47 protein-coding genes, 2 tRNA genes and 1 pseudogene (1 of these 50 running past the window's edge) are annotated in these 57,671 nt (G+C 62.0%); 24 read left to right on the top strand and 26 right to left on the bottom strand.

The features are described 5' to 3' along the window. The 6 genes from BUB04_RS13290 to BUB04_RS13265 all read right to left on the bottom strand — a co-directional run. Nucleotides 1-881, bottom strand: partial view of an FAD-dependent oxidoreductase gene (locus BUB04_RS13290; RefSeq protein ID WP_084076487.1) — the start only. Its footprint begins 1,234 nt before the window's first position; the window shows 881 of its 2,115 coding nt (coding positions 1-881); it begins with the start codon at nt 879-881; its stop codon lies off the left edge, out of view. A 72-nt stretch (nt 882-953) separates the two neighbouring features. Next, nucleotides 954-1,535, bottom strand: a complete 582-nt coding sequence (locus tag BUB04_RS13285) for an electron transport complex protein RnfA (protein ID WP_073040305.1) — start codon at nt 1,533-1,535, stop codon at nt 954-956. 22 nt (nt 1,536-1,557) lie between these two features. Next, nucleotides 1,558-2,151 (bottom strand): electron transport complex subunit RsxE, encoded by a 594-nt coding sequence (gene rsxE, locus BUB04_RS13280; RefSeq protein WP_073040302.1) that lies wholly within the window; start codon nt 2,149-2,151, stop codon nt 1,558-1,560. A 3-nt stretch (nt 2,152-2,154) separates the two neighbouring features. Further along, a complete protein-coding gene (rnfG, locus tag BUB04_RS13275) occupies nt 2,155-2,739 on the bottom strand; it encodes an RnfABCDGE type electron transport complex subunit G (RefSeq protein WP_073040300.1) in 585 nt (194 codons plus the stop codon). Beyond that, nucleotides 2,732-3,709 (bottom strand): RnfABCDGE type electron transport complex subunit D, encoded by a 978-nt coding sequence (locus BUB04_RS13270; RefSeq protein WP_073040298.1) that lies wholly within the window; start codon nt 3,707-3,709, stop codon nt 2,732-2,734. Before BUB04_RS13270 ends, rnfG begins: the two co-directional genes overlap by 8 nt. Next, complete coding sequence (locus BUB04_RS13265) at nt 3,706-5,028, bottom strand: 4Fe-4S binding protein (RefSeq protein ID WP_073040296.1); 1,323 nt, start codon at nt 5,026-5,028, stop codon at nt 3,706-3,708. The genes BUB04_RS13270 and BUB04_RS13265 overlap by 4 nt, the downstream gene beginning before the upstream one ends. 432 nt (nt 5,029-5,460) lie before the next feature. Here BUB04_RS13265 and fdhF (BUB04_RS13260) point away from each other — a divergent pair, with 432 nt between their 5' ends. After that, nucleotides 5,461-7,497 (top strand): formate dehydrogenase subunit alpha, encoded by a 2,037-nt coding sequence (gene fdhF, locus BUB04_RS13260; RefSeq protein WP_084076485.1) that lies wholly within the window; start codon nt 5,461-5,463, stop codon nt 7,495-7,497. Between the two features lie 270 nt (nt 7,498-7,767). Here fdhF (BUB04_RS13260) and rnhA read toward each other — a convergent pair whose 3' ends face one another. Continuing rightward, on the bottom strand, nt 7,768-8,208 hold the full coding sequence (gene rnhA / locus BUB04_RS13255) for a ribonuclease HI (RefSeq protein ID WP_073040319.1): 441 nt from the start codon (nt 8,206-8,208) through the stop codon (nt 7,768-7,770). 207 nt (nt 8,209-8,415) lie between these two features. Between rnhA and BUB04_RS13250 the strand changes: the two genes are divergently transcribed. Together BUB04_RS13250 and BUB04_RS13245 are read left to right on the top strand one after the other, a co-directional pair. Beyond that, on the top strand, nt 8,416-9,858 hold the full coding sequence (locus tag BUB04_RS13250) for a HAMP domain-containing histidine kinase (protein ID WP_073040294.1): 1,443 nt from the start codon (nt 8,416-8,418) through the stop codon (nt 9,856-9,858). A 113-nt stretch (nt 9,859-9,971) separates the two neighbouring features. Continuing rightward, nucleotides 9,972-11,348 (top strand): sigma-54-dependent transcriptional regulator, encoded by a 1,377-nt coding sequence (locus tag BUB04_RS13245; protein WP_073040317.1) that lies wholly within the window; start codon nt 9,972-9,974, stop codon nt 11,346-11,348. A gap of 236 nt (nt 11,349-11,584) precedes the next feature. Here BUB04_RS13245 and lon read toward each other — a convergent pair whose 3' ends face one another. Continuing rightward, nucleotides 11,585-13,615: an endopeptidase La gene (gene lon, locus BUB04_RS13240; RefSeq protein ID WP_073040292.1), complete on the bottom strand. Its 2,031-nt coding sequence runs from the start codon at nt 13,613-13,615 to the stop codon at nt 11,585-11,587. A 484-nt stretch (nt 13,616-14,099) separates the two neighbouring features. Between lon and BUB04_RS19400 the strand changes: the two genes are divergently transcribed. The 4 genes from BUB04_RS19400 to BUB04_RS13225 all read left to right on the top strand — a co-directional run bounded on the left by BUB04_RS19400 (nt 14,100) and on the right by BUB04_RS13225 (nt 17,782). Next, a complete protein-coding gene (locus BUB04_RS19400; RefSeq protein WP_178371990.1) occupies nt 14,100-14,267 on the top strand; it encodes a hypothetical protein in 168 nt (55 codons plus the stop codon). A gap of 46 nt (nt 14,268-14,313) precedes the next feature. Next, nucleotides 14,314-14,892, top strand: a complete 579-nt coding sequence (locus BUB04_RS13235; RefSeq protein ID WP_073040290.1) for a universal stress protein — start codon at nt 14,314-14,316, stop codon at nt 14,890-14,892. Nucleotides 14,893-15,160: 268 nt separating this feature from the next. Then, on the top strand, nt 15,161-15,742 hold the full coding sequence (locus tag BUB04_RS13230) for a hypothetical protein (RefSeq protein WP_073040288.1): 582 nt from the start codon (nt 15,161-15,163) through the stop codon (nt 15,740-15,742). Nucleotides 15,743-15,964: 222 nt separating this feature from the next. Beyond that, complete coding sequence (locus tag BUB04_RS13225; RefSeq protein ID WP_073040286.1) at nt 15,965-17,782, top strand: SLC13 family permease; 1,818 nt, start codon at nt 15,965-15,967, stop codon at nt 17,780-17,782. Nucleotides 17,783-18,151: 369 nt separating this feature from the next. Here BUB04_RS13225 and BUB04_RS13220 read toward each other — a convergent pair whose 3' ends face one another. After that, complete coding sequence (locus BUB04_RS13220) at nt 18,152-19,207, bottom strand: DHH family phosphoesterase (protein WP_084076483.1); 1,056 nt, start codon at nt 19,205-19,207, stop codon at nt 18,152-18,154. Between the two features lie 22 nt (nt 19,208-19,229). Next, nucleotides 19,230-19,304 (bottom strand) — tRNA-Gly (locus BUB04_RS13215). Between the two features lie 106 nt (nt 19,305-19,410). Between BUB04_RS13215 and BUB04_RS13210 the strand changes: the two genes are divergently transcribed. From BUB04_RS13210 to BUB04_RS13200, 3 genes are all read left to right on the top strand, one after another. Further along, nucleotides 19,411-20,328: an arginase family protein gene (locus tag BUB04_RS13210; protein WP_073040284.1), complete on the top strand. Its 918-nt coding sequence runs from the start codon at nt 19,411-19,413 to the stop codon at nt 20,326-20,328. Between the two features lie 119 nt (nt 20,329-20,447). Next, a complete protein-coding gene (locus tag BUB04_RS13205) occupies nt 20,448-21,236 on the top strand; it encodes an RNA 2'-phosphotransferase family protein (protein ID WP_073040283.1) in 789 nt (262 codons plus the stop codon). A gap of 237 nt (nt 21,237-21,473) precedes the next feature. Continuing rightward, entirely contained in the window at nt 21,474-21,956 is a 483-nt protein-coding gene (locus BUB04_RS13200; RefSeq protein WP_073040281.1) for a hypothetical protein, read from the top strand. Between the two features lie 196 nt (nt 21,957-22,152). Here BUB04_RS13200 and BUB04_RS13195 read toward each other — a convergent pair whose 3' ends face one another. The 5 genes from BUB04_RS13195 to BUB04_RS13175 form a co-directional block, all read right to left on the bottom strand. Further along, on the bottom strand, nt 22,153-22,866 hold the full coding sequence (locus tag BUB04_RS13195; protein ID WP_073040279.1) for an ABC transporter ATP-binding protein: 714 nt from the start codon (nt 22,864-22,866) through the stop codon (nt 22,153-22,155). Nucleotide 22,867: 1 nt separating this feature from the next. Beyond that, nucleotides 22,868-23,638 (bottom strand): ABC transporter ATP-binding protein, encoded by a 771-nt coding sequence (locus BUB04_RS13190; protein WP_073040277.1) that lies wholly within the window; start codon nt 23,636-23,638, stop codon nt 22,868-22,870. After that, nucleotides 23,635-24,594 carry a branched-chain amino acid ABC transporter permease gene (locus BUB04_RS13185; RefSeq protein WP_073040313.1) on the bottom strand — a complete coding sequence of 320 codons (960 nt, stop codon included), beginning with the start codon at nt 24,592-24,594 and terminating at the stop codon, nt 23,635-23,637. Before BUB04_RS13185 ends, BUB04_RS13190 begins: the two co-directional genes overlap by 4 nt. Next, the gene (locus BUB04_RS13180; protein WP_073040275.1) at nt 24,594-25,499 is read right to left on the bottom strand and encodes a branched-chain amino acid ABC transporter permease; all 906 of its coding nucleotides are present in this window, start codon (nt 25,497-25,499) and stop codon (nt 24,594-24,596) included. The genes BUB04_RS13185 and BUB04_RS13180 overlap by 1 nt, the downstream gene beginning before the upstream one ends. A gap of 87 nt (nt 25,500-25,586) precedes the next feature. Continuing rightward, nucleotides 25,587-26,711: a branched-chain amino acid ABC transporter substrate-binding protein gene (locus BUB04_RS13175; RefSeq protein WP_073040274.1), complete on the bottom strand. Its 1,125-nt coding sequence runs from the start codon at nt 26,709-26,711 to the stop codon at nt 25,587-25,589. Nucleotides 26,712-26,948: 237 nt separating this feature from the next. Between BUB04_RS13175 and pruA the strand changes: the two genes are divergently transcribed. After that, nucleotides 26,949-29,936, top strand: coding sequence for an L-glutamate gamma-semialdehyde dehydrogenase (pruA, locus tag BUB04_RS13170; protein ID WP_073040272.1), 2,988 nt, complete (start codon nt 26,949-26,951; stop codon nt 29,934-29,936). 75 nt (nt 29,937-30,011) lie between these two features. On the opposite strand, the gene BUB04_RS13165 is transcribed toward pruA, so the two are convergent. Continuing rightward, nucleotides 30,012-30,449, bottom strand: coding sequence for a Smr/MutS family protein (locus BUB04_RS13165; RefSeq protein WP_073040270.1), 438 nt, complete (start codon nt 30,447-30,449; stop codon nt 30,012-30,014). 147 nt (nt 30,450-30,596) lie between these two features. On the opposite strand from BUB04_RS13165, the gene BUB04_RS13160 reads away from it, so the two are divergent. The 4 genes from BUB04_RS13160 (at nt 30,597) to BUB04_RS13145 (ending at nt 35,679) form a co-directional block, all read left to right on the top strand. Next, on the top strand, nt 30,597-31,736 hold the full coding sequence (locus tag BUB04_RS13160) for a glycosyltransferase (protein WP_073040268.1): 1,140 nt from the start codon (nt 30,597-30,599) through the stop codon (nt 31,734-31,736). Nucleotides 31,737-32,014: 278 nt separating this feature from the next. Beyond that, complete coding sequence (locus BUB04_RS13155) at nt 32,015-32,989, top strand: glycoside hydrolase family 130 protein (RefSeq protein WP_073040266.1); 975 nt, start codon at nt 32,015-32,017, stop codon at nt 32,987-32,989. 525 nt (nt 32,990-33,514) lie between these two features. Then, nucleotides 33,515-35,473 carry an ASKHA domain-containing protein gene (locus tag BUB04_RS13150; protein ID WP_073040264.1) on the top strand — a complete coding sequence of 653 codons (1,959 nt, stop codon included), beginning with the start codon at nt 33,515-33,517 and terminating at the stop codon, nt 35,471-35,473. Beyond that, nucleotides 35,470-35,679, top strand: coding sequence for a hypothetical protein (locus BUB04_RS13145; RefSeq protein WP_073040263.1), 210 nt, complete (start codon nt 35,470-35,472; stop codon nt 35,677-35,679). The genes BUB04_RS13150 and BUB04_RS13145 overlap by 4 nt, the downstream gene beginning before the upstream one ends. Nucleotides 35,680-35,690: 11 nt before the next feature. Here the strand turns inward: BUB04_RS13145 and BUB04_RS19395 are convergent, their stop codons facing one another. From BUB04_RS19395 to BUB04_RS13115, 6 genes are all read right to left on the bottom strand, one after another. Further along, entirely contained in the window at nt 35,691-35,957 is a 267-nt protein-coding gene (locus BUB04_RS19395) for an SPOR domain-containing protein (RefSeq protein WP_073040261.1), read from the bottom strand. 707 nt (nt 35,958-36,664) lie between these two features. Further along, nucleotides 36,665-37,852, bottom strand: a complete 1,188-nt coding sequence (locus BUB04_RS13135) for a pyridoxal phosphate-dependent aminotransferase (RefSeq protein ID WP_073040259.1) — start codon at nt 37,850-37,852, stop codon at nt 36,665-36,667. Between the two features lie 430 nt (nt 37,853-38,282). Then, nucleotides 38,283-39,224, bottom strand: a complete 942-nt coding sequence (locus BUB04_RS13130; RefSeq protein ID WP_073040256.1) for a radical SAM protein — start codon at nt 39,222-39,224, stop codon at nt 38,283-38,285. Continuing rightward, nucleotides 39,202-39,831, bottom strand: a complete 630-nt coding sequence (locus BUB04_RS19065) for a class I SAM-dependent methyltransferase (RefSeq protein WP_143156483.1) — start codon at nt 39,829-39,831, stop codon at nt 39,202-39,204. The genes BUB04_RS13130 and BUB04_RS19065 overlap by 23 nt, the downstream gene beginning before the upstream one ends. Before the next feature lie 23 nt (nt 39,832-39,854). Next, complete coding sequence (locus BUB04_RS13120) at nt 39,855-40,658, bottom strand: LbetaH domain-containing protein (RefSeq protein ID WP_073040252.1); 804 nt, start codon at nt 40,656-40,658, stop codon at nt 39,855-39,857. An 18-nt stretch (nt 40,659-40,676) separates the two neighbouring features. Next, nucleotides 40,677-41,123, bottom strand: coding sequence for a CoA-binding protein (locus BUB04_RS13115; RefSeq protein ID WP_073040250.1), 447 nt, complete (start codon nt 41,121-41,123; stop codon nt 40,677-40,679). 239 nt (nt 41,124-41,362) lie between these two features. Between BUB04_RS13115 and BUB04_RS13110 the strand changes: the two genes are divergently transcribed. Then, nucleotides 41,363-42,028: a cysteine hydrolase family protein gene (locus tag BUB04_RS13110; protein WP_073040248.1), complete on the top strand. Its 666-nt coding sequence runs from the start codon at nt 41,363-41,365 to the stop codon at nt 42,026-42,028. 49 nt (nt 42,029-42,077) lie between these two features. Here the strand turns inward: BUB04_RS13110 and BUB04_RS13105 are convergent. Together BUB04_RS13105 and BUB04_RS13100 are read right to left on the bottom strand one after the other, a co-directional pair. After that, nucleotides 42,078-42,153, bottom strand: a tRNA-Ala gene (locus BUB04_RS13105). Between the two features lie 142 nt (nt 42,154-42,295). After that, nucleotides 42,296-43,594: a nitronate monooxygenase gene (locus BUB04_RS13100; RefSeq protein ID WP_073040246.1), complete on the bottom strand. Its 1,299-nt coding sequence runs from the start codon at nt 43,592-43,594 to the stop codon at nt 42,296-42,298. A 124-nt stretch (nt 43,595-43,718) separates the two neighbouring features. Between BUB04_RS13100 and BUB04_RS19625 the strand changes: the two genes are divergently transcribed. From BUB04_RS19625 to fdhF (BUB04_RS13080), 4 genes are all read left to right on the top strand, one after another. Further along, on the top strand, nt 43,719-44,657 hold the full coding sequence (locus tag BUB04_RS19625) for a peptidoglycan-binding protein (RefSeq protein WP_073040311.1): 939 nt from the start codon (nt 43,719-43,721) through the stop codon (nt 44,655-44,657). 14 nt (nt 44,658-44,671) lie between these two features. Next, a complete protein-coding gene (locus tag BUB04_RS13090; RefSeq protein ID WP_073040244.1) occupies nt 44,672-45,613 on the top strand; it encodes a patatin-like phospholipase family protein in 942 nt (313 codons plus the stop codon). 395 nt (nt 45,614-46,008) lie between these two features. After that, nucleotides 46,009-47,967, top strand: a complete 1,959-nt coding sequence (locus BUB04_RS13085; RefSeq protein ID WP_073040242.1) for an FAD-dependent oxidoreductase — start codon at nt 46,009-46,011, stop codon at nt 47,965-47,967. A gap of 62 nt (nt 47,968-48,029) precedes the next feature. Beyond that, on the top strand, nt 48,030-50,831 hold the full coding sequence (fdhF, locus tag BUB04_RS13080) for a formate dehydrogenase subunit alpha (RefSeq protein WP_084076480.1): 2,802 nt from the start codon (nt 48,030-48,032) through the stop codon (nt 50,829-50,831). A 733-nt stretch (nt 50,832-51,564) separates the two neighbouring features. Here the strand turns inward: fdhF (BUB04_RS13080) and BUB04_RS13075 are convergent. Then, nucleotides 51,565-51,843 carry an FmdB family zinc ribbon protein gene (locus tag BUB04_RS13075; protein ID WP_073040240.1) on the bottom strand — a complete coding sequence of 93 codons (279 nt, stop codon included), beginning with the start codon at nt 51,841-51,843 and terminating at the stop codon, nt 51,565-51,567. 249 nt (nt 51,844-52,092) lie between these two features. Between BUB04_RS13075 and BUB04_RS13070 the strand changes: the two genes are divergently transcribed. From BUB04_RS13070 to BUB04_RS13055, 4 genes are all read left to right on the top strand, one after another. Then, complete coding sequence (locus BUB04_RS13070; RefSeq protein ID WP_073040238.1) at nt 52,093-53,286, top strand: BMP family lipoprotein; 1,194 nt, start codon at nt 52,093-52,095, stop codon at nt 53,284-53,286. Nucleotides 53,287-53,373: 87 nt separating this feature from the next. After that, on the top strand, nt 53,374-54,843 hold the full coding sequence (locus BUB04_RS13065) for an ABC transporter ATP-binding protein (RefSeq protein ID WP_073040236.1): 1,470 nt from the start codon (nt 53,374-53,376) through the stop codon (nt 54,841-54,843). Between the two features lie 302 nt (nt 54,844-55,145). Continuing rightward, on the top strand, nt 55,146-56,192 hold the full coding sequence (locus BUB04_RS13060) for an ABC transporter permease (RefSeq protein ID WP_073040234.1): 1,047 nt from the start codon (nt 55,146-55,148) through the stop codon (nt 56,190-56,192). Next, entirely contained in the window at nt 56,189-57,169 is a 981-nt protein-coding gene (locus tag BUB04_RS13055; protein ID WP_073040232.1) for an ABC transporter permease, read from the top strand. Before BUB04_RS13060 ends, BUB04_RS13055 begins: the two co-directional genes overlap by 4 nt. A gap of 286 nt (nt 57,170-57,455) precedes the next feature. Here BUB04_RS13055 and BUB04_RS19385 read toward each other — a convergent pair. Next, a pseudogene (locus BUB04_RS19385) lies at nt 57,456-57,671 on the bottom strand (IS1634 family transposase); the annotation flags it as partial.

Here is a 57,671-nt window from a genome sequence, read left to right as displayed (position 1 = left end):
CCGGTGGCCGGAGCCTTCTCGATGGGAATGCGGCTGCCGCTCTTCATCTCGTAGTCGGCCACGAAACGCTTGATGGGATTGATGGCCACGGGTTCATCCAAAAGGTTCCTGCGGCATTCGTTTTCGCACGGATGCACGCAGATGCGGCCGCAGACCAGCGGGAAGGGGTTCTTTTCCTTGATGATCCGAACCGCTTCCAGATAGTCGCCGCGACCGGCCGCGTCGATGTAGGCCGGAATGTCGATGCCGGCCGGACAGGTCCGCTGGCACGGGGCGGAGCATTGATCCAGGGTGTATTCCTGGGTGACCCGACGGGAATTGGAGGTGAGGGTAATGATGTGCTTGGGACACACGCGCTCGCAGGTGCCGCAGCCGGTGCAAAGGGAAGCGTTCACCACGGGAAGGCCGTCGTCTCCCATGGAAAGGGCACCGAAGGGGCACGCCTTCACGCAGGAGCCCAGTCCGAGGCAGCCTACGGGACACAGCTTGGCGCCTCCGTTCAGAAGCATGGCGGCGCGGCAGTCGTTCAACCCGTCGTAGACGTATTTCAGGTCGGCTTCCTGGGGCCCGTAGTAGCAGCCGGGACGTGCGATCTCAGGCTCCACTTCCTTCACTTCGATGCCCAAAATGGCCGCCACGGCGGCGTGCGTGTCGGGACCTCCGCCCACGCAGATGGTGGGATCCGCCTTTCCCATGGCGATGGCTTCCGCCGCGCCGGAACAACCCGGGAACCCGCATCCGCCGCAGTTGGCACCGGGAAGAGCTTCCTCCACCGCCACGATTTTAGGATCTACATATACGTAAAAGACCTTGGATGCCACGGCCAATCCGATTCCCGCAAACAGACCCAGGCCGCCGATGGCAAGAATGGCTGAGAGCATGATGGGTGTCCTCCTTATGGTTTCGATGGGCACCGAACGAAAACGGGTTCTCCGGCCCTCCCGGGCGGGCGGCTAGTGGACCATGCCGATGAAGCCCAGAAAGGCAAGGGCCAGCAGACCGGCCGTGGCCAGACCCACGGGCATTCCCTGCAGGTGCTTGGGAATGGGGGCCACGGCGCACCGCTCGCGGATCCCCGTAAGAAGAACCAGCGCCAGAGAGAAACCGACCCCGGACGCGAAGGCGAATACGAGGCCCTCCATGAAATTGAAGTCCTCATTCTCGACGGCCAAAACCGCGGTGCCCAGGACGGCGCAGTTGGTGGTGATCAAAGGCAGGAAGATGCCCAAGGCGCGGTAGAGAGCCGGAATGGACTTTTGAAGGAACATTTCCACCAGCTGCACAAGGGTGGCGATGACCAGGATGAAGGCGATGGTCTGCAAGTACTCCAAGCCCATGGGCTCCAAGAGACTTTTCCGTACAAACCAGGTGATGGCCGTGGCCAAGGTGGTCACGAAGATGACCGCCATGCCCATGCCGGTGGCGGTATCCATGCGGGTGGAAACCCCCAGAAAGGGACAGTTGCCCAGGTACCGCGCCAAAACGATATTGTTGACGAAGACGGCGCTAACAATCAGAAGCCAGTATTCGCTCATGATGTCCTCTCACCGATCCCGTTTAGGATTTTCGTGTGCTGATCAAGTTCATGGTGGCCAAAATGAGCCCCAGGCAGATGAAGGCCCCGGGGGGCTTAAGCATGATGGCGAAGGGCTCGAAGGACGGACCGAGGACGGCGTGCTTGAAAATGGTCCCGCTTCCCAAAAGTTCCCGCAAGGCTCCCAGGAAAGTCAGGGAGAGGGTGAAGCCGAGGCCCATGCCCAAGCCGTCGGCGATGGAAAGGACGGGACCGTTTTTGGATGCAAAAGCTTCGGCCCGGCCCAAGATGATGCAGTTGACCACAATGAGTGGGATAAAGATCCCAAGAACCTTGTAGAGGGGGTAGAAGTACGCCTGCATGGTGAGTTCCACGATGACCACGAAAGATGCGATCACCACGATGTAGGCGGCGATGCGGACCTTGGACGGGATGATGGAGCGGAGCAGGGAAACGATGAAGTTGGAGCAGACCAGCACGAAGGTGGTGGCCAGCCCCATTCCCAAGCCGTTTTCCGCCGCCGTAGTGACTGCCAGAGTGGGGCACAACCCCAGGACCAGGCGGAACGGCGGGACCTCTTTCCATAAACCTTTTGTGAATTCCTTGGCCACACCCATGATTTAGAGGACCTCCTCCTTGATCTTCGGAAACTGCTCCAGGGCCTGGCGGACGGCGTTCACCACCCCGTTGCTGGACAAAGTGGCGCCGCTGATGCCGTCGATGCGTCCTCCGCGGGTGGATAGATTCAGTTCCTCGGAGAGTGTCAAACCCGCAAACTGTTGAGTGAACTGCGGTTCCTCCACGCGGGCACCGAGACCGGGAGTCTCCGTATGGGTCATGATGCTCACCCCGGTCAGTTTGCCCTCCAAGTCCACGCCGATCATGACGGCGATGTTTCCGTGATAGCCCGGGGCGGCGCTGTCATAGGCCAGGGCCACGATCTTGCCCCCCTTTTTGGCCGGAAAGATGGTCTTCTCCACGGGATGCCCCTTCTCGTCCGTGCCCATCTTGAAAACGATCTTGTCCGTGATGGGATCGTTCTCGTAGCCTTCCGGAAGCACGGCCTTGATGGAGGGCCCCTTCACGTACTTGAGCAGTTGGTATTCGCGCGGCTCCTTGGTCGCCTCGTTCACATAGGAAAGCACGAGGCCCGAAGCGCTGCATATCACCGTAAGGACGACGACCATTTTGACGAGATCACGCAATTTGCTCCACCCTCCCTACGACTTTGGGTCGAATCCGATCCAGAAGGGGCGTCAGACTGTTCATGAGAAGGATCGCGAACGCCGCCCCTTCCATATACGTTCCCCAGATGCGGATGGTCATGATGAGGCATCCACATCCCAGCCCGTACAAGATCATACCGGGCAGGGTGACCGGGCAGGTGCCCACCTCCGTCGCCAGGAAGAAAGCGCTGAAACAGGTCCAACCGGCCAGCACGTAGAAGATGGGTGCGGCGTAGTTCTGCGGGCTGACCACCTTGCAGATGGCGGCGAAGACGAAGGTGCCGAGAAGGCAGAAGAGGGGGATCTGCCAGCGGATCGTCCCGCGGGCCACAAGGTAAAGGCCTCCCAGAAGGACGGCCAAGACCGACACGGTACCGGCCGTGCCCGGCACATTCCCCAGGAAAAGGTCCATCCAGGGTATATCCCGGACCGCCTCCACTCCGTCCATCTTGAGGACATCCATGGGCGGATATTCGATGAATCCGCCGGGCTCAAGCAGGAAGGCCGGTTGAGGCATGGGAAAGGACTCCAGCAGATGCTGGTACGAGATGAAGAGAAAGGTGTAGCCTACCAGCGCTGAGTTGAAAGGGTGATTGCCCAGCCCCCCGAAGAGTTGCTTTCCGATCAGGATCGCAACAACGGCGCCGAGGACGGGAATCCACCACGGAACCTCCGGGGAGAGAAGAAGCCCCAGGATCACCCCGGTCAGGGCGGCCGAACCGTCGGAAATGGTAAGGGGCCTTCCCAGGGCTTTTTGCCAGGCCGCTTCCGCCGCGACGGCCGTCAGCGCAGAAATGATCACCACCCGGAGCGCGGCAAACCCGAAGAAAAACCACCCCGCCAGAATGCACGGAATCAGAGCGATGAGCCAATCACGCATCATGGCGTCCACGCTCTTTCCGGAATGGATATGGGGCGAAACGGAGACGATCAGGTCGGGACGCGTCATGACTCCTTCCTCATTTCAACAAGCTCTTGTTTCCCATGGCGAAGCAGCTGGACCATGGGGCGGTTGGCCGGACATACATAGGCGCACAAACCACATTCGATGCAGTGGGCCAGGTAATGAGCTTCGGCTTCTTCGAACTTGCCGAACTCGCAATATTTGCCCAATTCGTTGGGAAGCAGCCTCATGGGACAGACGGGAACACAATATCCGCAGTTGATGCACGCCCGGTAATTGTAGGTGTGCACCTCGGAGGATTCCTGAAGGAGCACGTAGTCCGAAGCCTGCAAGGGGGCTTCCCGGTCGAATTGGGCACAACCCAAAAGGGGTCCTCCCACCGCGATCTTGCTCAACCGCTCCGGTGCGGCGTCCGCATTGAGAACATGGGCGAGCGGTGTTCCCACGGGGACTCGATAACACGCCTGAAAACCCGCCTTCCACGCGGACACCTGGACCACGACGTCCAGGGGCAAAGTGCCGTCTGCGAGAAAACGCCCCACCTGCCAGGCCGTGACCACGTCCAAAACGGCCGCGCCCACCAGGCGCGGATCCGATGCCGGTTGGGGCACCTGACGGCCGGTCACAAGCTCCACCAGGATGGGGGTGAGGGCCGAAGGGTAGATGTTGTCCAAGGCCCGGCATTCCGCCCCCTGGTCCTCCAGGGCCCGAAGGGTCTCCTGGCCGGGAGGCGCACTCCGGTCGTAGGCAAGGACCACCTTTTCGGCCTGGGAAAGAGCCTGGAGCGCCGGGACGGCTTGGGCGACGAACGTGCCCAGGTGGGCCAGCACGGTCCGGCGGATCATCTCACCGGGCTGCCGGTCCAGCCCATTGATGATGAGGGTTTTGACGGGTTTGTCGAAGGGGGCGTCGGTGAGCTGGAAGGCCTTGGCGGCGGTTTCCGGCGAGCAGATGCGGGCGGGAAACGGCCACGGGTGGCGGTCCGTTTCGCTAAAACCCGCCTGACTCAGGGCCTCGGCCAGTGCCTCGGGGTTGTCGGCCTTCGCCGGTGTTTGCATCCCGGGAGTCGCATCCCCTCGGGGGCGGACCACCACGGCCTGGGACTTGCGCCCGTCCACCGTGTTGACGGTACGGATTCCTTCCACGGAACCCGCCACGGACGCCCGAACAAAGGGCAGGCGGGAATCCCGGAATCGGCCCACCACCTGGCCTGTTTCCACCATTTGTCCGGGGGAGACCTGGGGTTCCGCCCGGCCCCACGGGCCTTCCAGCGGAAGCACGATCTTCTCGGGAACGGGAAGGACATCGGGCGGCGGGGGACTTCCCTCACTTGCGGTCAGTAGATGGATTTTGGCTAGCTTCATGCTTTTTCCGATCGTGTCCCATCCTCTTCGGGTTGACAGATACGCTCAGAAACCGCCTGAAAGGTTCGCGGGAGCTTGTGCGCGGGGAGGGCACGGCACCCGCCATTGTGAAATGCTTAACATTTTTACCGCAAAAAAAGGCCGCCGAAGCGGCGCCAACCGGCTGCACTCGGCGCACGAACCTTTGAAGCGCGCCATACAAGTTAGGCATCTTATAGAGAAGGGGCCTTGGAATTGTCAAGCCAATTGAGAGAGAAGGCACAATATCGGGCCCGGGGCGGTCCGGGCGGCTTGATTTGCACAGTGGGCTGTGGTAGAGGGGATCTCGCGGGTTGGTGGCGCCCGCGATGTGAAAGGTTGCACGAGCCGCGGGCCGTGCGCGTTCTCGGATCGCCCCGTTGAGTGGGACTTTCTTGCGAAAAGGAGAGGTCCATGGATTACCGTTCCGTTCTCACCACCTGCCCCTACTGCGGCTGCGGTTGCGGGCTCTATCTGGAAGTGGTGGACGGCCGAATCGTTCAAACGCTTCCATCCAAGACCAGCCCCGTGAACCAAGGAAAACTGTGCATCAAGGGCTGGAATGCGCATGAGTTCGTGCAGCATCCCCGGCGGCTCACCCGGCCGCTCATGCGCCGCGGCGGCGCCCAGGAAGAGGCGTCCTGGGACGAGGCCCTGGGCGCGGTGGCCTCCGAGCTCAAACGGGTCAAGGAAGCCCACGGGCCCGACAGCGTGGCCTTTCTCACGTCCGCCCGTTGCACCAACGAGGAAAACTATCTGCTGCAAAAGTTCGCCCGGGCGGCCATCGGAACCAACAACGTGGACCATTGCGCCCGTCTCTGACACAGCGCCACGGTGGCCGGTCTGGCCGCTGCGTTCGGAAGCGGTGCCATGACCAACTCCATCGAGGAGTTGGCCGACGCCGATTGCATCTTCATCACCGGATCCAACACCACGGTGGCGCACCCTCTGGTGGCCACCCGCCTGTACAAGGCCAAGGCCAAGGGGGCCAAGATCCTGGTGGCGGATCCGAGACAGATCCAGATGGCGCTCTTTGCCGATGTGTACGTGCGCCAGCGCCTGGGGAGCGATGTGGCGCTCCTGAACGGCATGATGCACGTGATCGTGAAGAACGGCTGGCACAACCGCCAGTTCATCGAGGAGCGCACGGAAGGGTTCGAAGAGTTTCTCAAGGTTATCGAACAGTTCCCGCCGGAGAGGGCGTCGGAACTGAGCGACGTGGCGGTGGACGACATCGTCCGGATGGCCGAATACTACGCCAAGGCCAAGAACGGCTCCATCGTCTACTGCATGGGGATCACCCAGCACACCACGGGTGTGGACAACGTGAAGACCCTGGCCAACCTGGCCATGCTCTGCGGCCACATCGGACGTCCGTCCACGGGGGTGAATCCCCTTCGCGGCCAGAACAACGTGCAGGGGGCCTGCGACATGGGAGGGCTTCCCAACGTGTATCCCGGCTACCAGGCCGTGACGGTTCCCGAAATCAAGGAAAAGTTCGAAAAGGCTTGGAACGCCAAACTTTCCCCCAACCTGGGGCTCACCATCATGGAGATGATGTACGGGATCGAGGAAGGCAAGGTGAAGGCCATGGTGATCCTGGGCGAAAATCCCCTGGTGAGCGATCCCGATGTGGAGCACGTGCGTCACGCGCTGCAACAGCTGGAATTCCTGTGCGTGATCGACATCTTTCCCACTCCCACCACGGAACTGGCCCACGTGGTCCTTCCCGCCGCCTCCTATGCGGAAAAGGAAGGCACCTTCAGCAACTCCGAACGGCGGGTTCAAAGGGTCCGGAAAGCCATCGACCCCGTAGGCGACGCACGGCCCGACTGGCAGATCATCCAGGATCTGTCCAACCGCGTCGGCTACCCCATGAATTATGGATCTCCGGAGGACATCTTCGAAGAGATCCGACAGGTGACCCCGTCCTATGCGGGCATCACCTATGAGCGGATCGAAGGGGAGGGCCTCTGCTGGCCGTGCCCCACCACCGACCATCCGGGAACGCCCTATCTCCACAAGGACCGGTTCGCCCGCGGAAAGGGCCTGTTCCACGCCATCGACTATCGCCCCCCGGCGGAAACCCCGGATCAGGACTACCCGTTCTGGCTCACCACCGGCCGGTCCTATGTGCATTATCACACGGGTACCATGACGCGCGTTTCGCCGCATCTGGAACGGGAGATGCCGGAGGTTCTCCTGGAGATGCATCCGGACGACGCCGCCGCTTACGGTGTTCAGGACGGCGACGTGGTACGCGTGACCAGCCGGCGTGGCACCGTCACCACCAAGGTGCAGGTGACGGACCGGATCGGAAAGGGCGTGCTCTTCATGCCCTTCCACTTCGCCGAAAGCGCGGCCAACGTACTCACCAACACAGCCCTGGATCCCGTCTGCAAGATCCCCGAATACAAGGTGTGCGCCGTGAAGGTGGAAAAGGCGGCCTAGACGGGCGGCCGCCTTGAAGGCGCCGTGGACAAAAGGGCCCGGGGAGTCATCCCCGGGCCCTTTTGTCTTTTGGAGACCTACTCGGTGACTCGCAATTTCATTGAAAGGTGAACGTGCGCCGTGCATGCATGGGGACTCTGCAGGGGCGCATGATCATTCTTCCCTGCAGGGACGTCTCGCAAAGGTGACTTTCATCAGGCGGCGTCTTTCATCCATGAGGGGGCGTGCCTCGCCGTGACCCTCATGAAGAAAGGAAGCTCAAGCCGGCCGTCACCCCTTGCGCACCGCACCGATGGCCGCCCGGGCCAGGGCGTCGCAGCGCTCGTTTTCGGGATGGCCGCTGTGCCCGCGCACCCAACGCCACTCCACCCGGTGTCGCTGCGTGAGCCGGTCCAGCTCCTGCCACAGTTCCTTATTCTTGACGGGTTCCTTGGTGGCGGTCTTCCAACCGTTCTTCTTCCACCGATGGATCCACTGGGTGATGCCCTTCTGGAGATATTGGGAGTCGGTGTGGACCACCACGTGGCAGGGTTCCTTGAGGGCCTTCAGGGCCTCGATGACCGCCGTGAGTTCCATCTTGTTGTTGGTGGTCCAGCGGCTGGATCCGCTCAGTTCCCTTTCGTGGCCCTTGTAGCGCAGAATGGCGCCCCAGCCCCCCGGCCCCGGATTGCCCGTGCAGGCCCCATCCGTAAACACCTCAACTCTTTTCATGTCCTGCGACATTCATGCCTCAGATTGGACGGTTCTTTCGCATGCCGTGGTTTTGCCTTCTTTCCGTGGGCAGGCACCATACCATGAAACGGCCGGCGTGGCATCCTTGGTTCCGCGGAGGGACCCCGTGTTTTCCCGGTTGCTTTTGTGCTAATAGTGGAAGGGCGATGGGCAGGGGAAACTTGGAGATCGGGTGGGGAGGCGCCTATGGTCGGTTCGTGGAAGAACTTTCACCTGAACATACGCCAGAAGGTCATCGTGGGCATGGCCCTGGGGCTGGTGGCGCTGGGCATCATCGGAGCCATCTCCTACCGGTCGCTGCTGGAGATCGAGACCAAGGTGAAATTCGTGGAGGTGGCGGACGACCTTTTGAACGCCATCCTGGAGCTTCGCCGCTTCGAAAAGAACTTCTTCATATACAAGACCTTGGAAGCCATCGAGGAAAACGAGCGCTACAGCGAAGAGGCTCTGTCCATCCTGACGCGCATTTCCCCCAAACTTCGATCCCTTGAAGGCGGCAAGAAACTCCAGCGGATCGAATCGTCCCTTGAGGACTATCGGAAACTGATGGCCGACCTGAAGAGGGCGGCTTCGGCGCAGAAGCCGGAAGAGATCCAACGTTTGGAGCAGCCGCTCCGGGAAAAGGGCAAGGAGCTGGTGGATCTGGCTCAGGACCTGGTCTATTTCGAACGCCTGCGGATCCTGGGAATCCTCAAGGCCCTGAAGGCCCAACTGGCCGGCTCCCTGGCCCTGGCACTGCTGGCGGGCGTCCTCTTCGTCGCCCTGGTGGCCCGGAAGATCGTGCGGCCCTTGAAGGTGATCGAAAAGAACATGCTTCGCATCGCCAAGGGCAACTTCGCCCCTCTTCCGGTCATGGACACCCGGGACGAGACGCAGCAGGTGGTGGAAGCCTTCAACCGCATGGTGACCGAGCTGGAACGGCGCCAGGACCAGCTGGTCCAGGCGAAAAAGCTCTCCTCCCTGGGCGTGCTCACTTCCGGGGTGGCCCATCAGTTGAACAACCCTCTCAACAACATCTCCACCTCCTGCCAGATCCTTCTGGAAGACCTGGAACGGTTGGAGGCGGACTTTGTGAGGCGGGTGCTCACCAATGTGGAGCAGGAGGTGGCGCGGGCCCGGGACATCGTCAAGGGCCTCCTGGAGTTTTCCCGGGCCAAGGAATTTTCCATTCTCCCCACCCGTCTCAAGGAAGTGGTGGACAAGACGGCCCGGCTGGTCTCCAGTCAGGTGCCGCCGGGGGTTCGGATTGAAACCCGGGTGCCCGAGGACATGGTGGTCGACATGGATCCCCAGCGCATACAGCAGGTCTTTTTGAACCTCTTTATGAACGCCATCCAGGCCATGCGGGACGGGCAGGGGGAGATTTCGGTGACCGCCGACTACGACGACGCGGGAGAGCAGGTGTACATCCGGGTTCGAGACACCGGGTGCGGCATGTCGGAGGAGGTGGTGAGCAAGATCTTCGATCCGTTCTTCACCACCAAGGAAGTGGGGGAGGGCACCGGCCTGGGGCTTTCCATCGCCTACGGGATCGTGGAAAAGCACCGGGGGCGCATCGAGGTGGAAAGCCGTCAGGGCGAAGGGACCACCTTCACCATCACCCTGCCCGTAAAGCACGCGGAAGAGTGATGCCGAGCGGTTCCAGAAAGCGTGTTCCCACAGGGCTCAAACACCGCGGCGACGAGGGATGGGTTGAGTGGGAAAAGATCGCTCCATTTCGAGAGAAGAAGGGGCATGACGGGATGACGGCGCGGATTCTCATCGTGGACGACGAAAAGATCGCCCGGGACAACCTGGAATACGTCCTCAGAAAGGAGGGCTACGATGTGGTGGCCGTGGACAGCGGCTTTCGGGCCTTCAAGGAACTGGAGCGCTCGGAATTCGATCTGGTCATGACGGATCTGCGCATGGAGCGGGTGGACGGCATGGACGTGCTGGAACGCACCAAGGAGCTCTACCCGGAAACGGAGGTGATCGTCGTGACGGGCTACGCCACCGTCTCCTCGGCGGTGGAGGCCATGAAAAAGGGGGCCTACCATTACCTTCCCAAGCCCTACAAGCTCGACGAAGTGCGCATCCTGGTGCGAAAGGCGCTGGAAAGAAGGGAGCTGGAAAAGGAGGTCCGGGAGCTCAGGCGGCAGGTGAAGCGGGAGGCCGGCGGTCCGGTGATCATCGGCAAGAGCGAAAAGATGCAGCAGCTGCTTCGAATGGTGGAGCAGATCGCCCCCACGGACACCAATGTCCTCATCCTGGGGGAGACCGGCACCGGAAAGGAACTGGTGGCCCGGGCGGTCCATGCCAAAAGCGAACGCTGCGATCGCCCGTTTCTGGCCATCAATTGCGGCGCCTTTACCGAGGAGCTCCTGGCCAATGAGCTCTTCGGCCATGAAAAGGAGGCCTTCACCGGGGCCCGGTCCACCAAGAAGGGGCTTCTGGAATCGGCCCAGGGCGGAACCGTTTTCCTGGACGAGATCGGAGAAATGCCGCCCACCATGCAGGTGAAACTGCTTCGGGTCCTGCAGGAAAGAAGGCTCATCCGGGTGGGCGGAACCGAAGAGATCCCTGTGGACATCCGGGTGGTGGCCGCCACGAACCGCAATCTCCTCAAAGAAGTGAAGAAGGGCCGTTTCCGCCAGGATCTCTACTACCGGCTCAACGTCATCACCCTGTATGTGCCCCCGCTGGTGGAGCGCCGGGACGACATTCCGCTCCTTTGCCGCCACTTCCTGGAAAAGTTCTCCCGGGAGCAGAAAAAGGAGATCCGCGAAATCTCAGAGGACGTGCTGGACGTGCTCACGCACTACGAATTTCCGGGCAACGTGCGGGAGCTGGAAAACATCATGGAGCGGGCCGTGGCCCTGGCTCAGGGGGACCGCATCGAAGTGAGCCACCTGCCGCCGGATCTTCAGCAGTTGACCCTTCGCGTTCCCCGCCCGGCACGCCGGGAATTCCTCACCCTGGAGGAATACGAAAAGGACTACATCCTGTGGGTTCTCAAGAAGGTGAAGGGGAACAAGACCAAGGCGGCGGAAATTCTCGGTATCGACCGGGTTTCCCTGTGGAGGCGTCTGAAGCGCTTCGGGCTGCAGGAGGAGCCGGGCGGTTCTCGTTCACGTTAACGATCAGGGCGCGATTCGCCGCCCCGCATCGGAGGAAAGAACCTGCACCGGGGGGCCCTCCGCCCTGTGGGAGCACCGCAAGGCGCGATGAGCCGGCGGCCGCACCGCCACGGAATGGCCGGTCACCCATGTCGCGGCTTTCGCCGCTCCCACAGATGATGGTGTTCCCACAGGTGCTGCTGCACCTGTTAGGTGTTGATTGAAGCTCCCGATGCTCCTGCAAGATACCGAACGAACTATTCTTTCATATTACCGGCGGGTTCCAGGACCCTTTCGATGATCTGCTCCACGTCGTCGGCCAGTACCACCTCCACGCCCGCCAGCACATCCTCTTCCAGCCTTCGGATGTCCGGCTCGTTTCGCTTGGGAAAAACCACGGTGGAAACCCCCGCTCTCTGAGCGGCCAAAACCTTTTCGCGAACGCCGGCCACCTGGAGAATGCGCCCGCTCAGGGTGAGTTCCCCGGTGAGGGCCACGTCCCGGCGTGCCGGTCGCTGCATGAGTAGCGACAAGAGGGAGACGGCGATGGTGATCCCCGCGGAGGGCCCGTCCTTGGGGATGGCGGCGGCTGGGATGTGGATGTGGATGTCCGTGTCCTCGAAAAAGTCGGGGTCGATCCCGAACTGTTCCGCATGGCTTCTCACGTAGCTCAAGGCCGTCTGGGCCGATTCCTTGAGGATGGTGCCCAGGGATCCGGTGAGGATGAGCTGCTGGGAGCCCCGCATCCGCGTGCTCTCCACAAAGATGATCTCCCCACCGAGCTCGCTCCACACCAGCCCCGTGGCCACCCCGATCCGGCTCCTGGCTTCCGCCACTTCGTGGGTGTATCGGGGAGGCCCCAGAAGTTCGTGGATCACCTCTTCGCCGATCTCACCCGGCCCCGCCGAGTGGTCCGCCGCCACATAGAGCCGAGCCACCTTGCGGCAGACCGCCGCCAGCTCCCTTTCCAGCTGGCGCAGCCCCGCCTCCCGGGTATAACCCCGAATGACGGTGCGGATGGCCTCCTCGGAAAAGGAGACGTCCCGGCCCCTCAGCCCGTGCTCCTGCAACTGCCTCGGGATCATGAAATGGCTCGCGATGGCCACCTTTTCCTTTTCCGTGTAACCGGGAAATTCGATCACCTCCAGCCGATCCAGAAGAGGCCCCGGAAGGCGCTCCACCACGTTGGCCGTGGCGATGAACATGACGCCCGAAAGATCGAACGGCACGTCCAGGTAGTGGTCCATGAAATGAGAATTTTGTTCCGGGTCCAGGATTTCCAGCAGCACCGAAGCGGGATCTCCTCGGAAATCCTGTCCGATCTTGTCGATTTCATCCAGCATGAAGACCGGGTTCTTGACCCCCAGCCGTCGAATCTCATGGATGATCCGGCCCGGCATGGCGCCCACGTAGGTTCTGCGATGGCCGCGCAGTTCCGCCTCGTCGCGAAGGCCAGCCAGAGACAGCCTGACGAAGCGTCGCTCCAGGGCCTGGGCGATGGAACGCCCGATGGAGGTCTTGCCCGTTCCGGGCGGGCCGGAAAAGCACAGGATCGGCCCCCGGGTCATCTGCATGTGGCGCTTCTTTTCCTTGATGGAAGCCACGAGCGATCGGAGCTCGGCGATGTTGATGGGCTTGGAAAGATAGGTGGCGGCTCCCTTCTGCAAGGCCGCCACGGCTGAGGAGACCGTGGCGTAGCCCGTCACCATGATGGTTTCCGTGTTGGGCGAGATCTTCTTGACGGCCTCCAGAAGCTGCAGCCCGTCCATCTTCTGCATCTTCAGGTCCGTGAGGATCAGGTCGTACTCCTTGCGGCGGAGCTTTTCGAAGGCGTCCTGGCCGTCCACGGCAGTGTCCACCTGGTAGCCTTCTTTTTGGAGCACGTATTCCAGGTTGGTGCGGGCGATTTCCTCGTCGTCCACCACCAGCACGCGGAAGGCCTGAAGGGAGCAGAGGGTTCGAACGGCCAGGTAGTCCAGAATCCGATCCTTCACGTGCTGGAGGCCGTAGTGGGCCTGACTCAGGATCTTTTCCGCCCGCCCGAGATCCAGGTTGTCCTCCGTGAAGCGATTCCACGGAAGGGAGAGGAGAAAATCGATGTAGGTGGTGCCGATGGCGTACTCGGCCACCGCCGGATCCGTCTTTTCCAGCTTGTCCAGTTCCTTGAGAACCACCTTGAGAACGTGTTCCGGGAGGTCGGCTCCTTCCGCACGTTGGCGCAGTTCTTCCAGGTCGCCAGGCTCGCCCTCGGGGCGCTGCTCCTCTTCCGGTCGCCTAAAGAAGATCATGGGCCGGCTCCTCTCTTGTTGCGATCCTTTGCCGTGCCACATTATTTCATCCGCGGAGCCGGCAGGCAAACGAAAAGGGGCTTGAGCGCAAGCTGGGTGGGCAGGGCTAAACCCCAGCATTCCGCCCCAAGCGCTCAACCGGTCTTGTGGGGTGCTTTGGGGGTGCCGAGACCGGCCCATGGCCCGAGGGTTCCCGCCGGTGATGTCCCGGCTCGTTGCGATCTGCAACGCCTCGTTTCTTTTGTTGCAATAGTCGCTAAAAAGCCGAGATAACAACAAAAGTCAAACATATCCTCCTGTACGTTGCAGTATGCAACGACGTCGCCCTTCTCGCGCTTTCCTCTTGAACGCCAAAAAACCTAAGAACGGCCATAGGTTACACGACTGATGCGCCTCCGGGCACGGGTCTTGATCTTAAAGGGGGCAAACGGAACGAACCAAGGAAACGGCTCCCCGGCGGGGACAAGACAAAAGGAGGACGGTCGTGAGGCGCATCAAGGAAAAACTGGAAGCCATGGCGGCGGCCATCGCCTTTGCGGAAGCCGGCGAAAGGGACGAAGCCCTGCGGCTGCTGAGCGAAGAAAAGCGTGCGGAAAAGCGCGTCGAAAAGCGGAAAGACCAGCGGCCTCGCGCCCGGGCGTACCGGACCTGAAAACTTCATGGGAACTGCTCCTCAGCGGGCGATAGGGAGGGAAGCCATGATCAAGAAGTTTAAGAAGCGCTTCGGCAAATCCGATCGGGAAGAAGCCGTGGATGTGAAGAAGCGAAGCGGGTTGCGTGAGGCGGTGGAGAGAGTCACGGATGCCATCACCTTCGCGGAGGCGGGCTTTCCGGAGCACGCTCGGGAGATCCTCGGGGAACCGGAAACCTTGGGGCGCAAAATCCTGGTGGTGGGGCACGAAGACACTTTTTCGCGGCCTGTTATCGACTACGCCCTGGGGTTCGCGGAAAGAATGGGCTACGAGATCGTGGCGCTCAACGTGCTCCATCTTCCCAAAGATTCCAAGAAGGTGGGACCGTATTGTTCTCTCATCGCCAAGGAGTTCCAGAATACCTGCGAGGAAAGCATCGCGGAGTTCTACCGTGAAGCCCAGGAGCGGGGAATCGGCTTCCATCATGTGGTCAAGGTGGGGGACCCCGACAAGTGCATCAAGGAAGTCACGGACGAGATCCGGCGCATCGAGTTCGTGATCAGCGAGCCGGAAGCGCTTCCCGAAGTGGTGGCCAAGGGCGAAGAGGTGGTGATCCCGGTTTATGCGGTGGCGGCTCCGGCTTGAGAGCCGGGTGGAGCGATACGTGGTGCACCGTGAGCGATAGGGAAGGGTGAGACAGGTTATGGATACGCACTTTATCTTCGGGTTGGCTTTGGTGGCGGTGGCCTTCGGACTTTGTTTCTGGTTTCGAAAAGAAAGCAAGCATTGAGAGTCCTTGCGGCGAAGATCATGGCCGCTTCGGACGACGGTCGAGAGGCGGGGCGTCCCGCCTTTTTATTGGCCGAACCTCAAGAGATGATCCAGGAAGATGCACAAGAGAGGAGGAGTGTGGATGATACGGAAAGCGCTCAAGGGACTTCTGAATGCCGTGGGAATCGGCGGCGGGGCTCAAAAAGGGACTCGAGGCGTGCGGGAGGCTCTCGAAGCGTGTTCGCAAGCCGTGGCCTTTGCGGAAGCCGGTCTTGAGTCCAAAACCCCTTCCGTCGACCCCCGGGAGAAGGCTTTTGAGGGCAAGCATGTCCTGGTGCTGGGAGGAGAGGAAGGCTTTTCTGAAGAGGTCATGGACTACGCCGTGGGGTTCGCCGCCCGGATGGGCTATCGTATTGCCGCGCTGAGCGTCTTCAACGTGCCATTGGCCTCCACGGTCGATGACCGGCTCTATGCCGATATGGTTCTGGAATTCGAAGGAACCGCCAGGGAGGCGGGCGATGAATTCGCCGCTCGCGCGCGGGACCGGGGAGTGGCCTTGGTTCATTATATTCGACTGGGGAATCCGGACGGGGCGGTGAAAGAAATCTGTGGCCAGGTGGGATGCGTGGATTTCGTGATCAGTGAACCCTCGCTGGACGAGGGGACGGTGGCGGTGGATGCCGGTCCCGTGATCCCCGTCTATGCCATGGCCGCAGCGGCGTAGGCAGGCTGTAGGGCTTTCTTTTGGGAGAGGCCGGCCGCGGTGTTTCATTTCGGTATTGCCAGGTGATGACAGCATGTGGTAATGGGGGCATAATAGTGAAAGTTTTCTTAAAATCAGACTGCTCCGCCCCGGAAAGGCCGCTAACGGGTCTTGCGGCAACACTGCATGCTGACCTTGTATGCAAAACCGTGGAATCTTGCTTCAGAATGGGAGGTAGCGGCGTTGAGTCACGACATGATTCTCACGTTGGTTGTGCTCGCTTTTGCAGTGGTTCTCTTCGTCTTCGAGTGGGTGCGGGTGGACGTGGTGGGCATCATCATGATGGTTCTCTTGCCCCTCATGGGCTTGGTCACCCCCCAGCAGGCTTTCTCGGGTCTCAGTTCCAATGCGGTGGTCTCCATCATCGCCGTGATCATCATCGGCGCCGGTCTCGACAAGACGGGGGTCATGAACAAGGTGGCCACCCCCATCATCAAGCTGGGAGGCGGGAGCGAACGGCGCATCATGGCCCTGGTTTCCGGCACGGTGGGCCTCATCTCCAGCATGATGCAGAACATCGGGGCAGCGGCCCTTTTTCTGCCGGCCACCCAGCGCATCTCCAAGCGGCTGGGCATTCCCATCTCCCGGCTGCTGATGCCCATGGGGTTCTGCGCCATCATCGGCGGAACCCTCACTCTGGTGGGCGCCAGCCCGACCATTCTCCTCAATGATCTGCTGGTGCTGGAAGGAAAGAAACTGGAGCCCTTCGGGCTCTTTACCCAAACCCCAATCGGTGTCTGCCTTCTGGCTTCGGCCATCCTCTATTTCATGGTGCTGGGAAAATATGTGCTGCCGGCGAGCGGAGGCGAGGCGGATAAGGGCATCACGGCCCAGCTGCTGGAACAGTATGCGGCCCTGGAACAGCCCTACGAGGTGGAGGTGCCGGAAGACTTCGACGGGCCCAAGACCCTGGAACAGCTGGGCCTTCGCCGGGATTACCTGGTCACGGTGGTGGCCGTGGGAAACCCGACCACGGGCAAGAAAAGGCTTACCGCCAGCAAGAATGATCCGGTTTCGCCGGGGGACTGCCTGGTGATTCTGGGCAACGTGGATCGCGTGAGGCGCATGGCCCAGGACAAGGGATGGCGGCTGAAGGACGGCCTCGATTACTTCGCCGATGATTTCGCCCGTACCAACGCCGGCGTGGTGGAAACGGTCGTGTCACCCCGCTCGGAGCTCATCGGGAAGACCCTGGCCGAGGTGGATTTTATCAGCCGCTTTCGCGTGAACCCCGTGGCCATCAACACCGGAGACCGTATCTACTATTCGGGCATCAACCACGTGCGGCTGAAGATGGGCGATGTGATCCTGCTGCAGGGCCCCTGGGATCGGCTGCACCGCATCCGCAACCTCCCCCAGCCGCGCATCTTGACCTTCGCCACGCCGCTGGAAGGCGAGATCCTCCGGCCGGAAAAGGCGAAAATGGCGGTCTTCTGGCTGGCCCTGGCCCTGGCTCAGATCATCTTCTTCAAGGTGCGCTTGTCCGTGGCCCTCATGTCCGGCGCTCTGGGGATGATCATCACCGGCGTGCTTTCCGTGGACGAAGCCTATCAGTCCGTGGACTGGATGACGGTCTTTCTGCTGGCCGGCCTGATCCCGCTCGGCATCGCCTTTGAACAGACGGGGACGGCGGCTTTCATCGCCAAGAAGGTGCTGGAAATCGTAGGGCAGGTGTCGCCCATCGGATTGCTGGCCGTGGTGGGGATCATGACCTCCTTTTTCACCCTGGTCATTTCCAACGTGGGCGCCACGGTGCTTCTGGTGCCGCTATGCATGAACATGGCGGTGATGGCCGGAGGGGATCCGCGCATGGCGGCTCTGGTGGTGGGACTTTCGGCATCCAACACCTTCGTGCTCCCCACGCACCAGGTGAACGCCCTGGTGATGCGCCCCGGAGGGTACCGCACGGTGGATTACGCCAAGGCCGGCGGTATCATGACCATCCTCTTTCTGGCCATCGAGCTGACCGTGATCTATTTCTTCTACGGCGTTTCCGGCTAGCCGAAAAGGAATGGCGCGGGGCCTGAGGCCCCGCGCCCTCCCCATGAATCCCCCCCAGCCCCCCTTTGGAAAAGGGGGGAGCCTCTCACTGCACCCATCGTGCGCATCACTCGTGACGCCTCACGGATTACGGTCAATCCCCCCCCTTGGGAAACGGATATGCGATCGGCAGGAGTGTCGCGCTTGGCGGGCGGGGATTAACCCCGCCTCGAGCCCAGAGGTCCCTGCGCTATTCGCCCCTACATGTTCCGCATGCCATGCAACGCACAACGCCACCTGAACCGGCAAGACAAACCCCTGCCGGCGGCTTCAAGGATGCATCATTGACAGCTTTGGAAAAGGGGGGAGGTTCATCACCCATCACTCCTTCTACGGAGACAATCGGCGGCGGACGAAGCGGGCGTAGGCCAGGGGTGTTTTTCGCAGAACCACGTCTTCCAGGTTCTCCAGGGGGATCTCGGCGCGGGCGGCGGCCTTGTGGCCCCCGGCGCTTCCGAAGGCGGCGAAGGCCTTCTGGATGCTTTTTCCCGCATCCTTCCGGTAGCCGTCGTTTCTCACGATCACCACCAGGGTGTTTCCCACGATCCCGCTGACGATGCTCCAGGAAATGTCGTGCACCTTCAGGAGGAAGTCGGCCAGGATGACCAGGATGTCCGCCGAGGGTGTCTTCTGGAGATGGGTGTAGATCCGGTCCTTGGCCACGGTCTTGTTTTCCAGTGCCTCGCGGAAGTACGCGAGATCCTTCAGGGCCAGGTCCGAGATTTCGATCTTTCGAAGGACGTTGTGGTTGATCTTGTCGAAGAGGTAGTGGAAGGCCCGCACGTCTTCTTCGCGGCTTTGCCGTTCGAAGTTCTGGGTGTCCGTCTTGATGCCGTAGATGAGGGCCGTGGCCAGGGTCTGGGAAGGCTTGATGCGCGCCGCCCGGAGGTACTCGGTGAAGATGGTGGAGGTGGCGCCGTAGTCGGGCCGAATGTCCACGAAGGGGACATCGCTGCAGGCCGTGAGCGGATGGTGGTCGATCACGGCCGTGTAGGGGATTTTTCGGAAGATGTCGTTATGGCAGGGCTGCCCGTCCACCAGGAGGAACTTGTCGTAGTCGGCCAGGGATTTTTCCTTGATGGGCACCAGGGGCAGCTTGAGCAGTCGCACCATGGTGAGGTTGTTGAGGCGCTTGATGGGGCGGATGATTCCCACGGTGGTGGACTGGACGCGACGCCACAGAAGGCGCCTGAGGGCGAAGGCGGAGGCGATGGCGTCCGGGTCCGGGTCGATGGTGATGAGCACTCGGTCTTTGAAATGGAGGAGCCCGTAGAGTTTTTTGAGGGCTTCCTGGCGGGAGCGGGGGCGTCGAGGGGCGCCGTCGGGCTTGGAGTTTGCGGCTCGGGTCGTCATGAGGGCGGCCTGCACAAAAAAAGGGGTGGCCACCCACCCCTTTTCGTGTTCATTTTGGAGCGGGAAACGGGATTCGAACCCGCGACTTCGACCTTGGCAAGGTCGCACTCTACCACTGAGTTATTCCCGCTCAGTTCGTGGGTGTATTTACCTGAGACCGTTTCGGGAGTCAAGGAAAAAAATGGCCTCACATGTCCGATAAGATATATTATGTAAACCAACGAGGAGGCGAGCCCATGACCACCGGAATCCTCTACCACCCCAGCTTCAGTCGCCGGAGCTACCTCACCCAGGGATCCCGACTGCAAGACTTTCCCCAAGCCCTGGAACCGCTCCTGAAACACCCCCAATTCCGCCTCTTCGAATCGCCCCCCATCGACGAAGACTGGGTCCTCAAGGTCCACACCCCGGATCTTCTGGAAGGCGTCTACGAGGATCCTCTCTGTTCCACCGCCTGGCATTCGGCGGGCGGCGTCGCCCGGGCCGCGGAACTCATCGCCCGGGGCGAGATCTCCAACGCCTTCGCCTTCATCGGCGCCGGCGGCCACCATTCGGGCCGAAACTTCTTCGGGGGCTACTGCTGCTTCAATGATGTGGTGATCGCCATGACCATCCTTCGCGAACTCCACGGCGTGAAGCGGTTCGCCATCCTGGACACCGACGCCCACCACGGAGACGGAACACGGGAGCTCGTGCGAAACGATCCGGATGTCCTCCATGTGTGCGTCTGTTACAGCTCCTACCAGTCTGAGGACGGCACCAAGGTGGACGTTGCGGCCCCCGGCGGGTTTTCCCTCTGGCGGGCCGCCGCGCTGGGCGGAACCGAGGAGGCGCCGGGGCGCGACGTGGATCGGGCCTACTATGAGACGGCGCGCGAGGCCTTCTATGAGCGCTGCCTCACCTTCGGCCCGGAGCTCATCTTCTGGTACTTCGGCTTCGACACCCACCGGGGCGACTACGGAGATCTGGGTCTCAGCCGGAAAGCCTACCTGCTGATCGCTCACATGATGCGCGATCTGGCCGACAGGGCGTGCGAGGGGCGCCTGGAGGTGGTCCTGGGGGGCGGATCCCGCAGCGACATCGCCCGCCGTTGCATCCCGCCCGTCATCGCGGTTTTGGGAAATTTGGAATGGGAGGATTCTCTCCTTCCATAATTTCTCAGAAATTTCTCAGACGATCTCCCGAATGCGCTACCCGCCCCGGGAACTTTCCTGCTATCCTGCCACTCTCGTCCCGATAATCACAAGGAAGAGCGCGGAGGCAGAGACGATCCATGAAGATGCCCCACAAGACCCTGGCCAAGACCCTGTCGACGATCCTCACTCGGGTGCCCGCTGAATACGGCCTCTTTTGGGATCCGGACGGCACCATGCCCTGGAGGGAATGTTACTGGGCCTTGCAGGAAGATCCGGCGCTGCGGTTCGTACGCGAATCGAATATCCGGGAGCTCCTTCTCCTGGGCCACGATCTTCCCGTGGTGCTGGAGGAAAACCGGCTGCGGCTTCGCGACGAGGAACAAAGTGCGGCTCGCTATGAACCGGGGGAACCGCCGGAGCGCCTCTTTGCGGCTTTTCGCCGAAGGCGGTACCAGGCCGTGGAAAAAGCGGGACTCCAGCCAGGCGCCCGAACCTTTGTTCCCCTTTTCGAAGATCCGGATATGGCCGAACGGATGGCGAGGCGTCGCGGTCCGGAGGTTCTGGTGGCGGAAGTTCGGGCCGGCGAGGCCGCGGCCGACGGCATCGTCTTTTTGAAGGCGGGAGCCGGCATGTATCTTGTGGAAATGCTTCCGCCTCAGTGGATCGACCTGCCGAGGCTTTCGACGACCGAACGGGAGGCCATGGAAGCCGAGGCTCAGAGGATCCGGGAGAAGAAGCGGAAAAAGGAGGTACCCGCCCCCGATCCGGAGATTCCCGGCGCCGTTCGCATCGGAAGGCGCCACCTGCGGGGCATGTTTCCGGAAGCCGCCTTCGACCACGAAGAAGCGGCGCGCAAAGGTCGAAGCAAGAAGGGAAAGGGCTGGAAAAAGGAAGCCCGCAAAGAACGCCGCAAAAGAGAATTGTAGCGCTACGGGGCGCGGCTTCCCGGAGCCTGTGATGTGGTCTCTTTATCGCCGTCCCGTAGTCCATGTTGAGATCGCGCGGCCGCTTTTCCGCAAGGCCCGTGGCCCCATGGTTTAACGGGCGATTCGCCCATGCCGCCTCACGGAGGATCCTCAGCAATTCGCCTACCCCATGGCCGATGGTGGGGCCTTTTCTTCGAATGCGGGCTCGTGCTAGGTTCACTGGAGGGAAGTGGGTGTATGGAAATCAAGGAAGCCATTCGAGCCGTGTTTCAGGAGCTCATCGTCCCCGAGTTGGACGAGATCCGGCGGGATCAAGCCGAGATGAAGGGGCGTCCGGCCGCGATCGACAAGCGGATGGACGATGTGCATGCGCGGATGGATGATGTGCACGCCCGCTTGGATGACCTACATGCTCGCTTGGATGACGTGCGCGCCCGCTTGGATGATGTGAGCGACCACCTGGTGGATCAGAGCCGCCGGATCGACGAGATCAATGGGCGGATCGATTCCGTTCGCGGGGACCAGGGTCGGCGGATTGATGAGATCAACGGACGAATCGATTCCGTTCGTGAGGAGCTGGGCCGGCGGATCGATGAGACCAACCGGCGGCTGGATCGTCTCTACGAAGTGATCGTGCGGCGCGAAGAACACGATTTGCTGGAACAGCGACTGGCAGCGCTGGAGCGGGATGTGGCGGATCTGAAACAAAGAGTGGCGTGATCGGACAATCTCCTAAACTGAGCGATTTTTTCTTCGGGTGTCTTTTACACCGCGTGATTAGCGGGCGGGGGTAAACCCCGCCCCTACCCAATGGATCCGTGCCCTTTTGTAGGGGCGGGCTTTACGCCCGCCCTTCAGAACCTGTCCATGAGAAAGAATCGTCCAATTCTGGAATCTCCCATTGGACGGCGGCCGATCAACCGCCGCCGCCGAGATAGGCCTTTTGCACGTCCGGGTTGGTCAGAAGCCCCTGGGCGGTATCTTCCAGCACGATGTTTCCCACCTCCAGCACGTAGCCCCGGTGGGCCAGCTTCAGGGCCGCCCGGGCGTTCTGTTCCACCAGCACGATGGTGACCCCGCCCGATTCGTTGATTTCCTTGATGGTCTGAAAGATGGTCTTGACCAGAAGCGGCGCCAGGCCCAGGCTGGGCTCGTCCAGCAGGAGAATCTTGGGGTGGCTCATGAGTCCGCGGGCGATGGCGAGCATCTGCTGTTCCCCGCCGCTCAGGGTGCCGGCCAACTGCCCCCGCCTTTCGGCCAGCACCGGAAAGAGCTCGTAGATCCATTCCTGGGTCTTTCGGATTCGAGTCGTGTCGGTGCAGGTGAAAGCGCCCAAGTTCAGGTTTTCCTGCACGGTGAGGGTTCCGAAGATGCGGCGCCCTTCGGGAACGTGGGCGATGCCCGCTTCCACCACCCGGTGGGGGGGGAGCCTGTGGAGCGAGGTCTTGTTGTAGTAGATGGCGCCCGAGGCGGGCTTCACCAAGCCGCTGATGGTGAGCAGCGTGGTGGATTTGCCCGCCCCGTTGGCTCCCAGGATGGTGACGATCTCCCCTTCCTTCACGTCCAGGTTGATGCCGTGAAGAACTTCGATATTGCCGTACTTGACTCGAAGGTCGACCACTTGGAGCATTTCAGTAATCTTCTTCCGTTCCCAGGTACGCTTCGATGACCCGCGGATCGGCCTGGATCTCCTCCGGGGTTCCTTCGGCGATCTTGGATCCGTATTCCAGCACCACGATGCGTTCGCACACGCGCATCACCAGGCTCATGTCGTGTTCGATCAGAAGGACCGTGATGCCCTGGGCCTGAATCTTTCGAATGAGATGGATGAGCTCGGCGGTTTCCTGTTCGTTCATGCCGCCTGCGGGCTCGTCCAGGATGATGAGCTTGGGTTCCGTGGCCAGGGCCCGGGCCACTTCCAGGAGGCGCTGGTTTCCGTAGGAGAGGTTTTTGGCCTGCTGGAGCGCGTCCTTTTCCAGGCCCACGAAGGCCAGGGCCCGGAGAGCGTTTTCGATAGCCTTCCGCTCTTCACGGCGCTGGCCGGGGGTGCGCAGCATGGCCGCCAGGGCTCCGGCGCGCATGCGGCAGTGGCAACCGGCCAGCACGTTTTCCAGCACGGTGAGGTTCTGGAAGAGTCGGATGGTTTGGAAGGTTCGGCCGATGCCGCGGGCCACGATCTTGTGGGTGCGTTTGCCCACCACCGACTGGTTCTGGAAGAGGATGTCCCCTTGATCGGGGCGGTAGATGCCGGTGATGAGGTTGAAGACGGTGGTCTTTCCTGCGCCGTTGGGGCCGATGAGCCCCATGACGGTCCCCTCTTCCACGTCGAAGGAGACGGAGTTGACAGCCGTGAGCCCCCCGAAGGTCTTGGTCACCCGAGAAAGACTGAGAAGGCCGCTCATGCCGCACCCCCCTGCCCTTCTTCCCGGCCGGGAAGGATGTAGCGGCGCGGCTTGGCCGGCAGGATCCCACCGGTTCGAAAGATCATCATGGCGATCATGGCGGCGCCGAAAACCATCATGCGGGCGTTGGTGAAGCCTCGGAAGACTTCGGGAAGACCGATCACCAGGAACGCTCCCAGAAGCACCCCGGGAATACTCCCCGATCCCCCCAGGATGATCAGGGTGAACATGAGCACGGACTCCCAAAAGCTGAAGGACTCAGGGGAGATGATGGTCATTTTGGCGGCGTAGAGGTTGCCCACCATACCGGCCCAGGCGGCCCCGATGACAAACGCCATGAGCTTGTAGTGGGCCGTATCGATGCCGCTTCCTTCCGCCGCCGTCTCGTCTTCGCGAAGATAATTGAGGGCGCGGCCGAAGCGGGAATTTTCCAAGCGGTGAAAGAAAAAGGCTGTGGCGGCCACGAAAAACCAGATGAGATAGAAAAATTCGTGGGGCTTTCGGATCACGAGCCCGAAAAGGTTCGGGCGGCTGATGCCGAAGATCCCGTTGGCGCCTCCGGTGATGCCGAAGATGTTGTTGATCAGGGCGATGCGAACGATTTCGCCCACGCCGATGGTGACGATGCACAGGTAGTCGCCCCTCAGGTGAATGATGGGCTTGGCCACCAGGAGCGCGAAGATCCCGGCCGTGAGAGCGCACAGGGGCAGGAGCGCCAGCACGGGAATGTGGAACATCGTGTTGAGGATCGCCGCCGTGTAGGCGCCCACCGCGTAGAAAGCCGCGTGTCCCAGGTTGAAAAGCCCGGCGTGTCCCACGATCAGGTTGAGGCTCAGGCCAAGGGCGGCGTACAGGCCGATGTTGTTCAGAACGTCCGTCCAATAGGGATTCAATACCAGGGGACAAAGGGCCAAAACGGCCCCGAGGACAAGATAAGTGAGGGTCCGTTTTTCCATCATACCTTTTCCGCCACTCGTTCACCCAGCAATCCCGTGGGCCGCACAATGAGAATGATGATGAGCACGCCGAAGGCGATGGCATCCTTCCAGGCGATGGAAAGATACGCGGCCCCCAGGGCTTCGATGACCCCGAGAAGGATCCCCCCCACCATGGCGCCCGGGATGTTGCCGATCCCGCCCAGGATCGCCGCGGTGAAGGCCTTGAGTCCGTAGACCCACCCCATGGTGAAGTTGATCTGGCCGTAGTGCAGGCCCACCATGAGCCCCGCCACGCCGCCCAGGGCCGGACCGATGAGAAAGACGAAGAGGATCACCCGGTCCACGTCGATGCCCATGAGGCGCGCGGCGTCCTGATCGATGGCCGCCGCCCGGATGGCCGTGCCGATCCGCGTCTTTTGGATGAAAAAGTAGAGGGCCAGCATCATGACCACGGAGGCGGCGAGGATGAGGATGCGAACGAGCGGAACGTAAAGCCCGAAGATGTTGACGGCGACTTTCGGCAAAATGCCCTGGGGATAGACCTGGAAGCGGGCTCCGTAGATGAGCATGAGGGCGTTGGAAAAGAAGATGGACGCTCCCAGGGCGGAGACCACCGCCGAAAGCCGGGGGGATTGGCGAAGAGGACGGTAGGCCACCCGTTCCAGGAGGGCCCCCACCACGGCCACCAGGCCCATGACCATCACGGCCAGCACCAGCACCCCCGCCGCCGGGGCCAGCCGGTCTGTTAGAGAAAGGGATGTGAGCAGCGTGAGGCCCAGGTACGAGCCGATGGTGAAGAGGTCGCCGTGGGCGAAGTTGATGAGCTTCAGGACGCCGTAGACCATGGTGTAGCCCAGGGCGATGAGCGCGTAGATGCCGCCCACGGCCAACCCGTTGGTCAGTTGTTGAAAAAACTCTTCCATGGGAAGTGGATTCTCTTTTCTTGCGGGAAAGGCATGGGCTCCGGACGGGCCGTCCCCCGTCCGGAGCCGGATGGTTGCGGGTGAGGCTTACGGCTGCAGGATGAAGTTGCCGTCGGCATCCACCTTGTAAACCCGGTAGACTTCGCCCACGCGATCACCCTTTTCGTTGAACGAAAGGGTTCCGGTGAGGCCCGGGAAGTCCTTCATCTTGTTGTGGAGATAATCGGCCAGGGCGTCCGGGTCGGTGGACTTGACGGCTTCGATGGCTGCCGAGATCACGCGGAACCCGTCGCCGGCCAGCACCGCGTAGATGGAGGCGGGCTCATTACCGTACTTCTTCTTGAACTCGGCCAGGAACGCCTTGGCCTCAGGGGTGGGAAGGTCCTTGGGCAACGGAGCGCTCAGAAAATAAAAGCCTTCCGCCGCGTCCTTTCCGGCGATCTTGACCAGGTCCGGATTGTTGGTGGCATCGCCGCCGATGAAAGGCACGGGCCAGTTCATCTCCTTTTTCTGGCGAAGCAGCAGGCCCGCTTCCGGATAGTAGCCGGTGAAGAAGACCACATCCGGGCTGGCTCCCTTCATCTTGGTGAGGATGGCCGTGTAGTCCCGTTCCCCGGGCGTCAGGGCATCGTAGAAGACGATCTCCACACCTTCCTTTTCAAGCAACCCCTTGGCCTCGTCGGCCAGGCCCTTGGCATAGGTGGTGTTGTCATGGAGGATCGCCACCTTCTTGAACCCCAGCTTCTGGATGGTCTGGACCGCCACCCGGCCCTGCTCGTCGTCGCGCGGACAGGTGCGGAAGAAATATTTCAGGCCCTTTTCCGTCAGGCGAATGGCCGTGGAGCCGTTGGCGATCTGGATGATTTTGGACTCGTCGTAGATGTTCTGGGTGGCTTCCGTCACCGACGACCCGTAGGTGCCGATCACGGCCACGATCCCCTGGGTGGCCAAACGCTGGGCCGCCAGAGCCGCCGTCCGCGGATCGCCCCCGTCGTCTTCACTCACCACCTCCACGGTCTTGCCCAAAAGACCGCGCTTGGCATTCAGATCCTCGGCAAGAAGGTCCAGGACCTGCTTCATCTCCTGCCCTTCGCTGGCCCAGGGCCCGGTCATGGGTCCCATGAGGCCGATCTTGACGGAATCGGCGGCCGCCAAGGTCGGCACGCCCGCCAGGAGACACAGTGCCATCAGTGCAATGAACACCCTCTTCATGGAATCCTCCTTGTCCGTTGAGTCCCTGCCTTCGATCCCTGTGTCCTTGTGAAAAAATTATGATACCCTTAAACGAATGGAAAATAGCAGACCGGTCTTCGCACTGTCAACTTGACAGCCCACGGAGGTTCTTCTAGCGTAGCGTGCCATACATTTCATGTGATCAAATAAGATTTGACAAGTCCCGGAAAAGGATGTCGTCCCCGTTCCCGCCGAGGTGACGAAAAGGAGTGGGTCATGAGCAGAGACTTGGAAAAGCGAATCCGCCAGACGGGCCTGTGGCTCTACCAGCTCATCGAAGGAGAAACTCCGTCCATTTTCCGAAAGGATTTCTGGACCGGGAAGGTCATGGAATGGTGCATGCAAAACGAGGCGTTCAAGGTGGAGATGTTTCGCTTCGTGGACGTCTTCCCCTACCTCACCCGGCCCGAATCGGTGGCCAAGCACCTTCAGGAATACTTCTGCCGACCGGATCAGTGTTTTCCCATGGCGCTGCAGTGGGGGCTCCGCCAGCTTTCCCCCACCTCCATGGCCGCCAAGATGGTGGCCAGGAGCATGGCCAAGAACATCGCCAACATGGGCCTCCAGTTCATTGCAGGTGCCGACGCCCGAGAGGCTTTGCCGGTCCTGGAAAAGATGCGCGCTCAAGGTTTGGCCTTTACGGCGGATCTTTTGGGCGAGGCGGTGGTGTCCCGGGAAGAGGAGGAGGCCTACCTGGAGCGCTACCTGGATCTTTTCGACGTGCTGGGGACAGCGGCCCGGAGCTGGAAGGCTCTGGGGGACGGGGCCGGGGATCTGGACTGGGGCTGGGCCCCCAAGCTCAACGTCTCCATCAAGCCTTCCGCCATGTATTCCCAGATGAACGCGTGCGCCTTCGACTATTCGGTGGATCGCGCCAAGGACAGGCTTCGGCCCCTCTTTCGAAAGGCCATGGAGCTGGGCGCCTTCGTGTGTCTGGACATGGAACACACGGCGCTCAAGAACATCACGCTGGCCCTCTACAAGAGCCTCATGGAAGAGCCCGAATTCCGCGGCTATCCCCACACGGGTGTGGTGATTCAAGCCTATCTGCGGGACAGTGAGGCGGATCTTCGCGATCTCATCGACTGGGCCAGGAAGAACAGGCAGCCGTGCACGGTGCGTCTGGTCAAGGGCGCCTATTGGGATGCGGAGGTCATCTGGGCGCGGCAGAATCACTGGCCGGTTCCGGTCTATACCAACAAGTACGATACGGACGCCAACTTCGAAAAACTGGCCCGCCTCCTCATGGAAAACAGCGCCCACGTGGGTTTTGCCTGCGCCTCCCACAACATCCGCAGCCTGGCCTACGTCATTGAGCTTTCCAAGGACCTGAAGGTGCCGGAAGACCGCATCGAATACCAGATCCTTTACGGCATGGCGGAACCGGTGCGCACGGCGCTGAAAAAGGCGGGACTTCCCCTTCGCCTCTACACGCCCATCGGGGAGATGATTCCGGGCATGGCCTACCTGGTGCGGCGTCTTCTGGAAAACACCAGCAACGAATCCTTTTTGAGGCTCAGCTTCTCCGAGGGGGTGTCGCGGGAAGAGCTCCTGCGAAACCCGGTGGAACTGGCCGCGGAGCATCCGGAACCCCAAAGGCCGCCGCGGTCCGCCCCGGAATACGGAGACAAGGGCCCCTTCGTGAACGAACCGCCCTGGGACTGGACCATCGCCGAGGTGCGCCGGACCTTCGAGAGGACTCTGGCCAAACTGCCCAAGGATTTTCCCGTACAGGTTCCTCTGGTCATCAACGGCAAAAAGGTCCGGACCCGCGAGACCTTTTCCTCCACCAATCCCAACCGCACGGATCAGGTGGTGGGCGTGGTGGCGTCAGCCGGTGAGGAGGAAGCCCTTCAGGCGGTGGCGGCCGCCAAGGACGCCTTCGACGCCTGGCGCGACACGCCGCCCCGGGAACGGGCCGAGTATCTTTTCCGGGCCGCTCAGGCGGCCAGGAATCGCCGGTACGAATTGGCCGCTCTCCAAGTCTACGAAGTGGGCAAGAGCTGGAAGGAGGCCGATGCGGATGTATGCGAGGCCATCGACTTTCTGGAGTATTACGGCCGGGAGATGATCCGGCTCGGCACGCCGCGGCGCATGGGCCACGTGCCTGGCGAGGTGAGTCACCTTTTCTATGAACCCCGGGGCGTGACGGCGGTGGTGGCGCCCTGGAACTTTCCCTTCGCCATCTCGGTGGGGATGACCTCGGCCGCCTTGGTCACCGGAAACACGGTGGTTTACAAGCCCGCGTCCCAGTCGCCGGTGATCGGATACTGGGTGTACCGGATCTTCGAAGAAGCGAAGCTTCCCAAGGGGGTGCTCAACTTCCTGCCCGGCCCGGGCGGGAAGATCGGAGACCTCCTGGTGACCCATCCCGACGTGGCCATGATCGCCTTCACGGGAAGCAAGGAAATCGGCCTCCGGATCATCGAGCGGGCCGCCAGGACGCCTTCGGACGCCCAGTTCGTCAAGAACGTGGTGGCCGAAATGGGCGGCAAGAACGCCATCATCATCGATGCGGACGCGGATCTCGATGAGGCGGTGGTGCAGGTGCTCCATTCCGCGTTCGGCTACCAGGGTCAGAAATGTTCCGCCTGTTCGCGCCTCATCGTGCTGGAGGAAAACTACGACAAGCTCCTGGAGCGGCTTCGGGCGGCGGCGGAAAGCCTGGAGCTGGGACCGGTGGAAAATCCGAAGAACGTGATGGGGGCGGTGATCGACGCCCGAGCTCGGGAAAAGATCCTGGAATACATCGAAATCGGAAAGCGGGAGGGCAAGGTGCTGGTGGAGCGGCCCGTGGAGGGAAAAAACGGACACTTCGTTCCGCTGGCCATCTTCACGGAAATTCGCCCCGAGCACCGGCTGGCCCAGGAGGAAATCTTCGGGCCGGTGCTGAGCGTCCTGAAGGTGCGCGATTTCGATGAAGCCCTGGAGGTGGCCAACAGCACCCAGTACGCCCTCACCGGCGCGGTCTTCAGTCGCAGCCCGGAAAACATCGAGAAGGCCCGGCGCCGCTTCCGCGTGGGGAACCTCTACATCAACCGGGGATCCACCGGGGCCATCGTGGAGCGCCATCCCTTCGGAGGATTCAAGATGTCCGGGGTGGGATCCAAGGCGGGAGGCCCCGACTACCTGCTCCAGTTCATGGTGCCGCGAAACGTGGCGGAAAACACCATGCGCCGCGGCTTTGCGCCGAGTGACGAGTGATGAGTGACGAGTGATGGGTGACCCAGAATGCGCTCTGGAGAGCTTCGTTTCGCGTCACTCGTTACACATCACCCATCACTTCAACAAGAGCCAGGCGAGGGCGGCTCCGGCGGCCAGGCCCGCCAGGAATTTGATCCAGAAAGACAATCCGGGGGCGGATTGTGTGGCGCCGGCGCCCTCTTCCCGTTCCCGCCCCGCGTCGGAAGGCGGGGCATCGGCCCCGTGAAGGCGCACCACGGTGGCGCCCCAGGCCCCTCCGTCGCGATCCGCGTCCCGAAAATCGACCACGAGGGGATGCTTCGCCAGGAGGGATCGCACCCGATGCCGAAGCACTCCCCTGCCCTTCCCGTGAATGATGGTGACCTGGCGAAGTCCTTTGGCCGCCGCCTCTTCCAGGTAGTCCCGAACCAGGTCCGCCGCCTCTTCAGGCCGGAAGGTGTGCAGGTCCAGCGTCCCGTCGATGGGAAGATGAACGATGGGGTCGTGCGATTTGGGGGCTCCGCCCTCTTCCATCAAGCTGCCTCCGTACCTAAATTTTAACGAAATCAGACGACAGAAAGGCGCGGTTCATTCTTCCTGGTCACTGCCCCTCTTAATGGAGGTTGTTGCTAATCTCCGGTCGTCTCGGTGGCGGCCCGGGGGGAAGAAGGAGGTTGTGCCATGCGCATTGGGTTCGTCTCCACCTATCCGCCCATTGAATGTGGTATTGCCACCTACACCCAGTATCTTACCGAGGCCCTAAGACGCAAGCACCAGGACTGTTACGTGGTGAGCCATCTGGGGGGCTCAGGCCCCCAGGTGATCCCCGCCTTCGACTACGAAGACGGCGATCTGGGGGATCGGGCCTTTTCCGTGCTCACCCGGTTTACGCCCGATCTGGTCCATATCCAGCATGAATTCGGACTGTTTGGAAAGAATTTCGGCGTGGCCGTGGTTCCGCTGATCCTGCACCTTCGGCTGAGCGGCTTACCCGTGGTCACCACCCTGCACACCGTTTACGACGTGATCCCAGAAAAGCCGAGGATCATCCTGGATTCCATCCTGCTCCATTCCAATCGTGTTGTCGTGCACGAACCCTACCAATTGGAATCGTTGGCTCGGATCTACCCGCCGGAATGGATGGAAAAGGTGTGCGTCATACCCCATGGGGCGCGAATCGTGGAACCGATCCACGAAGCCAAACGGAAGTTGAATCTTCCCCCGGACAAGAAAGTCCTCCTCATGGTGGGCTATTTTCGGCCGTCCAAGAACTTCGAGCTGATCATCGACATCTTTCCCGAAATCCGGCGTCGCTACCGGGACGTGATCCTGGTCATTGCCGGCAAGACCCGAGGCCGGGAATACCTGGATTACCGGAACAGCCTGTTGGAACGGATCCGAAATTCTCCGGAACGCGACGCCATCTACTTCATCCGGGGACAGCTGCCCCAGGAGACCTTCGATACGGTGGTGTCGGCGGCGGACGTGGTGGCGCTGCCTTACAAGATCTCCTCCCAGAGCGGCATTCTGGCTCATGCCCTGGCCTTCGGGCGGCCGGTGGTGGTCAGCGATACGCCGGCCATGGAACAAGCCATGAACCGGTCTGGAGCCGGCTTCGTGTGTCCCACGCCGGAGGACTTTGTCCATGCCATTGGACGCCTGCTTTCCGAACCGAAACTCTGGGACGCCTTCTCCCGGAACGCACGAAGATACGTGCGTGACCAGGTCTCCTGGGACCGTGTGGCGGATCAGCACATGGCGGTCTATGAGAGCCTTCTGGACATTCCCCCGATCGAAACCCACGTGATCCGCGTGGACTGATGCCGGGACCGTGACGAGTAATGAGTGACGAGTAATGAGTGACGAGTAATGAGTGACGAGTAATGAGTGATGGGTAATGGGTGATGGGTAATGGGTGATGGGTAATGGGTGATGGGTGATGGGTCGGGGAATGAGTGGGGTCGCCCCTGGGACGCTCGCCTCTTTTTCGAAGGAGGGTTGGGGGGGGACTCCCCTCCTGGTTGCAGGGTTCCGGTCCGCGAACCGAGCTTCATGATAAGTTTCAGGAACGGAAAACGTCAGAAGGGAGGACTTGCGCGATGGCATCTGCAAAGTTGCATCCTTTTGTGCGTTACCCAAACAACCCGATTCTGACCCGCGACGACATTCCCTATCCGTGCAACACGGTCTTCAATGCAGCGGCCTGTCAATTCGAAGGGCAGTATCTGCTGTTGTTGCGGGTAGAGGACTTCAGCGGAAGGAGCCACCTCACGCTGGCCTGGTCCGAGGATGGAATCCGGTTCCGGGTGGATCCGAAACCGTGGATCACCCCTTCCGAGGATCCGGAGTACGAACCCTACGAGCGTTACGGGGTCGAGGATCCTCGAATCACTCGGATCGGCGATACGTACTACATCGTCTACACGGCGTTCGGACCGTATGGGCCTCGGGTGGCCATCGGGGCCACCACGGACTTCCAGAGGTTTCAGCGGATTGGTCTGGCCACCGAAGTGGACAACAAGGACGGCGCCCTTCTGCCTGAAAAGGTGAACGGGCATTACGTGCTTTTCGACCGGCCGTCCGGTTACGGCGGGCAGTCGGGGAGCATCTGGGTCACCTATTCGCCCGATCTCATCCATTGGGGGCGGGCTCGGGTGGTGCTCAGCCCCGAACCGGGATGGAGCACTTCCAAGCTGGGGATCTGTACGCCTCCCATCCCAACCCCTCATGGCTGGCTGGCGCTGTATCACGGTGTTCGTTTGACGGGTTCCGGTCGTCTGTACCGGGTGGGCGCCATGCTCCTGGACAAGGCAGAACCGCACAAGGTAGTCGGCTATACGCCCCACTTCATTTTCGGGCCCGAGGAGCCCTACGAGCGCACGGGGGACGTGCCCAATGTGGTCTTCCCCTGTGGCGCCGTGGTGGAGCCCGACGGCCGGTTGCGGATCTATTACGGAGCGGCGGATACGTGCATCGCCATGGCCGAGGCCCGTTTGGACGACCTGGTTCAACTCTGCCTGCAGGAGTCCAAACCGGGCGGCACGTCCGGGCAGCCGCATGCCCGACAAGGTTGAACGGTGGTCTGGGCCTGCCTCGGGCCCGGCAGACTTCCCGCAAGCGCCTTACGGCCTCATCGCGGCATTCAACGGCCATTCGTCTTGTGGATTGGTGGCGGTCCGTAGGGGCGAATCATGACTTGCCCCTACACAACACATCCAGGCAGGGTATATGCCATCGGAACCGACTGGACCAAGCTCCCTATCCACGGCCTGAAGTGTGGGGCATAGTCGGCTTGGGTGTCGGGGGAATCCCCCCCAGCCCCCCTTTGGGAAAGGGGGGAGTCGTCCCTCGGGTCCTCGAAGTCATTCCCTCACCCCGCGTGTCTTGATTGCACAAAATATATGCCGTCCCCGGTGAAGACACGCTCACTCATCACTCATCACTCATCACTCATCACTCATCACTCATCACGGCCCCCGGCCTTGTCTCTGCGGACAACGGGTATTATAAGGGATGCGACAATGATTCTGACAGGTATGTGGATCCGGGGGCGAGCTCGGAAGGCCCGATCCTTTCCCTGCACGATTGAGGAGACGCAGATGGCGAATCGCATCAAGGTGACGTTCCAGCCGGAGAATCGGGTGGTGGAAGCCGGCCCGGGGGAGACCCTTCTGGATGTGGCCGCGCTGGCCGGTATCTACATCAACAGCCTTTGTGGAGGCCAGGGGGTGTGCGGCAAGTGCCGGCTCAAGGTCCTTTCCGGGGAGGTGGAGTTTTCCAGTCGGGGTATCGGCTTTCTGGATCGCAAGGAAGTGGACGAAGGGTACGTGCTGGCGTGCCAGAGCACTCTCAAGGACCGGGACGTGGAGGTCTGGATTCCCCCCGAGTCGCGCCGGGAGGAAGAGCAGATCCTCATGGTGGACAACATCGTGCAATACGGGGCGCCCTCTTCCCAGGAAGCCGGGGCGGCGCCGGTGCCCGTGCCCTATTACGAACCCTTGTGCCACAAGGTCTTCCTGAAGCTTCCGGAGCCCACCCTGAAGGACAACCTGTCCGATCTCGAGCGCATCTATCGCGCATTGGCTCAAAAGTTTCCTGATGTGAAGTGGGAGGCGGACTTTGCCTGCCTTAGGAATCTGGCCCGCCTTCTTCGCGACAACCATTGGGAAGTGACCGCTCTGGTGCATGCGTTGGATTCCCACTGCCACCATGTGCGCTCTCTGGAGCCCGGCGACACGACCCGGAACGCCTACGGTGTGGCCGTCGATGTGGGGACCACCACGATCGTGGCGCAACTGGTGGATCTCAAGAGCAGCCAGGTGGTGGGAGTGGAAGCGAGCCACAACCAGCAGGCCCGCTACGGGGAGGACGTCATTTCCCGAATGATCTACGCGTGCGGCCACGGCGGTCTGGACCCGCTCAAAAACGCCGTGGTGACCACCATCAACACCTTGGTCAATTCCCTGGTGGCGGGCGCCGGCATCCAGCACACGGACATCATCTCGTTCGTGGCCGCGGGCAACACCACCATGACCCACCTGTTGCTGGGCCTGGAGCCCTGCACCATCCGTCTGGAACCCTACATTCCCACGGCCACGCGCATTCCCTGGGCTCGGGCCGCCGAGGTGGGGCTCACGGGCCACCCGGACGCCCTGCTCCACTGCATGCCGTGCGTCAGCAGCTACGTGGGCGGGGACATCACGGCGGGTGTTCTGGCCTGCGGCATGAACGACAGCCCCCAGCTGAGCGCCCTCATCGACATCGGCACCAACGGTGAGATCGTGGTGGGCAACAATGAATGGCTTGTGTGCTGCTCCGCCTCGGCGGGTCCCGCTTTCGAAGGCGGCGGAACCAAGTGCGGTATGCGGGCCACCAAGGGGGCCGTGCAAAAGGTGCGCATCCGCGGGGATCGACTGGAGATCCAGACCATCGGCGGAGGCAAGGCGCGCGGGATCTGCGGATCGGGCCTCATCGACTGCATGGCCGAGCTGGTGGCCGAAGGCATCATCGATCAAAGCGGCAAGTTCGTCCGGCTGGATCACCCCCGGGTGCGGGAAGTGGACGGGGTGCCGGAATTCGTCCTGGCGAAAGAGACGGAGAGCGAAACGGGAGAGCCGGTGGTCATCACGGAAGATGACATCGGCAACCTCATGAAAAGCAAGGCGGCGGTCCTGGCCGCCATGAAGGTGCTTCTGGAAAGCCTGGGACTTCGGTTTTCCGATTTGGATCGCCTCTACGTGGCGGGCGGCTTCGGCGCCCATCTGGACATCGAAAAATCCATCCGCATCGGTTTGCTTCCGGACGTTCCCCGGGAGAAGGTTTTGTTCATCGGAAACAGTTCGTTGGGGGGCGCCCGGCAGGCCCTTCTTTCCACCCATGCCTACAGGAAGGCCAATGCCATCGCCCGTCAGATGACCTATTTTGAGTTGAGCGTTCATCCGGGTTTCATGGATGAATTTGTGGCGGCGCTCTTTCTGCCCCATACGGACCAGAGTCTCTTCCCGTCCGTGCAGGAGGCGCTGAAGAATCGCCAAAGAGAGGAGGCCCTGTTGAAATGACGGATCGGTGCCGGTTTCATCCGGAGCGGGAGGCGGTGGTGCGATGCGAGAAATATCTTTACGGGTATTGCCGGGAGTGCGTGGACGCGTGTGATGCGTGTACCGATCCCGAGCTCTATTGCCGTCATCGGCAGGCGTGCATGATCTGGGAACTGTGTCGGCGGGAGATCAAGAAACGCCGTCGGGCCGCCTGTGGCGGCGCCTGAAAGGCGGCCTTCTACGGGGCCTTGTCGAGCTTGATCACCATGGGTTGAGTCTTTTCCAGGGCGGCGATCTTGTCCGCCGCCTTGCGGGCTTCCTCTTCAGACGGCATGGGGTTCAGCCTCACCAGGTAGAGACGGCCCAGCGACTTGTGCCGGAACGGCCTCACTTGGATCTGAAACCCCCTCTCCTTGAGCCGCCGCGAGATTCTTTCGGCGTTTTCCATTCGGCTGAAGGCCCCCACTTGGACCACATAGACCGGCTTTTGCGAGGTCGGCGTCACGGCGGGCGCCTGGGGACTTGATGGCTCCCGGGCGGCCTGTTCGGCGGAGGATGCCCCCTTCTCTCCTGGGACGGACGTTGCCGATTCCGTCGGTTGCCCGGATGCCTCCGGGGGCGCCTCGTTTCCTGCAGAGACCGGCTTTCCCGGCTGTTTCCCGGCAACGGATGCCGGTTTGGGTTCCTGTTCTTGTTGCACCTCAGGAGGTGAGCTTGCGGTTCCCGAAGGCACGACGGTCGGGGACCGATCACTTGGTGACGGCTGCTCCGCTTCCGTTTCCGAGCCTTGATCTCCCGGTTGGGATCCCAAGGGCAGCACGCGGGGCTCCGGTAGCGCCGTTTTGGGCACCTCCTTCAAGAGCCTTTGCTTGCTGGACGGCTCTCCCGTCTCTTGAGGAGGCTGCGCGTTGTGCTTCCAGAGAAGCGATAAGAGGAGGGCGAAAACGATACCCAGGGACAGGGCGAGAAAGACTCTGCCCAGAAGGGCGCGCGGGACACTGGACCGGCTGGATTTCCCGCCCTGCGGTTGAGGCCTTAGGGGTTTCCTCTGCATGGCGCCTCTCCTTGTATTTTCGCCATCGCCGGGGTGAAAGGCACGAACCTCACCTCACCCCGGCGGCACTCGCCTCTTGGTATCGCTTCCCCGTCGAGGTGTCAAACGGCAACAAAGCCCCGAGGGCATGGGGCGGCTTTCCCGCCCCTGAAGCTCTCCTAAGCCTTCCGGGCCTTTTCCAGGGCTCGGGCAAAGCCCGGCAGGGCCCCTTCGATGGTGCGGTCGTCCACACAGTAGGCCAGGCGGAAGTGTCCCGGACCGCCGAAACCGCTTCCCGGCACCGCCAGGATGTTCTCTTCCTGAAGGATCCTCACGAAAGCCACATCGTCGGCCACCGGGCTTCGTGGAAAGAGGTAGAAGGCGCCTGGGGGTTCGATCAGATCGTAGCCCGCTTCCTTGAGGGCCCCGTAGAGGCGGTCTCGCTTGGCTCGATAGATGCCCACGTCCACCGATTCCTCCAGCAGGTCCGGGAGGATCCACTGCATGAGAGCCGGGGCGTTCACAAAGCCCAGGATCCGGTTGGCCAGCACCATGGCCCCCATGACGGCCTGCCCGTCCCGGGCTTCCGGGTGCAGGACGGCGTAGCCGATGCGCTCGCCGGGAAGGGACAGGTCCTTGGAAAAGGACGTGACCACAAGAGAATTTTCGTAGGCCTGGAAGACGGAAGGAACCGGATCGTCCGTGTAGACGATCTTGCGATAGGGTTCGTCGGAAACGAGAAAGATCGCCCGGCCCGCCAGGCGACTCTTTCGCCGCAGGATCTCTCCCAGGGCCTTCAGGGAATCGGCGTCGTAGATCTGGCCCGTGGGGTTGTTGGGCGAATTGATGAGCACCACCTTGGTCTTGAGGCCGATGGCCGCCTCCAGGGCGTCCAGATCCAGCTTGAAATCACTTTGCGTGGGAACGGTCCGAAGCACGCCCCCATGATTTTCGGCGTAGAAGCCGTACTCCACGAAAAAGGGCGCCGGGACCACCACCTCGTCCCCGGGGTCCAGCAGGGCTTTCAGCACGATGTTGAGGGCTCCGGCGGCTCCGCAGGTCATCACCACATGATCGGCCGTGAGCGGGACGCCGTGTTCCCGGCTGAGATATTCCGCCAGCCGTTCGCGGGTTGCGGGAAGGCCGGCGTTGGGCATGTAGCTGTGGATGGACCCGTCCGGTTTGTCGATGATCGCCTGGAGCTTTTCCTTGACCGAAGGCGGCGGGGGAACGTTGGGATTTCCCAGGCTGAAATCGAACACGTTTTCGGCTCCGTGGAGGCTTTTGAGACGCGCCCCCTCCTCGAACATCTTGCGGATCCAGGAGGCCCTTTCCATGTAGTTTCGCATGCGGTGAGCGATGGTCATCTTGCCGGCTCCTTCGAAGGATGTCGGTTGTGATGGTTCCGGTTGGGAGGGCCCCTTGCCTTCCGGATCGGAGGGCCCTCGGGACGTCTTTGCTGTGCTACCAGAATCGCGGCCGTTCAGCAAGCCGGTCCTGCGGGGTTCCCCTGGGGCAGGAGCTAGTCGTCTGAATTGGACGGTTCTTTCTCATGGACAGGTCCTGAAGGGCGGGCGTAAAGCCCGCCCCTACAAAAAGCCCCGGACCCATTGGGTAGGGGCGGGGTTTATCCCCGCCCGCTAATCACGAGGTGTAAGAGACACCCGAAGAAAAAATCGCTCAGTTTAGGAGTCGGAAAATGAGCATTCGGCCTGCGGCCATGACCGTTGGAATGGATGAAAGATGGCGCCGAATCCTCCGTCGATGCGGGACGGAGGGGCGAAGGATCATACGCCCCTACGGGTTCCCGGCCTGCAAAGGCGGCTCTTCTTCCTTTGGCGCTTCCTGCCGAGCCCACACCAGGGGATAGAGCCTCTCGTGGGTCGTGTCCAGGCGGGTCAGCCCGGCTTCCCGGGCCGCCTGTTGGGCCGCGCGGTATTCGTCTTCCGTGAGGGGCCGGTTGAGAGGCGGGTGCTTTCGGGCCTGGTGGCAGGGGCGAAAATGGCCCATGAGGTTCACGTGGGTGTGCGCAGGTAGATGGGAGGCGATCCATCGGAGGACGGCCCGCGTTTCTTCTTCAAATCCCGGAAGCACCAGGTGTCTTATGAGGAGTCCCCTCCGGGCGAGACCGCTTTCGTCCACCACCAGATCCCCCACCTGGCTATGCATCTCCAGCAAGGCTCGGCATGCCGCCTCGGGGTAGTCCCGAACGCCGGACAGGCGCTGCGCCACGGAGGGGGACACGTATTTCAGGTCCGCAAGGTAGATGTCGACCCATCCTTCCAAGTCCCTAAGGACGGGCACTCTTTCGTATCCCGACGTGTTGTAGACGATGGGAACCGCGAGTCCTCGGGCCCGCGCCGTCCGGATCCCCTGCACCACGTGGGGAAGAAACTGCGTGGGCGTGATCAGGTTGATGTTGTGGCAGCCGTCCCGCTGGAGCTCGAGCATGAGGTCGGCCAGGCGCTCGACGGTGGTGTCCGTCCCCTCCCCTTTCCAGCTCATCTCCGCCGTCTGGCAGTAGACGCAGCGCAGGGTGCAATGGGAAAAGAAGATGGCTCCCGAGCCCCCCTCCCCCACCAGCACCTCTTCCTCGCCGTAGTGGGGCATGGCGTCGTGGATGCGCAGAACGGCGCCCGCGCCGCAAAAGCCCTTCTCGCCCCGCGTTCGGTCCACCCGGCAGCGGTGCGGGCACAATTCGCAGGCCGTGTAGGTCTCAAGGCTTACCGCTTCGACCATGGTCGTTTCGGGCCTCCTCGTGGGAAAGGCGGCGGTAGAGGTGAAGTGTCTCTCGCTCCCATCGAAGCGCCTGCTCGCACCGGAACCCGCGGGGGGGAAAATGGGGACCGTAGATGAGGAGCCTTCCGTGCCAGCCGGGCGGCACCAGTCGGTGAAGCTCCGCGGGAGGCTTGTCGGGGTAGAGGTACAGGCAGTCGGCGTGGTGGGGCCGAAGCCGGGTGTAGTCGGCACAGACGAAAAGTGCGGGGTGAGGCAGGGAGAGCGACCGGGCGTTGGCGGTCGCCTCCCGGCACAGGTCCGGGTCGGCTTCGATGCCCACCGCCGTGGTGAAGAGGGCCGCGCAGCAGACCGCCAGGCCGTCCCCGCTTCCCAGGTCGCAGAAAAGCCGGCAGGTCTCCAGGTTCAGCCGGCGGAAGAAAAAGAGGAGGGCGTCCGGATCGGAGGCCGCCCAGGCCCCCTTGGGTGTCATCTTGTAGGGCCCCTCGTCCCCGAATCGTTCCCGGTGACGGGACCTGAAGTGGGTCGAAATCTTCCGCCCCGGCTCCTCGTTTTGCACGGCCGCCGAGTCCGCTCCCTGAGTCGCCGTCTGGGTTTTCCTTTGGTTCAATCGCCTGTCCGTCACCTTTTCCATCAACGGATGACGGTTCGGGCCGGATGGTAGCCCGCACGGACGGACAGGACCGGACAGACCAGGCACCGCCGGCCCAGGATGGTGCCGGGATTGGTCACGGCGTTGCAGCCGATTTCCGTGCCGTCGCCGATGACGGCCCCCAGCTTGCGTCGCCCCGTGTCCAGCACGCCCTCCCCGGTCCGGATCCGGATGGAATCGCCCTTGATCTTCAGGTTGGCCAGCTTGGTACCGGCTCCCAGGTTCACGTCGTTTCCCAGGATGCTGTCTCCGATGTAGGCGAAATGGCCCGCCTTGGCTCCGTCCAGAAAGATACTGGATTTAACTTCCGTGGTGTGGCCCACCACGCAACGGTCCCCGATCAGGCAGGTGCCCCGGATGTAGGCTCCCTGGCGCACTTCCGTGTGGCTGCCGATGAGGGTCGGGCCCTTGATGAGCGCGCCCGGTTCCACCACGGATCCGCGGCCGATCTGGATATGGGGGTCCATGAGGACGCAGCCGGCGTACAGAATGGTGGCCTCGGTGGTTTCCGTGCCCCGGATCCGCACCCTCAAGGTACCCTTGCAGGCGTCGCCTCCCAGGATTTCGAAGCCGTCGAACCAGACCTTCTCGTCCCAGAGGACCACGGTCTTGGGAAGGGGCGCTCCGAAGGAGCCCACGGCCGTCACGTTGGAATTTAGGTGGTCGGCCAGATAGTCCTTGAGGCGGGACAGGGCCTCCCATACGTTTTCGTCCTCTCGAAAGAGGGCCCGGTGGGCGAATCGGGTCAGATCGAAAAGTTCCGATGCCGGTATGATCTGGGCCATGGAATGCGGTCTCCTCTCCTACTCTTTTCGGCCATCGCCCAACAGGCGATGGTGTTCCACCTTGGTGCACTTGTTCATCACCACCTTGAGGCCCGCGGCCCGCGCCTTTTCCGCCGATTCATTGTGGGCCAGCCCCAGCTGCATCCACACGCAGCCGGCTCCCACCCGGATCGCTTCGTCCACGATGCCGGGGATGGCCTCGATGTTTCGGAAGATGTCCACGATGTCGATCTTCATCGGCACGGAGGCCAAATCCGGATAGCAGGGCTCCCCCAGGACCTCCTTGTACTTGGGATTTACGGGGATGAGGGTGTAGCCTTGCTCCTTGAGGTACTTGGCCACCTTGTGGCTGTCCCGGTGTTCCTTGTGAGAGATGCCCACCACGGCGATGGTCTTGGCGCTTCTCAGGATCTCCGCGATTTCGGGATCGTTGGGGTTTTCCCTGGGCAGTTCGCAATCGATCATGGCGTCCCTCCCTTTTCGGAGTCAAGAGACGGTACGAGCCGCGGCCTTTTCTCCTTTGTACTGAAAGACCTTATGCCAATCCGCGACCGAAGGTCAACCGGGACCGCCGGTTCGCCATGCCGTCGCGGCCACCGAAGGGCCGGTGGCCGACGGGGCCCGTAACGGATAGGATAAGAGCCGGGGATCTCGGTGGGCACCGAGGAACGGGGTATTTTCTCGCTTCGGGAAAGGAGGAAGAGATGGGTAAGGAATGGGTTCGAACGGCGATCGTCTTGGCGGTGCTTCTTTCGGGGATGGGCGCTGCTCCGGTGGGAGCGGACGGCCCGGCGTCAGAAAAAGGCCTCATCGTGGATCTCTGGAACCGGGTGGTTGCCCCGGAGCCGGTGGCCTTGGAACGGGTCTCGCTCCCCGCCTCGGAAACGGCCCTTCTGATGCTCGACTTTCAGTACCAGAATTGCAACGATGAGCGGCGTCCCCGCTGCGTGGCGAGCCTGCCTGCCGTGAAGGGCCTGCTGGAGAGGGCCCGCAAGGCCGGCGTCCTGGTGGTCTATACCCTGACTCCCAGGGGAACGCCGGCAGACGTCCGAAAGGAAGTGGCTCGGGAGCCGTCCGAACCCTTGGTGGCGTCCGGGCCGGATAAGTTCATCCGAACGGATCTGGAAAAAATCCTTTCCGAGCGCGGTATCAAGACGGTGGTGCCGGTGGGGACCGCGGCGCACGGAGCGGTGCTCCATACCGCCGCCGGGGCGGTCTTTCGCGGCTTTCGAGCCGTGGTGCCGGTGGACGGCATGAGCGCCGAATCGCTCTACGCGGAACAGTACACCGCCTGGCATCTCACCCATGCCCCCGTGGTGCGGAACAACACCACGCTCACCCGCCTCGACTGGATCACCTTCAGTCCCTAAACAAAAAGCCCATCGGGCGGTAGCCCGATGGGTCCTTTCCGTCGCGCCGTGGTGGAGATGACGGGATTCGAACCCGTGGCCTCAGCCTTGCGAAGGCTGCGCTCTCCCAACTGAGCTACATCCCCACGCGGGAAGTGCAAGACCCTATAGCGCTTTTGAGTCTCCCTGTCAAGAACGGCGTGGAGGAAGCTGGCAGCAATCAGCTGGCAGCAATCAGCTGTCAGCTATCAGCTGATAGCTGTCAGTTCTCAGTTGTCAGTTCTCAGTTCACGGATCACGGATTACGGCTGACGGATTACGGATCACGGAACACGGAACACACTCCTCCGGCAGAGCGATCTGATGATCTGTGCTGAACTGGTAGTCCTTGAAGACGTGCTCGGCGCTGAGGATCTGGTAGGTGCCGTCCGGATTCCGCCGTGTGGTCTCCTTCAGCCGGTAGGTGTAATGGCCGCAGGTCCAGCACTGGTAGCGCCGCATGTGGGTGCACAGGCACACCTTCTGGATCTCGTGGAGCTTGTCGGCCCCGCCGTTTTGGGCCGCCTGGTAGTAGGCTTCCAGGTACGAGCAGTGCCCCGTTCCGTCCAGGAGATAGCCGTAGGCGTCGCAGGCGGGACGAACCCGGCGCGAGACGGCCGGGCAGTTTTTGAGCATGCGCATGGGGTATCCCGTGGGCGAGAGCATGTTCACTTCGATGTCTTCCTCTTCCGCCTCGAAGTAACGCTGTTTCACATCCTCGGGAAGGCCCGACTCCCGCGTCACGGTAAAGCGCGTGGCCACCTGGACGGCTCCGGCTCCCGCTTCCATGTATTCCACGGCGTCCGTTCCCGTGAAGATGCCTCCCGCCGGAATGACCGGAATGGGCAGCCCCTCTTTCTTGAGGTATTGCACAACCTCCTGGAAGATGGCCTTCAGGTCGAACTTCTTCCAGTCGAGACCGAAGCCCAGATGACCGCCCGCAAGGGGTCCTTCCACCACCACGTAGTCGGGAGGTCGGTTGACGCGCGCCGCCCGTTTGAGAAAGAGCTTCAGAGCCCGGACCGACGAGACGATGATCCCCAACAGGGCGTCCCGAAACCGGGGATGGTCGGCCATGAGGGCAAAGCTCGCCAGGTGGAGCCCGGCGCTCAGGGTGATGCCGTCGATTCCCGCATCCAGGGCCGCCTTGAGGCGCGCCTGCAGGGTCTCCTTGGGGTTTCCCATGGTGAGCTTTTCCATGCAATTGAGAAAGACCAGCCCTGGGCCCTGCTTCCTCTCCATGGTCTTGCTCACGTACAGCCGGGTGGCTTCCGCCACCTGAGCCACCTGGAAAAAGACGCCCGATTTGTCGGGTTGCTTCACGTTTCCGCAGTTCCTGCTGAGCTTTTCCGAAACGAAATGCGTTCCGAGAACATCGTCCGTCACGGCGGGCATCATGGCGTCGGATATGTGTCCCACCCCGCCCAGTCTCGCCGCCTCCAAAGCCAGCTCGGTGGTGGAGATGTTCACGCCCATTCCGCCGATCACCAAAGGAACCAACTCTTTTCCCGCTAGTTTCAGTCGAAAATCATCCAGCTTTTTGCTCATGACGCTTGCCTTTCAAAGGAACTCGCCTTGTCTTCCCGAGGGGCCCACGGATAGGATGAATGAAGTTCAGTCCCGCCTGAATATCATGAATGCCGTTCATTTTGGAAGAGCCAAGGAGGGGGTCATGTTGAGTGATCTGCAAAAACGGGCCGCCCAGGCCATCGTGAACGTCTTTGAAACGGGCCGGCCTCTGGGCGATTACGGCAAAGTAACCTACCATCCCCGGGACACCGGGCAGCTCACCTACGGGAGGTCCCAGACCACGCTCGCCAGCGGCAATCTGTATCTGCTCCTTAGAGACTATTGCGATCGGCCGGAAAGCGCCCTGGGCCCGGACATCCGCCCCTACCTGGCGCATGTGGCCCGTCGCGATCCGGCACTCAATTTCGATGGGCGCTTCAAGGCCCTTCTCCGGGAGGCGGGAGACGACCCGGTCATGCAGGAGACCCAGGACGCCTTCTTCGACCGGGTCTATTGGAGTCCCAGCCTGAACTCGGCGGCGGCTGTCGGGGTCGTCTCGGCCCTGGGGACGTCCGTGGTCTACGACAGCAAGATCCACGGGTCCTGGCACCGTATGCGCGACCGAACCGTGGAGCGGTTCGGGACCGTCGAATCCCTGGGGGAGACTGAATGGGTCCGGTGCTACGTTCAGGTGCGCCGACAATGGTTGGCCACCCATTCCAATCCCCTCCTCCACAAAACCGTCTACCGCATGGAGAGTTTCGAACACCTTATCCGGGAAGAAAAATGGGGCCTGGAACTGCCGTTGGTGGTGCGGGGCGTTCGCATCGATGAGCCGGTGCTCGCGGGCGAGCCGGTCCGCATCTCGGCGGAAGAGGAACCCCCGCGGATGTTGCGTTTGCAAACGCCCTACCTCCGCGGCGAGGACGTGCGGCGGCTCCAGGAGGCCCTTTCGACCAGGGGCTATGCGGTCACGGTGGACGGGGTTTTCGGACCCGAGACGGACCGGGCCGTGCGGCGCTTCCAAAAGGATTCGGGCCGCCTCAAGGTGGACGGGATCGTGGGCCCCGCCACCCGTACCGAACTGGGCTTGGAGTCCTGAGAAAGGAGGTTCTCATGATACGGGTGCTGTCCATCGACGGAGGCGGAATCCGCGGGATCATCCCCGCCATGGTGCTGGCGGAAATGGAGCGGCTCACCGGCCGCCCCACGGCGCAAAACTTCGACTTGATGGCCGGGACGTCCACGGGTGGGATTCTGGTCATGGCCCTCGCCATCCCCGGAAGCGACGGCCCGCGGTATGCCGCTCGGGACCTGGTGGATCTCTATGCCGAACGGGGCCGCGACATCTTCAAAAGATCCTTCTGGAAAGGGATGAGCTCGGCGGGGGGACTCTTGGACGAAAAGTATTCCCACGAGCCGCTGGAGCGGGTCCTGGACGAGTATTTCGGCGACACGGTACTGAGCGAGGCCGTGACGAAGGTGCTGGTGTCCGCCTACGAGATCGAAAACCGCGCGCCCTTCTTCTTCAAAAGCTGGCGAGCCGAAACGGCCATGGTGCCCATGAAGCGGGCGGCGCGGGCCACCTCCGCCGCCCCCACCTACTTCGAGCCGGCCCGGATCCGCATCGGAAACGAAACCAGGGTGCTGGTGGACGGTGGAGTCTTCGTGAACAACCCGGCCGTATCCGCCTACGCGGAGGCCCGGCGGCTCCATCCGGGGGATGAGGACATGGTGGTGGTTTCCCTGGGTACGGGGGAACTCACCCGACCCATCACCTACGAAGAGGCCAAGGACTGGGGGCTGGCCGGCTGGGCGATCCCCATCCTGAACGTGGTCTTCGACGGGGTGAGCGACGCGGTGGACTACCAGCTTCGGCAGATCCTGGGTGAGCGCTTCGCCCGCTTCCAGATCCCGCTCCACGTGGCCAGCGACGACATGGACAACGCTTCGGCGGCCAACATCACGGCGCTCAAGCTGGAGGCGCAGACGCTCATGAGGCAACGTCGGGAAGACCTGGAAAAGGTCTGCCGGTGGCTGGAGGCGAGTGACGAGTGATGGGTGATGGGTGACGAGTGATGGGTGACGAGTGATGGGTGACGAGTGATGGGTGATGAGTGATGGGTGATGGGGCTTCCCTGCCCTTGGATGGGATTGAAACCGGAAAACCGAAAACTGACGGCTGACGGCTGAGAGCTGATCGCTTTCACCAAATGCACAAAAGGGGGCTGGAATGCGTGCCGGGTTGTGAAAAGGTTGACATGCACGACCGTTTTGTGTCAGTAAGTCGGACCGTTGTATGCCCGGGTGCTTGGCGCATGGCAAGGCGTAAGGGTTCGTAATATGGGGATCCTCGCCGGTTCCAGCGCCGGCCCGGCGGCTGCGGCGGTGACGCCCGTGGAAGTGGAGTTTGCACAACAAACCCCCGAAACATGTGAAGTGGAGAAGGAAAGTTGGCTGACATCGTCTTTGGTATATGGGACGGCCAGATCGTCCACAACGGAAAAAGCGAGCTGTGGGCGCCCAAGCTCGCGCCCCTCCAGGACATTGCCGAATACGAACCCGGAAATCCCATCCAGGCCATCATGGGCTGGGACGGCTTTTTCGTCTTCGATCCCTCCGTGGACCTGGTGGACATGGCCCGGGCCTACATGGAGGTGGTGCAGCGAGAGTCGTGCGGAAAATGCGTGCCGTGCCGCATGGGCACCCGGGTGGCCGTGGATCTGCTCACCCGCATCGCCGACGGCAAGGGCAGCGAGGAAGACATCCACACCCTTCGGAAGGTGGCCCGCCTGGTGCGCGAAGGGTCCATGTGCGAGCTGGGCCACACGGGGATGAACGGCGTGCTCTACCTTCTGGATCATTACGAAGGGGTTTTTCGAGAAAGCATCACCAAGGGTGTGCGCCATCCCCGCCGGAGCTACCACACCAAGGTGACCGCTCCGTGCATCGAGGCCTGCCCCGAGCGCTTGGACATCCCCGCCTACATCGACTACATCCGATCCGGGCGCTACACGGACTCCCTTTCCATCATTCAGGAAAAGAACCCCCTGGCGTCCGTCTGCGGCCGCGTGTGCGTGCGCTTTTGCGAGTTCGCCTGCCGCCGGGGCATGCTGGACGACCCGGTGGACATCAAGCACCTGAAGCGCTTCGTGTCCGACGTGGAGCTGGAGGCGGCGGTCAAGAAGCAGGCCAAGGAGGTGCGCATCGCCCCCGATGCCAAACGGGTGGCCATCGTCGGGGCCGGCCCGGCCGGCATCACGGCGGCGTACCACCTGCTCCGCAAAGGCTATCGGGTGGAGATCTTCGAGGCCATGGATGAGCCGGGCGGATGGGCCGCTTTCGGTATCCCCGACTACCGGCTGCCGCGCCAGGTGCTTCGAAACGAGGCGGAAGTGGTCCTGGAGATGGGCGGCCAAATCCACTACAACCAGCGGCTGGGCAAGGATTTCACCTTGAAGGATCTCCGGGATCGGGGATTCGATGCCATCTTCCTGGCCATCGGCTGTCAGCTGGGCACGAGCCTGGGCATTCCCGGCGAGGAACTTCAACCCAAGGGCTACTACCCCGGCGTGGAATTCCTGAAGCGCGTCAACCGCAACGAACCCATCGAGATGGGTTCCAAGGTGGTGGTGGTCGGCGGCGGCAACGTGGCCATGGACTGCTCCCGGTCGTCGCTGCGCATGGGGGCCAAGGAGGTCCATCTGGTCTATCGGCGAACCAAGGCCGAGATGCCCGCCGACAAGGTGGAAATCCACGAGGCGGAAGAGGAAGGGGTGCACTTTCATTTCCTGACCAACCCCACGCGGCTTCTGGTGGAAGACGGTCGGGTGGTGGGCATGGAGTGCATCCGCATGGAACTGGGTGAGCCGGACAAGAGCGGCCGACGCCGTCCCGTGCCCGTGGAAGGCTCGGAGTTCGTCATCGAGTGCGACATGGTGCTCCCGGCCATCGGGCAGAAGATGGACGTCTCGTGCCTGGGAGATCCCCCGGTGCTGAAACTCTCGCGCTGGAACACCGTGGAAGTCAATCCGGACACCCTGCAGACCTCCCTGGAATGCGTGTTTGCCGGCGGCGATTGCGTGTCCGGCCCGGCCACTTTGATCGAGGCCATGGCCGCCGGATTCCGGGTGAGCCATTCCATCGACCAATACCTTCGCTTCGGCCGTGTGGAACTGACCGAAGAAGAGCGCATGAGCCGCGTTCTTCGGGCCGTGGCCGCCGTGGACGAGGACATGGTGGACCGCCTGGGCCGGGGCGTCCAGCGCATCCAGATACCCACCCGGACGGTGGAAGAGCGCGTGGACGACTTCGAAGAGGTGGAGATGGGATGGGCTCCGGAAGACGCCCTGCTGGAAGCGGACCGCTGCCTGCGCTGCTATCGCATCCTGCTGGTGGCCACGGAGAAGTAGCTCCCAAGGAACCCCACACTCCTTTGGATGGATCCCTGCGAAAATGGAACGGGTGAGAAGAGATGGCAGTGAGAAGACAATCTGAGGCAAAGACCGTGACCATCCTCATGGACGGCATGAGGCTGAACGCCCGGGAGGGACAGACGATCCTGGACGTGGCCCGTGAACACGATATCCGCATTCCCACTTTGTGCTACCATGAAAAACTGAAACCCATCGGATCCTGCCGCATGTGCATCGTGGAGGTGGAAGGGAGCAGCACGCCGGTGGCGGCCTGCACCACGGCGGTTTCCGACGGGATGATCGTTCGCACCCACACCCCGGATCTGGTGGAGCTTCGACGGGAAACCCTGAAGCTCATCTTCCTCAAGCACCCCATGAACTGTGCCGCGTGCGAGATCAACGGCAACTGCCAGCTGCAGGATCTGGCGCACGAGTACGACATCAACCACACGGATCTTCACACCTACAACATCCGGCCGGTGGAGCCGGAGCCCGGACCCTACGCGACCCCGCTCATCCAGTACCATCCCCGCCGGTGCATCCTGTGCGGTCGGTGCGTCCAGGCGTGCGTGGAGATCACCGAGGTGGGGGCCATCAATTTCAAAGGCCGCGGCGCCTTGGCCCGTATTGCGCCGGTGGAGCGCATGGGAAGCATCAAGCCGGAATGCGTTTCCTGCGGGGAGTGCATGGCGGTCTGTCCCGTGAACGCGCTGACGGAGGCTCTGGGAAAGAAACGGGGCAAGGCTTGGGAGACCCGGAAGGTGAAGACCACCTGCACCTACTGCGGCTGCGGGTGCCAACTGGAACTGAACGCCGTGGGCGAAACGGTCACGGCGGTGACCCCCGTGGACGGCGGCGTGAACCGCGGGGCGCTCTGCTCCAAGGGGCGTTTCGGCTACGACTTCATCAACCACCATGAACGGCTCAAAACGCCGCTCATCCGGGAAAACGGAACCTGGCGGGAAGCCAACTGGGACGAGGCCCTGGATTTTGTGGCCAAGCGCCTGGTGGACATCCGCTCGGAATCGGGCCCGGACGCCATCGGGGCTCTTGCTTCCGCGCGCTGCACCAACGAGGAAAACTACCTCTTTCAGAAATTCATCCGGGGGGTCATCGGCACCAACAACGTGGACCACTGCGCCCGTCTCTGACACAGCTCCACGGTGGCCGGTCTGGCCGCCGCGTTCGGCTCCGGTGCCATGACCAACTCCATTGCGGAGATCGAGGAAACCGATGTGATCCTCATCACCGGAAGCAACACCTCGGAGGCGCATCCCATCATCGGTCGGATGATCAAACGGGCCGTGGATCGGCGCCGCGCGAAGCTCATCGTGGTGGATCCGAGAAAGATTCCCATGGTGAGCTTTGCCAACATCTGGCTGCGGCCTCGACCCGGCACCGACGTGGCCTGGATCAACGGTCTGTGCCACGTGATCCTGGAAGAAGGGCTGTGGGATCGGGAGTTCGTGGCTCAGCGCACGGAAGGCTTCGAAGAATTCCGGGAGTCGGTCAAGGAATTCACCCCGGAGTATGTGGAGCAGGTGTGCGGGATTCCGGCCGAGGACCTTCGGCGCGCCGCCCGCCTCTATGCCCGGGCGCCCAAGGCCATGATCTTCTACGCCATGGGCATCACCCAGCACGCCCACGGCACGGACAACGTGAAGGCCCTGGCCAACCTGGTGATGCTCTGCGGTCAGGTGGGCCGCGAAGGCACGGGACTCAACCCCCTGCGCGGCCAGAACAACGTGCAGGGCGCCTGCGACATGGGGGCCCTTCCCAACGTCCTTCCCGGTTATCAGCCGGTCACCGACGAGGAGGTCCTGGCGCGATTCCAGGCGGAATGGGCCACGGGGGTTCGGCTTTCCAACAAGGTGGGGATGCCGGTCACCGAGATGTTCCCGGCCGTGCTGGAGGGCCGGCTTCGCGCCATGTACATCGTGGGGGAAAATCCGGCTCTGAGCGACGCCAATGTGTCCCATGTGCGGGAAGCTCTGGAGGCGCTGGACTTCCTGGTCGTGCAGGACATCTTCTTTACGGAGACGGCCGCCTACGCGGACGTGGTGCTGCCGGCGGCCAGCTTCGCCGAAAAGGACGGCACCTTCACCAACACGGAACGGCGCGTGCAGCGGGTGCGCAAGGCCATCGACCCGCCGGGGCGGGCCCGTGCGGACTGGGAGATCTTCTGCCGGCTGGCCAAGGCCTACAGCCGCGAGCTCAACAAGCGGTCGGCCGTGGCGGCGGTGGCCAACGGCCTGGCGGCGCGCTGCAAGGACCGCGGGTACTGGGACTACGCCGATCCCAGTGAAATCTTCGACGAACTGGCGGCGGTCACGCCCATCTACGCGGGCTTGAGCTACAAGCGGGTGGAACGGGGCGGTATCCAGTGGCCGTGCCCGTCGCGGCACCATCCGGGCACTCCCTATCTGCACAAGGACCGGTTCGCGCGGGGCCGGGGCAAGTTCCACGCCCTCGCCTTCCAGGGGCCCGCCGAACTGCCGGACGAAGAGTACCCGTTCTACCTCAGCACGGGCCGTATTCGCTTCCACTATCACACCGGCACCATGACCCGGCGGTGCCGTGGCCTGGACAGGCTGGCTCCCGCGGAACGGATCCAGATCCATCCGCAGGACGCCGAGCGGCTGGGAATCCGAACCGGAGACCGCGTGCGGGTGGTCTCCCGGCGCGGCGAAGTGGAGGCGGAGGTGCTGGTGTCCGAGAATCCGGCCCCGGGAATGGTCTTCGCCACCTTCCACTTCGCCGAGGTTCCGGTCAACGTGCTCACCAACGATGCATTGGATCCGGTGAGCAAAATCCCGGAACTCAAGGTGTGCGCCGTTCGCGTGGAGAAGGTGGCGGCGTAGGAGCTTGTCCGAAAACGGCAGATTTGCGCCGTTCAACGCCCATTCGTCATCCCCGCGGAAGCGGGGATCCAGGATTTCCAGTAAGTTATGGACTCCCGCTTGCGCGGGAGTGACGGTTTGGGGAGTTTTCGGACAGCCTCCCAGGTGGCTGTCTGAGAATTGCTTTCTGACCCAATCTGAGCGATTTTTTCTTCGGGTGTCTCTTACACCGCGTGATTAGCGGGCGGGGATAAACCCCGCCCCTACCCAATGGGTCCGGGGCTTTTTGTAGGGGCGGGCTTTACGCCCGCCCTTCAGGAGCTGTCCATTAGAAAGAACCGTCCAATTCAGGTCTGACGCAAGGGCCCAGGGAGCTACCGTTTTCCACGTAGCCGCGGGGCTTCAGCCCCGCGGGAATGGGTCATCGTAACCCCATGAGGTTACGGGCCGAATACGACGGGCTATCCGACGGTCGGTGGATCCTTCGCAGCCCTAAAGGGCTGCACTACGAGAAAGGCGGTGGTGCCCAGTGTTTTCAGACAAGCACCCAGGGCCAGATCGCCGGGCGGTCCGCATTACGGCGGGATTCGATATGCCGGCGGCCCCATGGCGCCCAGCGTTGGTTTCAACTGTAGGGGCGAATGATCATTCGCCCCTACCTCCTGCGCGCCGCCTTTGTCTTCGACTAAAAAAGCCCCTGCCGACTTTCGGCAGGGGCTTTTTGGTCGCGAATCGGGTTGGGGGGCCGTTCGGCTTAGTCGTCGGACGATGTGGTGGAGGAAGAAGGCTTGTCTCCGGAAGATCCACCGGAGGAGTCTTCGTTCTTGGACGAACTGGAGTTGGCGTTCTGCTTTCTTCCGGCATAGTCGGTCACGTACCAGCCGGAACCCTTCAGGTGGAAGGTGCTCATGGAAATCATCTTTCGCAGTTCGCCGTGGCAATGATCGCATTCGGTCAGCGGGGGATCGGAAAACTTCTGCATGGCTTCGGTGATCTGACCGCACTTGGTGCATTCGTATTCGTAAATGGGCATCGCTTTGACCTCCTTGCCGTCCTCGGTGGACGGGCGCTCTATGAAATCGGCACCGGGCACGAGTGACCATTCGATTTTCGCGGTAATTATAAGTTCGACTTCCCGGTTGTCAAGGACCGGATCCCTTGTTCCCTTCGGCGCATAATCGGTTGCAATTGCGAGGTCTTTTCTTTATGATCGCGCCCACCCGGATGGATAAGGTGCATCGATCGAGAACCGGATGGAATCAAAACGCCGAGGAGGAGGACAATGCGCGGGAAACGTGTTTGGGGCATCGTGGCGGTCGTGGCCGCGTTGCTGGGGACCTTGATGGCGCCCGTGGCCGGTACGGCGGCGGACGATGAATTCATCTTCGGGCTCCTGCTGGTGGGCCCCTACAATGATCGTGGTTGGAGCCAGGCCCACTACGAGGGTGGACTCTACGTTCAGGAAAAGGTGCCCGGGACCAGGATGATCTACATCGACAAGGTGAACCCCGCCGACCGCCCCGGCGTGACCATCCCCCAGTTGGTGGACGACCTGGTGTCCAAGGGCGCCAAGCTCATCATCGCCAATTCGGACGACATGAAGGACGGGATCCGGGAAGCGGCGCTTCAGCACCCCGATATCCACTTCGTGCACGTTTCCGGCGACGATGCCCTGACCGGCAAAGGTCCCGCCAACCTGGCCAACATCATGGGGCGCATGGAATACGGCAAGATGATGGCCGGCTTCGTGGCGGGTCTTACCACCCGGACCGGAAAGATCGGTTACCTGGGCCCCCTCATCAACGAGGAAACCCGGCGCCTGGCGGCCAGCACCTACCTGGGTGCCCGCTACGCCTGGACCCAGGTCCGAAAACAGGCTGAAGACAAGCTGGCCTTTCGGGTGACCTGGATCGGCTTCTGGTTCAACATCCCCGGAGTGACCGCGGATCCCACCCAGGTGGCCCAGAACTTCTTCAACTCCGGCTACGACGTGGTAGTTTCCGGGATCGACACCACGGAAGCCCTGGTGGTGGCCGGTCAGAAGCGCAAGGAAGGAAAGGAAGTCTGGGCCATTCCCTACGACTACGAAGGGGCCTGCGAGACGGCTCCCGATGCCTGTCTGGGCGTGCCTTACTACAACTGGGGTCCCGGCTACGTGCAGTTGGTTCAGGCGTCCATGTCCGGCCAGTGGAAACAGCAATGGCTCTGGCTGCCTCCCGACTGGGCGGACATCAACAACAAGGACACCAGCGCCATAGGTTTTGTTCCCGGGTCCGCTCTGAGCGATGAAGCCAGGAAAGCCTTGGATGCCTTCGTGGCCGATCTGGGCTCCGGGAAGGTCAATCTCTTTGCAGGTCCGCTGTACTACCAGGATGGTTCGGTGTTTGTTGAGGCCGGAAAGACCGCGTCGGATCAGGATGTGTGGTACATGAAGCAGCTGCTCAAGGGAATGGAAGGTCAGAGCAGCGCTCAATAAGACCGCGACCGGCGATCCCAAGAGGTGACGGGGGCGGCCCGCGCAAGCGGGGACCGCCTCCATCTGTTTTCGTAGGCGTCTTTGTTCATGCATATCCAGCTGAAAGAAATTCATAAGTTCTACGGTCCCGTCCACGCCAACCAGGGGATCAACCTCACGGTGGATTCGGGGACCATCCACGGCATCCTGGGGGAGAACGGCGCCGGCAAGAGCACTCTCATGAAGATCCTCTCCGGCTATATCCAGAAGTCCGGCGGCGAGATTCTGCTGGACGGACGGCCGGTGGAGTTCCGCAATCCCGCCATGGCTTCCCGCATGGGCATCGGCATGCTCTATCAGGATCCCCTGGACTTTCCCCCGCTCACCGTGCTGGAAAATTTCATGCTGGGCCAGGTCCACGGCACCAGGCTTTCCGCAAGGGATTGGGCGAACAAGCTCAAGGAACTGGCCGAACATTTCGACTTCCATCTGGACCCCGAAGCGCCCCTGGCCGCCCTGACCGTGGGAGAACGGCAGCAACTGGAACTGCTGCGCCTGCTTTCCCTGGGAGCCCGACTGCTCATTCTGGACGAGCCCACCACGGGGATTTCCCCCGTTCAGAAGGAAGTGCTCTTCCAGGCGCTGCGAAAGCTCGCCCGGGAGGGAAGAACGGTCCTCATGGTGAGTCACAAGATCGAAGACGTGGAGGCCCTGTGCAACCGGGTGACGATCCTTCGCCAGGGACGTGTCACGGGGGAGATGGAGGCGCCCTTCGATCCGGAAACCATCCTGGCCCACATGTTCGGCACCCCGCCCTCGCCGCCTCCCAAGTGCGCCAAGGAAGCGGGAGACCAGGTGCTGGCCTTCCGGGAAGTGAGCGCCGAAGGAGGCCGGGCGGGCCTGAACGAGTGCACGGTCTCCTTTCAACGCGGGCAGGTGGTGGGCCTGGCGGGCCTGGAAGGAAGCGGTCAGGGGGTCTTCCTGAGGCTGGCCGCCGGGCTTCAAAAGCCTCTCACGGGTACTGTCCTTCTGGACGGTCAGGACATGCGCGGCGCGGACCACCACGAATTCAAACGACGGGGCGTGACCTTCCTGCCCACCGCACGCCTGGAAGAAGGGCTCATTCCGGGGCTTTCCATCACCGAGCATTTTGCACTGGCGGCATGCCGTCAGACCTTCCTGGTGCCGTGGCTGGACGCCCTGAAGGTGGCCCGAACCCGCGTGGAGCACTTCAAGATACGGGGCACGCCGGAAACGTCCGTGGAGGGCCTTTCCGGAGGCAATCAGCAGAGGCTCCTCCTGTCGCTCATTCCCCCCAGTCCCAAGGTGTTGCTGCTGGAACAACCCACCCGGGGATTGGACGTGGAGTCGGCGCACTGGATGTGGCAGCACCTTTTGAACCTGTGCGACCAGGGAACCACCATCCTTTTCAGTCCCGCGGAACTGGATGAAATCCTCATGGTGGCCGACCGCGTCCTGGTCTTCTTCAACGGGCGGATCGTGCTGGACGTGACGGCGGAAGAAGCGGATCCCGATCGGATCGGAAGCGCCATCGCCGGGCGGGTGAGTGATGAGTGACGGGTCAAGGGTGACGGGTGAAGGGTCTCGTTAATGGAAAGGTGGGGAATGGCCCGGGATCTGCCATCGGTTGCCTCCCGAGTCCGAGGTTCTAGGAGGCTGTCCGAGAATGACTGATTTCCGTCATTCAACGCCCATTCGTGATCCCCGCGAAAGCGGGGATCCAGGATTTCCGGGAACTTATGGACTCCCGCTTGCGCGGGAGTGACGGTTTGCGGAGTTCTCGGACAAGGTCCTAGGGCGGAGGGAAGCTGCAAGGAATAGATAATGAGGCATGGTACGGGTAGTGACGGCGGGTGAAGATGGAACGGGACAAGGGAACAAGGGCGAAAAGCGTGCTGGGTCAGGCGGCGGCCATACTGGCTCTGGCCTTTTCCTTCACCACGGTGGTGGTGCTTCTGAGCGGAGAGCCGCCTTGGGCGGCCTACCGATACATCCTGGAAGGATCGGTGGGATCTTGGCTCAAGGTGGCCCAGGTGCTGAAGGTCTGGGTGCCCCTGGTGCTCTGTTCCTGCGGCCTTCTTTACACCTTCCAGATCGGCTTGTGGAACATCGGTGTGGAAGGACAGGTGATCCTGGGGGCCATTGCGGCCACGGCGGTGCTTCGCTGGGGAGCCCATTGGGGATCTCCTACGGCGGTGCTCCTCTTGTCCCTGCTGGCGGCCGTGGGCTGCGGCGGATTGTGGGCCCTGGCGGCGGGGCTGCTCAAGACGAGAGGCGGAGTGAACGAGATCTTCGCCGGCCTGGGACTCAATTTCGTGGCCGTGGGCGTCATCTTGTGGCTCATCTTCGGTCCGTGGAAGCGCCCCGGAATCGCCAGCATGAGCGGCACCGAGCCGTTTGCCCGGGAGCTGTGGCTTCCCACCCTGGCGGGATGGCGCATCTCGCCCTACGCTCTGGCGGCTGCCGTGGCGGTGCTGGCCTTGACCTGGTGGACGCTGAAATACACCCGGGTGGGGCTGGCCTGTCGTGCCATCGGCCGCAATCCCCATGCGTCGTACCTTTTGGGTCTTCGCCCCGACCGCTGGATGCTCATCGCCATGATGCTCGCCGGAGGGTTGGCGGGCCTGGCGGGGGCCTACCAGGTGGTGGCCGTCTATCACCGCCTGATTCCCGCCATCTCCAGCAACTACGGATACCTTTCCCTTCTCGTGGTGATGCTGGCCAACTATCGCCTGGTGTGGATCCCCTTCATCGCCTTCTTTTTTGCCGCCCTCAACGTGGGCAGCATCCAGCTTCCCATGATGCTCCAGATGGATTCGTCCCTGGCGGGCGTGATCCAGGGAAGCCTCGTTCTGGCCACCCTGGTGGTGCACGGCTGGGCGCGTAAGAGGGAGCAGGCGTCATGATGGAGTTGAGTTTCGAAATCCTTCTGGCCGGTGTCCTGGCCGGAGCCGCCCCCCTCATCCTGGCCACCATGGGAGAGACCCTGACGGAAAAGGCGGGAGTGATCAACCTGTCCTTGGATGGAACGATCCTCCTTTCGGCCATGACGGGCTTTGCGGTGGCCTACGAAACCCACAGCCTGGTGCTGGGTTTTTTGGCCGCCGGTGTGGTGGGCGTTTTGGTGGCGGCCGTGGTGGCGGGCGCCGGCATCTACCTGGGGCAGTCCCAGGTGGCGGTGGGATTCGTTCTGACGCTCATGTGTCGGGACCTGGCCTACTTTCTCGGCAATCCCTATTCGCGGCTTCAAGGGCCTCAGGTGGGTCTGTCTCCCCTGCCCTTCCTCAAGGACATTCCGGGCGTGGGCCCGGTGCTCTTCCAGCAGAATCTCATCACCTACGCCAGTCTGGTGCTCATCGCGGCGACTTGGGCCTTCATCTACCGCACCCGGTGGGGGCTGGAACTGCGGGCCGTGGGGGAACATCCCCACGCCGCCTACGCCCGGGGGATCAACGCCCGGCGGGTTCAACTGATCTACGCTCTTTTGGGGGGATTTCTGGTGGGGCTGGCCGGAGCGGCCTTTTCTCTCTGCACCAAGCCCGGCTGGGGACGTCCGCAGGGTGCCGAGGGCATGGGCTGGATCGCCCTGGCCATCGTCATTTTCGGGGGATGGCATCCCGTGAAGGTGGCGCTGGGGACCTACCTCTTCGCTCTGCTTCAGATCCTGGGCATCACCTTCCAGGGCGTGCTGCCGTCGGTGCCCACCCAGGTCTTTCAGGTGGCGCCCTTCCCGCTCATGATCTTCACCTTGGTCTTCATGCACTTGAGTCAACGCCCGGGAGCGGAGCGATGGGCGGCCAAGAGGCCGTGGCTGCTCAGGATCATCCGGCTGCTTCGAGGCAGCGCGCCCCGAGCCCTGGGCCAGCCCTATCGGCAGGATTGACGGGCTGGCGGGTTTTCCTCCCGGCCTTCGAAACCGCACTAGGTGCTTGTCCGAGAACTCCCCCTACCGTCACTCCCGCGCAAGCGGGAGTCCATAACCTACTGGAAATTCTGGATCCCCACTCCCCGTTCAAGCCGGGGACAAGCTTCGCGGGGATGACGAAAATGGGCGTTGAACCAGGCAAATTTCCAATTGTCGGACAGGCTCCTAGCCCAAGTTTGTCACTTTTGTGTGTAAGTTACTGATTTTGTTGTAGAGTGCTTTCAAATTCTACACTACAAATTTTTCATTCGATGGCGGTCAGCCTCCTTAATGGCCGTACCGGCAGCCCGAGAGCATTGTAAATTTTCACGTGAACCGGTTCCGGCTCGGACGTGTGTCGTATGTGAATGACCTGCCCTTTGTCATTGACCATGCTGGTGGTCACCCGCACCTGGCCACTCAGATGCGTTCGCAAGGTGGCCCAGTGGTGACGAATTCCGCTTTCGCGAAGCGTCCTCTG

The organism is Desulfacinum infernum DSM 9756 (genome assembly GCF_900129305.1).
Lineage (GTDB): Bacteria > Desulfobacterota > Syntrophobacteria > Syntrophobacterales > DSM-9756 > Desulfacinum > Desulfacinum infernum.
Note: the sequence above shows the minus strand (reverse complement) of the source record. Positions and strands in the feature narration are given on the sequence as shown.

What these genes read in the sequence shown, in the direction of transcription:
- BUB04_RS13270 (WP_073040298.1), bottom strand. Translation starts at nt 3,709, where the DNA reads ATGACGCGTCCCGACCTGATCGTCTCCGTTTCGCCCCATATCCATTCC.
- BUB04_RS13090 (WP_073040244.1), top strand. Translation starts at nt 44,672, where the DNA reads ATGATACGGGTGCTGTCCATCGACGGAGGCGGAATCCGCGGGATCATC.
- BUB04_RS13175 (WP_073040274.1), bottom strand. Translation starts at nt 26,711, where the DNA reads ATGAAGAGGGTGTTCATTGCACTGATGGCACTGTGTCTCCTGGCGGGC.
- BUB04_RS13070 (WP_073040238.1), top strand. Translation starts at nt 52,093, where the DNA reads ATGCGCGGGAAACGTGTTTGGGGCATCGTGGCGGTCGTGGCCGCGTTG.
- BUB04_RS13195 (WP_073040279.1), bottom strand. Translation starts at nt 22,866, where the DNA reads ATGCTCCAAGTGGTCGACCTTCGAGTCAAGTACGGCAATATCGAAGTT.
- rnhA (WP_073040319.1), bottom strand. Translation starts at nt 8,208, where the DNA reads ATGAAAAGAGTTGAGGTGTTTACGGATGGGGCCTGCACGGGCAATCCG.
- BUB04_RS13180 (WP_073040275.1), bottom strand. Translation starts at nt 25,499, where the DNA reads ATGGAAGAGTTTTTTCAACAACTGACCAACGGGTTGGCCGTGGGCGGC.
- BUB04_RS13190 (WP_073040277.1), bottom strand. Translation starts at nt 23,638, where the DNA reads ATGAGCGGCCTTCTCAGTCTTTCTCGGGTGACCAAGACCTTCGGGGGG.
- pruA (WP_073040272.1), top strand. Translation starts at nt 26,949, where the DNA reads ATGAGCAGAGACTTGGAAAAGCGAATCCGCCAGACGGGCCTGTGGCTC.
- BUB04_RS13165 (WP_073040270.1), bottom strand. Translation starts at nt 30,449, where the DNA reads ATGGAAGAGGGCGGAGCCCCCAAATCGCACGACCCCATCGTTCATCTT.
- BUB04_RS13065 (WP_073040236.1), top strand. Translation starts at nt 53,374, where the DNA reads ATGCATATCCAGCTGAAAGAAATTCATAAGTTCTACGGTCCCGTCCAC.
- BUB04_RS13245 (WP_073040317.1), top strand. Translation starts at nt 9,972, where the DNA reads ATGACGGCGCGGATTCTCATCGTGGACGACGAAAAGATCGCCCGGGAC.
- lon (WP_073040292.1), bottom strand. Translation starts at nt 13,615, where the DNA reads ATGATCTTCTTTAGGCGACCGGAAGAGGAGCAGCGCCCCGAGGGCGAG.
- BUB04_RS13115 (WP_073040250.1), bottom strand. Translation starts at nt 41,123, where the DNA reads ATGATCGATTGCGAACTGCCCAGGGAAAACCCCAACGATCCCGAAATC.
- BUB04_RS13075 (WP_073040240.1), bottom strand. Translation starts at nt 51,843, where the DNA reads ATGCCCATTTACGAATACGAATGCACCAAGTGCGGTCAGATCACCGAA.
- BUB04_RS13160 (WP_073040268.1), top strand. Translation starts at nt 30,597, where the DNA reads ATGCGCATTGGGTTCGTCTCCACCTATCCGCCCATTGAATGTGGTATT.
- BUB04_RS13145 (WP_073040263.1), top strand. Translation starts at nt 35,470, where the DNA reads ATGACGGATCGGTGCCGGTTTCATCCGGAGCGGGAGGCGGTGGTGCGA.
- BUB04_RS19625 (WP_073040311.1), top strand. Translation starts at nt 43,719, where the DNA reads ATGTTGAGTGATCTGCAAAAACGGGCCGCCCAGGCCATCGTGAACGTC.
- BUB04_RS13120 (WP_073040252.1), bottom strand. Translation starts at nt 40,658, where the DNA reads ATGGCCCAGATCATACCGGCATCGGAACTTTTCGATCTGACCCGATTC.
- BUB04_RS13150 (WP_073040264.1), top strand. Translation starts at nt 33,515, where the DNA reads ATGGCGAATCGCATCAAGGTGACGTTCCAGCCGGAGAATCGGGTGGTG.
- BUB04_RS13205 (WP_073040283.1), top strand. Translation starts at nt 20,448, where the DNA reads ATGAAGATGCCCCACAAGACCCTGGCCAAGACCCTGTCGACGATCCTC.
- BUB04_RS13100 (WP_073040246.1), bottom strand. Translation starts at nt 43,594, where the DNA reads ATGAGCAAAAAGCTGGATGATTTTCGACTGAAACTAGCGGGAAAAGAG.
- rsxE (WP_073040302.1), bottom strand. Translation starts at nt 2,151, where the DNA reads ATGGGTGTGGCCAAGGAATTCACAAAAGGTTTATGGAAAGAGGTCCCG.
- BUB04_RS13135 (WP_073040259.1), bottom strand. Translation starts at nt 37,852, where the DNA reads ATGACCATCGCTCACCGCATGCGAAACTACATGGAAAGGGCCTCCTGG.
- BUB04_RS13130 (WP_073040256.1), bottom strand. Translation starts at nt 39,224, where the DNA reads ATGGTCGAAGCGGTAAGCCTTGAGACCTACACGGCCTGCGAATTGTGC.
- BUB04_RS13200 (WP_073040281.1), top strand. Translation starts at nt 21,474, where the DNA reads ATGGAAATCAAGGAAGCCATTCGAGCCGTGTTTCAGGAGCTCATCGTC.
- BUB04_RS13055 (WP_073040232.1), top strand. Translation starts at nt 56,189, where the DNA reads ATGATGGAGTTGAGTTTCGAAATCCTTCTGGCCGGTGTCCTGGCCGGA.
- BUB04_RS13230 (WP_073040288.1), top strand. Translation starts at nt 15,161, where the DNA reads ATGATACGGAAAGCGCTCAAGGGACTTCTGAATGCCGTGGGAATCGGC.
- BUB04_RS13155 (WP_073040266.1), top strand. Translation starts at nt 32,015, where the DNA reads ATGGCATCTGCAAAGTTGCATCCTTTTGTGCGTTACCCAAACAACCCG.
- BUB04_RS13250 (WP_073040294.1), top strand. Translation starts at nt 8,416, where the DNA reads ATGGTCGGTTCGTGGAAGAACTTTCACCTGAACATACGCCAGAAGGTC.
- BUB04_RS13210 (WP_073040284.1), top strand. Translation starts at nt 19,411, where the DNA reads ATGACCACCGGAATCCTCTACCACCCCAGCTTCAGTCGCCGGAGCTAC.
- BUB04_RS13235 (WP_073040290.1), top strand. Translation starts at nt 14,314, where the DNA reads ATGATCAAGAAGTTTAAGAAGCGCTTCGGCAAATCCGATCGGGAAGAA.
- BUB04_RS13285 (WP_073040305.1), bottom strand. Translation starts at nt 1,535, where the DNA reads ATGAGCGAATACTGGCTTCTGATTGTTAGCGCCGTCTTCGTCAACAAT.
- BUB04_RS13185 (WP_073040313.1), bottom strand. Translation starts at nt 24,594, where the DNA reads ATGGAAAAACGGACCCTCACTTATCTTGTCCTCGGGGCCGTTTTGGCC.
- BUB04_RS13060 (WP_073040234.1), top strand. Translation starts at nt 55,146, where the DNA reads ATGGAACGGGACAAGGGAACAAGGGCGAAAAGCGTGCTGGGTCAGGCG.
- BUB04_RS13110 (WP_073040248.1), top strand. Translation starts at nt 41,363, where the DNA reads ATGGGTAAGGAATGGGTTCGAACGGCGATCGTCTTGGCGGTGCTTCTT.
- BUB04_RS13265 (WP_073040296.1), bottom strand. Translation starts at nt 5,028, where the DNA reads ATGAAGCTAGCCAAAATCCATCTACTGACCGCAAGTGAGGGAAGTCCC.